Source organism: Shewanella sp. BC20 (assembly GCF_003129585.1).
Classification (GTDB): domain Bacteria; phylum Pseudomonadota; class Gammaproteobacteria; order Enterobacterales; family Shewanellaceae; genus Shewanella; species Shewanella seohaensis.
The window spans coordinates 1-57,671 of sequence record NZ_NHRI01000001.1; the positions used below are offsets into that span (position 1 = coordinate 1).

53 protein-coding genes and 2 pseudogenes (1 of these 55 running past the window's edge) are annotated in these 57,671 nt (G+C 48.8%); 18 read left to right on the top strand and 37 right to left on the bottom strand.

The features are described 5' to 3' along the window. Nucleotides 1-372: 372 nt before the first annotated feature. From CBX96_RS00005 to CBX96_RS00030, 6 genes are all read left to right on the top strand, one after another. Nucleotides 373-828, top strand: a complete 456-nt coding sequence (locus CBX96_RS00005) for a hypothetical protein (RefSeq protein ID WP_109285278.1) — start codon at nt 373-375, stop codon at nt 826-828. A 110-nt stretch (nt 829-938) separates the two neighbouring features. Further along, nucleotides 939-1,313, top strand: a complete 375-nt coding sequence (locus CBX96_RS00010; RefSeq protein ID WP_109285279.1) for a hypothetical protein — start codon at nt 939-941, stop codon at nt 1,311-1,313. 50 nt (nt 1,314-1,363) lie between these two features. After that, a complete protein-coding gene (locus tag CBX96_RS00015; protein WP_109285280.1) occupies nt 1,364-2,038 on the top strand; it encodes a Vat family streptogramin A O-acetyltransferase in 675 nt (224 codons plus the stop codon). A gap of 158 nt (nt 2,039-2,196) precedes the next feature. Beyond that, nucleotides 2,197-3,033 carry an AraC family transcriptional regulator gene (locus tag CBX96_RS00020; RefSeq protein ID WP_109285281.1) on the top strand — a complete coding sequence of 279 codons (837 nt, stop codon included), beginning with the start codon at nt 2,197-2,199 and terminating at the stop codon, nt 3,031-3,033. A gap of 138 nt (nt 3,034-3,171) precedes the next feature. Continuing rightward, entirely contained in the window at nt 3,172-3,867 is a 696-nt protein-coding gene (locus tag CBX96_RS00025) for an AzlC family ABC transporter permease (RefSeq protein WP_258293940.1), read from the top strand. After that, nucleotides 3,864-4,166 (top strand): AzlD domain-containing protein, encoded by a 303-nt coding sequence (locus tag CBX96_RS00030; RefSeq protein ID WP_011623281.1) that lies wholly within the window; start codon nt 3,864-3,866, stop codon nt 4,164-4,166. Before CBX96_RS00025 ends, CBX96_RS00030 begins: the two co-directional genes overlap by 4 nt. Here the strand turns inward: CBX96_RS00030 and CBX96_RS00035 are convergent. The 7 genes from CBX96_RS00035 to agaR all read right to left on the bottom strand — a co-directional run bounded on the left by CBX96_RS00035 (nt 4,156) and on the right by agaR (nt 12,371). After that, the gene (locus CBX96_RS00035; RefSeq protein ID WP_109285283.1) at nt 4,156-5,514 is read right to left on the bottom strand and encodes a sugar MFS transporter; all 1,359 of its coding nucleotides are present in this window, start codon (nt 5,512-5,514) and stop codon (nt 4,156-4,158) included. The genes CBX96_RS00030 and CBX96_RS00035 overlap by 11 nt on opposite strands. Before the next feature lie 107 nt (nt 5,515-5,621). Continuing rightward, nucleotides 5,622-6,806: an N-acetylglucosamine-6-phosphate deacetylase gene (gene nagA, locus CBX96_RS00040; RefSeq protein WP_109285284.1), complete on the bottom strand. Its 1,185-nt coding sequence runs from the start codon at nt 6,804-6,806 to the stop codon at nt 5,622-5,624. Further along, entirely contained in the window at nt 6,796-7,722 is a 927-nt protein-coding gene (agaK, locus tag CBX96_RS00045) for an N-acetylgalactosamine kinase AgaK (RefSeq protein ID WP_109285285.1), read from the bottom strand. Before agaK ends, nagA begins: the two co-directional genes overlap by 11 nt. 20 nt (nt 7,723-7,742) lie before the next feature. Further along, nucleotides 7,743-8,903, bottom strand: coding sequence for a D-galactosamine-6-phosphate deaminase AgaS (gene agaS, locus CBX96_RS00050; RefSeq protein ID WP_109285286.1), 1,161 nt, complete (start codon nt 8,901-8,903; stop codon nt 7,743-7,745). Nucleotides 8,904-8,910: 7 nt separating this feature from the next. Then, complete coding sequence (locus CBX96_RS00055) at nt 8,911-10,197, bottom strand: class II D-tagatose-bisphosphate aldolase, non-catalytic subunit (RefSeq protein ID WP_109285287.1); 1,287 nt, start codon at nt 10,195-10,197, stop codon at nt 8,911-8,913. Nucleotides 10,198-10,202: 5 nt separating this feature from the next. After that, nucleotides 10,203-11,573, bottom strand: coding sequence for a Gfo/Idh/MocA family protein (locus tag CBX96_RS00060; protein WP_109285288.1), 1,371 nt, complete (start codon nt 11,571-11,573; stop codon nt 10,203-10,205). A 12-nt stretch (nt 11,574-11,585) separates the two neighbouring features. Continuing rightward, the gene (gene agaR / locus CBX96_RS00065) at nt 11,586-12,371 is read right to left on the bottom strand and encodes a transcriptional repressor AgaR (RefSeq protein WP_011623288.1); all 786 of its coding nucleotides are present in this window, start codon (nt 12,369-12,371) and stop codon (nt 11,586-11,588) included. A 334-nt stretch (nt 12,372-12,705) separates the two neighbouring features. Here agaR and CBX96_RS00070 point away from each other — a divergent pair, with 334 nt between their 5' ends. Further along, complete coding sequence (locus tag CBX96_RS00070; protein ID WP_109285289.1) at nt 12,706-15,561, top strand: TonB-dependent receptor; 2,856 nt, start codon at nt 12,706-12,708, stop codon at nt 15,559-15,561. 45 nt (nt 15,562-15,606) lie between these two features. Here CBX96_RS00070 and CBX96_RS00075 read toward each other — a convergent pair whose 3' ends face one another. From CBX96_RS00075 to CBX96_RS00135, 13 genes are all read right to left on the bottom strand, one after another. Continuing rightward, nucleotides 15,607-16,305, bottom strand: a complete 699-nt coding sequence (locus CBX96_RS00075) for a YafY family protein (RefSeq protein WP_011623290.1) — start codon at nt 16,303-16,305, stop codon at nt 15,607-15,609. A 109-nt stretch (nt 16,306-16,414) separates the two neighbouring features. After that, nucleotides 16,415-16,864, bottom strand: a complete 450-nt coding sequence (locus CBX96_RS00080) for a GyrI-like domain-containing protein (RefSeq protein WP_109285290.1) — start codon at nt 16,862-16,864, stop codon at nt 16,415-16,417. A 173-nt stretch (nt 16,865-17,037) separates the two neighbouring features. Beyond that, on the bottom strand, nt 17,038-17,421 hold the full coding sequence (locus tag CBX96_RS00085) for a VOC family protein (protein WP_109285291.1): 384 nt from the start codon (nt 17,419-17,421) through the stop codon (nt 17,038-17,040). Between the two features lie 153 nt (nt 17,422-17,574). Next, entirely contained in the window at nt 17,575-19,296 is a 1,722-nt protein-coding gene (locus tag CBX96_RS00090; RefSeq protein ID WP_109285292.1) for a phospho-sugar mutase, read from the bottom strand. 272 nt (nt 19,297-19,568) lie between these two features. After that, nucleotides 19,569-19,874 (bottom strand): hypothetical protein, encoded by a 306-nt coding sequence (locus CBX96_RS00095; RefSeq protein WP_055646780.1) that lies wholly within the window; start codon nt 19,872-19,874, stop codon nt 19,569-19,571. A 490-nt stretch (nt 19,875-20,364) separates the two neighbouring features. Continuing rightward, nucleotides 20,365-21,894 carry a hypothetical protein gene (locus CBX96_RS00100; protein WP_109285293.1) on the bottom strand — a complete coding sequence of 510 codons (1,530 nt, stop codon included), beginning with the start codon at nt 21,892-21,894 and terminating at the stop codon, nt 20,365-20,367. Between the two features lie 167 nt (nt 21,895-22,061). Continuing rightward, on the bottom strand, nt 22,062-23,039 hold the full coding sequence (locus CBX96_RS00105) for a TerC family protein (protein WP_011717593.1): 978 nt from the start codon (nt 23,037-23,039) through the stop codon (nt 22,062-22,064). Between the two features lie 469 nt (nt 23,040-23,508). Next, entirely contained in the window at nt 23,509-23,748 is a 240-nt protein-coding gene (locus tag CBX96_RS00110; RefSeq protein ID WP_109285294.1) for a DUF3624 domain-containing protein, read from the bottom strand. A 71-nt stretch (nt 23,749-23,819) separates the two neighbouring features. Further along, nucleotides 23,820-24,947, bottom strand: a complete 1,128-nt coding sequence (gene oleD / locus CBX96_RS00115; RefSeq protein ID WP_109285295.1) for a 2-alkyl-3-oxoalkanoate reductase — start codon at nt 24,945-24,947, stop codon at nt 23,820-23,822. Between the two features lie 141 nt (nt 24,948-25,088). After that, nucleotides 25,089-26,900, bottom strand: coding sequence for an olefin beta-lactone synthetase (gene oleC / locus CBX96_RS00120; RefSeq protein ID WP_109285296.1), 1,812 nt, complete (start codon nt 26,898-26,900; stop codon nt 25,089-25,091). Continuing rightward, nucleotides 26,900-27,862 (bottom strand): alpha/beta fold hydrolase, encoded by a 963-nt coding sequence (locus tag CBX96_RS00125; protein ID WP_109285297.1) that lies wholly within the window; start codon nt 27,860-27,862, stop codon nt 26,900-26,902. The genes oleC and CBX96_RS00125 overlap by 1 nt, the downstream gene beginning before the upstream one ends. 170 nt (nt 27,863-28,032) lie before the next feature. Continuing rightward, nucleotides 28,033-29,082: a 3-oxoacyl-ACP synthase III gene (locus CBX96_RS00130; RefSeq protein WP_011717598.1), complete on the bottom strand. Its 1,050-nt coding sequence runs from the start codon at nt 29,080-29,082 to the stop codon at nt 28,033-28,035. Between the two features lie 254 nt (nt 29,083-29,336). Then, on the bottom strand, nt 29,337-30,707 hold the full coding sequence (locus tag CBX96_RS00135) for a methyltransferase (RefSeq protein WP_109285298.1): 1,371 nt from the start codon (nt 30,705-30,707) through the stop codon (nt 29,337-29,339). Between the two features lie 279 nt (nt 30,708-30,986). Here CBX96_RS00135 and CBX96_RS00140 point away from each other — a divergent pair, with 279 nt between their 5' ends. Next, the gene (locus CBX96_RS00140) at nt 30,987-31,220 is read left to right on the top strand and encodes a DUF1289 domain-containing protein (protein ID WP_011623302.1); all 234 of its coding nucleotides are present in this window, start codon (nt 30,987-30,989) and stop codon (nt 31,218-31,220) included. A 26-nt stretch (nt 31,221-31,246) separates the two neighbouring features. Here the strand turns inward: CBX96_RS00140 and CBX96_RS00145 are convergent, their stop codons facing one another. From CBX96_RS00145 to CBX96_RS00155, 3 genes are all read right to left on the bottom strand, one after another. Continuing rightward, nucleotides 31,247-31,609, bottom strand: coding sequence for a YajD family HNH nuclease (locus CBX96_RS00145; RefSeq protein WP_011717601.1), 363 nt, complete (start codon nt 31,607-31,609; stop codon nt 31,247-31,249). Between the two features lie 88 nt (nt 31,610-31,697). Beyond that, entirely contained in the window at nt 31,698-33,674 is a 1,977-nt protein-coding gene (locus tag CBX96_RS00150) for a BCCT family transporter (RefSeq protein ID WP_109285299.1), read from the bottom strand. A 674-nt stretch (nt 33,675-34,348) separates the two neighbouring features. Next, nucleotides 34,349-34,954 (bottom strand): DUF502 domain-containing protein, encoded by a 606-nt coding sequence (locus CBX96_RS00155; protein ID WP_011717603.1) that lies wholly within the window; start codon nt 34,952-34,954, stop codon nt 34,349-34,351. A 160-nt stretch (nt 34,955-35,114) separates the two neighbouring features. Here CBX96_RS00155 and CBX96_RS00160 point away from each other — a divergent pair, with 160 nt between their 5' ends. From CBX96_RS00160 to CBX96_RS00180, 4 genes and pseudogenes are all read left to right on the top strand, one after another. Then, entirely contained in the window at nt 35,115-35,510 is a 396-nt protein-coding gene (locus CBX96_RS00160) for a VOC family protein (RefSeq protein ID WP_109285300.1), read from the top strand. 309 nt (nt 35,511-35,819) lie between these two features. Next, a complete protein-coding gene (locus tag CBX96_RS00170) occupies nt 35,820-36,737 on the top strand; it encodes a PD-(D/E)XK nuclease superfamily protein (protein ID WP_109285301.1) in 918 nt (305 codons plus the stop codon). Between the two features lie 169 nt (nt 36,738-36,906). Continuing rightward, nucleotides 36,907-37,180: pseudogene (locus tag CBX96_RS21610) on the top strand (transposase); the annotation flags it as partial. A gap of 263 nt (nt 37,181-37,443) precedes the next feature. Then, entirely contained in the window at nt 37,444-37,980 is a 537-nt protein-coding gene (locus CBX96_RS00180; RefSeq protein WP_109285302.1) for an SMI1/KNR4 family protein, read from the top strand. Between the two features lie 360 nt (nt 37,981-38,340). On the opposite strand, the gene CBX96_RS00185 is transcribed toward CBX96_RS00180, so the two are convergent. The 5 genes from CBX96_RS00185 to CBX96_RS00205 form a co-directional block, all read right to left on the bottom strand. After that, complete coding sequence (locus CBX96_RS00185; protein WP_109285303.1) at nt 38,341-39,423, bottom strand: DUF3137 domain-containing protein; 1,083 nt, start codon at nt 39,421-39,423, stop codon at nt 38,341-38,343. Nucleotides 39,424-39,708: 285 nt separating this feature from the next. Then, nucleotides 39,709-40,419, bottom strand: a complete 711-nt coding sequence (phoU, locus tag CBX96_RS00190) for a phosphate signaling complex protein PhoU (protein ID WP_011623309.1) — start codon at nt 40,417-40,419, stop codon at nt 39,709-39,711. 127 nt (nt 40,420-40,546) lie between these two features. Further along, nucleotides 40,547-41,365 (bottom strand): phosphate ABC transporter ATP-binding protein PstB, encoded by an 819-nt coding sequence (pstB, locus tag CBX96_RS00195; RefSeq protein ID WP_011623310.1) that lies wholly within the window; start codon nt 41,363-41,365, stop codon nt 40,547-40,549. 33 nt (nt 41,366-41,398) lie between these two features. Then, the gene (gene pstA, locus CBX96_RS00200; protein WP_011623311.1) at nt 41,399-43,057 is read right to left on the bottom strand and encodes a phosphate ABC transporter permease PstA; all 1,659 of its coding nucleotides are present in this window, start codon (nt 43,055-43,057) and stop codon (nt 41,399-41,401) included. 59 nt (nt 43,058-43,116) lie between these two features. Further along, nucleotides 43,117-45,375, bottom strand: coding sequence for an ABC transporter permease subunit (locus CBX96_RS00205; RefSeq protein WP_011623312.1), 2,259 nt, complete (start codon nt 45,373-45,375; stop codon nt 43,117-43,119). Nucleotides 45,376-45,574: 199 nt separating this feature from the next. Here CBX96_RS00205 and CBX96_RS00210 point away from each other — a divergent pair, with 199 nt between their 5' ends. Next, nucleotides 45,575-46,075 carry a glycine cleavage system protein R gene (locus tag CBX96_RS00210; protein WP_011623313.1) on the top strand — a complete coding sequence of 167 codons (501 nt, stop codon included), beginning with the start codon at nt 45,575-45,577 and terminating at the stop codon, nt 46,073-46,075. Nucleotides 46,076-46,135: 60 nt separating this feature from the next. On the opposite strand, the gene CBX96_RS00215 is transcribed toward CBX96_RS00210, so the two are convergent. Continuing rightward, nucleotides 46,136-47,023 carry a DMT family transporter gene (locus CBX96_RS00215; protein WP_041408810.1) on the bottom strand — a complete coding sequence of 296 codons (888 nt, stop codon included), beginning with the start codon at nt 47,021-47,023 and terminating at the stop codon, nt 46,136-46,138. 96 nt (nt 47,024-47,119) lie between these two features. After that, nucleotides 47,120-47,710 (bottom strand): annotated as a pseudogene (locus tag CBX96_RS00220) (alpha/beta hydrolase); the annotation flags it as partial. 137 nt (nt 47,711-47,847) lie between these two features. On the opposite strand from CBX96_RS00220, the gene CBX96_RS00225 reads away from it, so the two are divergent. Continuing rightward, nucleotides 47,848-48,672: a DUF2797 domain-containing protein gene (locus CBX96_RS00225; protein ID WP_109285304.1), complete on the top strand. Its 825-nt coding sequence runs from the start codon at nt 47,848-47,850 to the stop codon at nt 48,670-48,672. A gap of 222 nt (nt 48,673-48,894) precedes the next feature. Here the strand turns inward: CBX96_RS00225 and CBX96_RS00230 are convergent, their stop codons facing one another. Together CBX96_RS00230 and CBX96_RS00235 are read right to left on the bottom strand one after the other, a co-directional pair. Then, nucleotides 48,895-49,293: a VOC family protein gene (locus tag CBX96_RS00230; RefSeq protein ID WP_109285305.1), complete on the bottom strand. Its 399-nt coding sequence runs from the start codon at nt 49,291-49,293 to the stop codon at nt 48,895-48,897. A 295-nt stretch (nt 49,294-49,588) separates the two neighbouring features. After that, entirely contained in the window at nt 49,589-50,191 is a 603-nt protein-coding gene (locus tag CBX96_RS00235; RefSeq protein WP_109285306.1) for a DUF4136 domain-containing protein, read from the bottom strand. A gap of 308 nt (nt 50,192-50,499) precedes the next feature. Between CBX96_RS00235 and CBX96_RS00240 the strand changes: the two genes are divergently transcribed. The 3 genes from CBX96_RS00240 to CBX96_RS00250 all read left to right on the top strand — a co-directional run bounded on the left by CBX96_RS00240 (nt 50,500) and on the right by CBX96_RS00250 (nt 52,233). After that, on the top strand, nt 50,500-51,093 hold the full coding sequence (locus CBX96_RS00240; protein ID WP_011623319.1) for a LysE family translocator: 594 nt from the start codon (nt 50,500-50,502) through the stop codon (nt 51,091-51,093). A gap of 27 nt (nt 51,094-51,120) precedes the next feature. Further along, a complete protein-coding gene (locus CBX96_RS00245; RefSeq protein ID WP_011623320.1) occupies nt 51,121-51,669 on the top strand; it encodes a DUF1415 domain-containing protein in 549 nt (182 codons plus the stop codon). Nucleotides 51,670-51,741: 72 nt separating this feature from the next. Beyond that, nucleotides 51,742-52,233, top strand: a complete 492-nt coding sequence (locus tag CBX96_RS00250; RefSeq protein WP_109285307.1) for a hypothetical protein — start codon at nt 51,742-51,744, stop codon at nt 52,231-52,233. Between the two features lie 33 nt (nt 52,234-52,266). Here the strand turns inward: CBX96_RS00250 and CBX96_RS00255 are convergent, their stop codons facing one another. The 3 genes from CBX96_RS00255 to CBX96_RS21620 form a co-directional block, all read right to left on the bottom strand. Continuing rightward, nucleotides 52,267-52,758 carry a DUF4303 domain-containing protein gene (locus tag CBX96_RS00255; protein ID WP_258293746.1) on the bottom strand — a complete coding sequence of 164 codons (492 nt, stop codon included), beginning with the start codon at nt 52,756-52,758 and terminating at the stop codon, nt 52,267-52,269. Between the two features lie 164 nt (nt 52,759-52,922). Beyond that, on the bottom strand, nt 52,923-53,216 hold the full coding sequence (locus CBX96_RS21615) for a RhsIA family immunity protein (RefSeq protein WP_258293747.1): 294 nt from the start codon (nt 53,214-53,216) through the stop codon (nt 52,923-52,925). Then, nucleotides 53,173-53,427 carry a hypothetical protein gene (locus CBX96_RS21620; protein WP_258293748.1) on the bottom strand — a complete coding sequence of 85 codons (255 nt, stop codon included), beginning with the start codon at nt 53,425-53,427 and terminating at the stop codon, nt 53,173-53,175. Before CBX96_RS21620 ends, CBX96_RS21615 begins: the two co-directional genes overlap by 44 nt. Nucleotides 53,428-53,765: 338 nt before the next feature. Here CBX96_RS21620 and CBX96_RS00265 point away from each other — a divergent pair, with 338 nt between their 5' ends. After that, nucleotides 53,766-55,331, top strand: coding sequence for a S8 family serine peptidase (locus CBX96_RS00265; RefSeq protein WP_109285309.1), 1,566 nt, complete (start codon nt 53,766-53,768; stop codon nt 55,329-55,331). Between the two features lie 78 nt (nt 55,332-55,409). Here CBX96_RS00265 and CBX96_RS00270 read toward each other — a convergent pair whose 3' ends face one another. Then, entirely contained in the window at nt 55,410-56,240 is an 831-nt protein-coding gene (locus tag CBX96_RS00270) for an SseB family protein (protein ID WP_109285310.1), read from the bottom strand. A gap of 230 nt (nt 56,241-56,470) precedes the next feature. Next, on the bottom strand, nt 56,471-57,671 hold the 3' portion of the coding sequence (locus CBX96_RS00275; protein WP_109285311.1) for an acetyl-CoA hydrolase/transferase family protein. The gene runs 86 nt beyond the window's last position; 1,201 of the gene's 1,287 nt are visible here — the last part of the coding sequence; the start codon falls outside the window, past its right edge; its stop codon occupies nt 56,471-56,473.

Below are 57,671 nucleotides of genomic sequence, written 5' to 3' on the forward strand. Positions count from 1 at the left end.
GGGCAGTAGAAGCAGATATCCATCAGGGCCAGAGAGATCCCTCAACAACAGGCCGGATATATGGGTGCAATGAACTCTTCTCAAAATCGCTATCGAATGTCTTGCAAACCGGATGGGTCCATATATGCCGAGATAGCGTCAGTCGAATCAGGGACGAGCGTCTGACGCGATAGCATAAGAACGCTTTATGCCCAAGGGGCTTTCAACTCCGTAGGGGCGTCTTGGAGCATCCAAGGAGGATAGGACGAGCAGTCCTCCTTGGTCGGGTGTGGGGTGAAGCCCCACGACCTTACTTTGTTTTTATGCCACGGCAGAGTAATCTAGCCAAAATCAACATTTAGGCATATTTATAACCAATGCAAAGGAGTTGCGATGAAATACTATTTATCAATGTTGCTCACCCTCTGTTGTCTGCTGAGTTCCTCCGCAAATGCGAGCCAAACTTGTGATGCTGAGTGCCAATTACCGCAAATTCATGCCTACTTTAAAGCCTTAGATAAGGTCAGCCAATCGGGTTCTAGCGAACAAGATGTCGATGATTTTCTGGGATTACTGCATCCGAAGGTGAATTATATCCACCTCGAATACGGCGCTAATTTTGATAGGGCCAGTTGGCGCAGTGCCTTTATCCGCAATATAGCTCGCGGCACCTATCAACAACCGAAGGAGCAACGGGTATTAAATTACATTGTGGGTAAGAACCATGTCGCCGTCGAATACGCCCACGGCAGCATTCAACCCGATGGACAATGGCAACAAGAGCAGCCCCTGCTCGTCTTATTTGGCTTTACCGATGGCAAAATCTCCCTTGTAAAAGAGCTCTGGTAAGGCTTGTGCGGTAAAAAGGGAAATCGATACTGGTTTACTATTGGATTGAAAAGTATCGATTAAACCATTGGTTAAAGGCTTTAAGACACCTCACAAAACAAGGAATGGCGATGTATTTTATTGCGGCTTTTGGCCTATTGATGCTGTTATTCAGCCTTGTGATGGTCATCAGGCCTGCGGCGTTCGCTGATGGCATTATTGCATTTAGCGAGCGGCCCTACTTCCATATTGTTGAAGTGGTCAGCCGAATTATTGCGGGGGTGATTTTTATCCAATATTGCGCCGATACCCGATTTCCACAGCTCATTTTGGCGATAGGCATTGTCTTACTGTGTGTGGGAATCGGCTTGGCATGCACACCGCCAAGTCAGCATCGTAAATTTGCCCTATGGTCAGCCCAAGCGTTTAAGAATCAATTCCGCTTAATCGGTGTTGTTTCCGTCCCGCTGTCTTTGCTACTGATTTATGCTGCTGGCGTTGCCTAAAACTCATTGATAATCCAACTCTTAGCCATTAAATAATCAGGGAGGCAAACATGCCGACGCATTCCCCATCCCAACTGGGACCCAATCCGAATGACAAATCCCCCTTAAAAGGATTTCCTCAGGTGGGGTTTCTGAAGAACTTTATTAACCGTGACACCATTATCGTCGGCGATTACACCTATTACGATGACCCAGCGGGGCCCGAAAGATTTGAGTCAAATGTGCTTTATCACTTTGACTTTATTGGCGATAAGCTGATTATTGGTAAATTTTGTGCCATTGCACGGGACGTAAAATTCATTATGAATGGCGCCAATCATCAGGTGTCGGGCTTTTCTACTTATCCCTTTAATATCTTCGGCAATGGTTGGGAAAAGGCGGCGCCTAAGCCCGAGGATTTACCCTTTAAGGGCGACACCTGCATAGGTAATGATGTGTGGATAGGCTATAACGCCACCATTATGCCCGGCGTAAACGTCAGCCACGGTGCCATTATCGCCAGCCAAGCCGTAGTCACTAAGGATGTGCCGCCCTATGCCATCGTCGGCGGTAACCCTGCGACTGTGATTAAGTTGCGATTCGAGCCCGAGGTAATAGACAAGCTACTCGCCATTGCGTGGTGGGATTGGCCGATTGAGAAAATCAGCGAGCATCTACCTGCCATTGTGGGCGCCGATCTTAGCCAATTAGCCCGCTTAGCCGATGAAATACACACGCAGCCCTAATCGTTGTCGGCAGAAAGCGGTGCCCAAAACTTCCCCAAAAACACGGCAAAGCGCAATTTTGTACAAAAGTGTCGATTCGTTCTGGGTTACTATCTGGCAAAACAAGCATTAAACGCCAAACGAACTCACCCATTCATCCAGTCGATAAAGGAGGCCGAATGAACACTGAACATGCGGCCTACCACATAGCCAATGAACTTGGGGGGCTTGAGCTACTTAACGCCCACTATCATAAGCAAAATTTTAGTCGCCATACCCACGAAGGTTACACGGTTGGCGTGATTGAAACGGGCGCTCAGCGCTTTTATCGCACGGGTGGCAACCATGTGGCGCCAAAGCACAGCATTATTCTTGTCAATGCCGACGAAGTGCATAATGGCTGTAGCGCCACCGAGGACGGCTGGTCCTACCGTGCTATGTATCCCGTCCCCGCCCAATTTGCCAATATTACCCAAGAGTTCACTTCAGCTCGCGGCGCGCCCTATTTCCCACAACCCGTAGTGCAGGATCCCGAGCTTGCCGAATTGCTGCGCCTCACTTTTAGCACCTTAGATACCTCGGACAATCGGCTACTGCGCGAAAGTCTGGTCTATTCGAGCCTGACGCAACTTATGGCGCGCCATGGCCGTAATTATCCCAGTGAACACTTGGGGGCAAACGCTAAGCCTGCATTAGCCTTGGTGAAATCCTTTATTGACGATCATCCCGCGGCCGATATCTCCCTTGAAGAGTTGGCCACACTCGCAGGATTAAGCCCCTATTATTTGCTTAGACAATTCCAACGTTGTTATGGTCTGCCGCCCCACGCCTATCAAACTCAGGCCAGAGTCAGACTGGCAAAACAGAAAATCTGCCAAGGGATCAAGCTGCTAGATGTCGCCATGGAGTGCGGTTTTCATGATCAGAGCCATTTAAACCGCCATTTTAAAAAGACTGTCGGGCTCACCCCAGGGCAATTTGCCAAGGGGATCGGCCGCAATATTATCCAAGCTTAAGCCCTGATTTTACGTTAGCCTTAACCCCTAATATTCTTTTTATCCCAGCCGTTATGAGGAGTCAGAGTGTCAGAGCCGTATATTGTCCACACCCATTCATCCAGTAAGACCAAGGCCTTTTTCAAGGGCACACTCGCCATGTTGCCACTCACTATTGCCGTCGTTCCTTGGGGGATCCTCGCAGGCTCATTCGCGATTGAGGTCGGACTAACACCAATAGAAAGTCAGGCCATGTCGGCGATTATTTTTGCAGGCGCCGCGCAATTGGTCGCGCTCGGCATGGTTAAGGCGGGGATTGGTCTGTGGAGCATTTTAATCACGACTTTGCTGATCACCTCGCGTCACTTGCTGTATGCCATGGCGATGCGCAGCCAAATCAGCCCCTTACCACTGAAATGGCGCCTCACTCTGGGCTTTTTATTGACCGATGAACTCTTTGCCATCGCCAACCAAGGCAAGCTGCATAAATTCGATCCTTGGTACGCGCTGGGCGGCGGCCTAAGTTTTTACCTCGGCTGGAACCTCGCCACCCTGCTCGGCATTATCGCGGGCAATGCTATCGATAACTTAGGCGAATTAGGGCTCGACTTTGCCATTGCCGCGACCTTTATTGCCCTCGTAGTCCCGACGGTGAAAAAGCCGTCAATCCTAGTCTGTGTGCTGGTTTCACTCACCTTAGCTGTGGTGTGCGCCGTGCTGGATATTCAGGCGGGACTGTTAATTGCCGCCCTATCGGGGATGAGCGCTGGCGTGCTCTATGCCAAAGTCACGGGCGAAGATAAGCCAGCCCCCAAAAATGACACGACTGCCACCCAAGCAGAGGAAATCCTATGATCTGGTTAATGATTTTTTCAATGGCGGCGGTGGTGTTTATCAGTCGGCATTTACTGCTCGAGCCAAAACTGCCGCTAAGGCTGAGTAAAAATACCCAGACCTTTTTGAGTTATTCGGCGCCCGCCGTGCTCACGGCCATCTTTGCACCTATCGTATTTGTGCAGGAGGGAAAACTCGATTTAAGCTTAGATAACAGCTACTTGATATGCGCTGTGGTCGCAACGGTATTAGCATTTGTCACGCGTAATACCCTATTGACCACAGTGCTGAGCATGGGGCTTTTCTTTGCTATTCATTAACCATAGCAGTGCTTGAGGCCACTTTGGCCGTTAACTTATGGCCCCAAATGGCGTAGTAAAATATTAAGCCGTAGCAAGGTAACAGTAGGAAATACGCCATTTGGCTGTCACCTTGGCTATGGGCGATGTAGCCATAGAGCAGTGGCAGAATCGCACCGCCCGCAATCCCCATGATCAATAGCGCCGATGCCGTAGCCGTTAAGCGCCCGAGTCCTTCAAGGGCTAATGGCCACACCGCAGGCCATACCAAGGCGTTTGCCAATCCAAGCAGGGCTAAATAAAGCACGGGATCGGGCACGGGTAATACGCCTAACCAACCGAGTAACAGTTCAGACAAACCTTGGCTTTGACTGTCGCTGAGCAAGACCCCGAGGGTAAATAACAAGCCCGCGACGGCCGAACCCACTAATGCCGTTTGCTGGCTGATCCATCTTGGGATCAGCACGATTCCAAGCACATAGCCAAGTACCATAAATCCCATGGTGTAGGAGGTCATCATGCCAAAGTGGGCAACCCCGAGTCCTTGACTAAATAGTCCTATGCTATCGCCAGCAATCACCTCGGCGCCCACATAACAGAAGAGTGTTAGTGCCCCTAAGATCACCTGCGGAAACTGTAAAATAGCCTTCCAATCGGCTTGAGTATGCTCGACTCGCTCACCTAATTCAGGCTCTGGCAGCGGCGAAAACCACACAAAGGCCATCAATCCCAGTAGTACAAACATCATCATTAAATAGGGCTGTACTAAACGATTGGCTAATTCCGTTAACGCCAATTCGCGCTGCGCCTCGGACAGGCTGGCCAATGCCGTTTCACTGTAGGGTTCCATGCCCGTTAAAATCCAGGCAGTAAAGATAATTGGCACAATAAAGCCCGCGCCCTTATTCACTATCCCCATTAAACTTATCCGCATTGCCGCACTTTCCCTTGGGCCAATACAGACAATGTAAGGATTGGCCGCCGTTTGCAGCAAGGTTAAGCCCGTGCCCAACACAAATAACGCCAAGAGGAAGGTCGCAAAATGGCCGACCAAAGCCGCCACAATAAACAAGCCCGCGCCTGCCGCCATGATCCCTAAACCTAAGGTCATGCCCATCTTATAGCCAAGACGCGTGAGGATGGATGAGGTCGGCAGCGCCATCACAAAATAAGCAATGTAAAACACAAAGGTGACTAAATAGGCTTCAAACTCATTCAACTGACAGGCAATTTTTAAAAATGGGATCAAGGCACCATTGAGCCAAGTCACAAAGCCAAAGACAAAAAATAAAATTCCTATCAATAACATAGGAATAAAACTGCCCTGCGGTGAGGCCGTGGCTTGGGTACTGTCGGACGTGAATTTCATCGTTTCACCTTATTGTTATTTTGCTTGTTGAATGGGCAATGAGTTGAGTACTTATCCCCCCAAATTAATGCCACTTTAATTATTGTTTTAATTGATATATCGATAACTTACGCAAACCGAGCCTGCTCGGCTTGATACTGCAACTCACCCGCAATCCAGACCGCTAGGACCCTGTGCTCGTCATCGAGCCAGACCCAATCTGCCTGTTGACCTTCGGCTATATCCCCCAATTGCGGCCGCTGAATAAAGTCGGCGGGCGTGCGTGTCGCCATCTGTACTGCGTTGCGAAGGCCAAGATGGAGTTCGGTGGCGGCATAACGCACCGCGCTTGCCATATCGAGCACTGAGCCCGCTAAGGAGCCATGCTGATCCCTCAGCGTCATCCCATCACGAACCACTTTGCCATCGAAGAATTGAAATTCCGTTTGCTCGCTCCCTAAGGGCGACATGGCATCGGTGACCAACATCAGGTGCTCAGTTCCCTTTGCTCGCCACGCCGCCAACGCCGAGATGGAATGCACATGTTGACCATCGAGAATAATCCCGCAGTAAGTGTTTTCACTGGCCAATGCCGCGCCCACCATTCCCGGTTCGCGGGAAGTTAATGCCGACATGCCGTTGTAGAGGTGGGTAAAACCCGATGCGCCAGCCTCAATGGCCTTAAGGACGGTGTCGCCGTCGGCATTCGAATGCCCAAGGCTGACAATGGCGCCGGAGGCTACGAGGCGTTTGATTTGTTCAGGGGTGACTGATTCTGGCGCTAGGGTGATGAGCCTAACACCGAGGTCTTGCCTTAAGTAAAGCTGCCACTCGCGCTCAGTGATGCTGCGCAAATGCGCGGGAGGGTGGCAACCGCGCTTTGCAACCGACAAATGCGGGCCTTCAAAATGGATACCGATAATCCCAGGAACTTGGCAAACCATAGCTTGAGCCACCGCATAGGCCGCCGCTTGCATCACCTCAATATCGTCGGTGATCACCGTAGGTAACATGGCCGTAGTGCCAAACTGGCGATGGGCCTGCATCATCAGCCTTAAGGTTTCTAGCGTCGGTGCATGATTGAACATCACGCCTCCGCCACCATTGACTTGAGTGTCGATAAATCCCGCCACCAGCGTGCCAGAGGTCAATCGGTAGTGTGGTTTATCCGCAGTCAACTCTGCCGATATTGAGGTTTTAAGGCCGCAAATAATGCCATTCGACACATCAATCGTGCAGTGCTCAGCAAGTTTGCCTTGAGTTAGCACCTTAGCGCCGTCGGCTATCAGCTTAAAATCCGTATTAGGCTTCATAGCTTATCCCCGCATCAAGCCCGTGACCGAGCAAGGCCGCGCCGCGCACGCCACTGGCCGAACCAAAGTCGGCCAATTTAAATTGCGGCAAAGTCACGCCATCAAAAAGATGGGCCTTGGTTGCTTGGGGTAAGGCAGCGAGAATTTCTTCCACCTCGGATAATCCGCCGCCCAACACGATAATATCCGGGTCCATCGCCAGCACTAATGAAGCCATTAAGCTTCCGAGAATATCCATATAAGTCTCAAAGGTTTTGATGGCGAGCGCGTCGTTTCGCCGCAGTGCATTCAGCCATGCAAAGGTATCGGCCGTTTGCCCCGCGATATCTTGGTAGAGTCTGCCAAGTCCAGTGCCTGACACATAGGTCTCGGCGCAGCCCTCAAGCCCACAGCCACAGGCATAGAGCGGCAGTTGATGTCGACGGGCAACATAGGCGCTCACGCCTTGATGGCCAAACTCTCCGGCGAGTCGATTTGCACCGAGATACAACTTGCCATCGATACATAAACCACCGCCAGTGCCGGTGCCGAGAATCATCCCCAGTACGTGGGAGTGTCCCCTGCCCACCCCGAGTACCGCTTCGGAGAGGGCAAAACAGCGGCAATCATTACCGATAGCCACGGTTCGATTGAGCAACTTAGCAAGATCATGGGCAACACGGCGTTGATTAAGGCAAGGCACATTACTCGAAATCACAGTCCCGTCGGCTTTCACCACCCCGGGGAGCGCAATCCCAACAGTACCGCGCTCACCACATTGCTGATCCGCCTTTTCGATTTGCTCGGCAAGCGTAGCCATAAAGGCACTGTAATCCTGCCTAGGAGTACTTAAACGCCACTTATCCTGTAGCGCTAATTGAGTATCAAAAATCGCTAACTCAATCTTTGTTCCACCTATATCTAAACCGTAATACATGCCCTTGCCCTTATTTATATTTATTTTACAAAGGGATATACATTGACACCCTGCACAACTCGATTGACTTGCCCCGTAGGACAAGGATTATCCGGCGATACTTTAAGTTGAATCGCTTTATAGATGGCTAGGATTTGACACCACAAAATAAATGGTAATCCCAACCAGACTTCGTTAAGCCCACTGCTGCCAGTTAACAGTTCTTCGGAGAGCGTCAACACTGATAATGCTTGATTATCTCGCTTAAGCTCTTGAATTAAATCGTTATCATATTGGCGAGTATAGGGATCCGACGACACCATCACTAGCACTTGCGTATGACTATCGACTAAAGATTTTGGCCCATGGCGAAACCCGAGCGGACTCTCATAGGCACTCACCACTTGCCCAGCGGTGAGTTCAAGGTACTTAAGCGCCGCCTCTTGGGCGATGGCCTTAAGTGGCCCGCCACCGAGGAACACGACCCGCTTGCAGGGCTGCTCGGATTGCAGACGAATTTCAGCTAAGCGCTCAGTTAAGATGTGCTCGGCCATCTCGATGCATTCCGCTAGCGCCTGAGGGTTTGGCGCAAAAATCAACAAGCTTGCCAAGTACATACAGGTAAAACTGCTAGTCATGGCAAAACTCACGTCGTGGGTTTCATCGGGCAACTTATACAAGTAACAATGGGATTTGTCGGCGCAATAGTTGGCGAGCTTTCCCTGACCATTACAGGTGATCGCCAGATGGTAACAATCATCGACCAATTGCTCCGCCAGTTCGACCGCCGCCATACTCTCGGGGCTGTTTCCCGAGCGGCCGTAAGAAATCAGCAACGTGGGAATATTGCTCCGCAGATATAGCTCTGGGTGACTCACGATATCCGTGGTGCTGATGGCTTCCACTTGTTGGGTTGCCAAAGGTAAATGCTGCTGAATATGGGCCGCGAGCACATCACCTATATAGGCCGACGTCCCTGCCCCAGTGAGGATAATCCTTAATTGCGGCTTTGCCAGAATCGGCGTTAACCAAGCTGCAATTGTGCGATTATCACTGTGCTGCTCGCTCACTTTGCGCCACATTTTCGGCTGCTGGCTGATTTCCTTTGCCGTCCAAAAGGCGCCATATTGGGTTAATTGCTCTGCACTCAATAACAGGTTGCTATCTTCATGTTCGAATGGAGAAAGAGGACTGGTTAACATCAAAATATCATCCCTTTAAAGGTGATTGCATCACAGGAAGCTGGCAGGCATTAGCGTAATCGGCCAATACTTCGGTAATTTTATGCAGCACGAGTTCACGGGCCGTGGGCTTAAGTTCCCCCGCCAAGACCGCCGTATATTGGTTCGGTAAATACTGGCTGATCAGCGGCAGAGGAATGCTCTGGGCTAAGTTGCTCAATAGCTGCTCGACCTTGTTTTGCAGACTCGGCCAGTAGTAACGCACACGGTCACTAAAGCTAAAGCCAAGTTGCCACTTCAATGCCTCGTTGTCGGCATAAAACCCTTGCCAATACTTAGGGTTATCTCGCATTAACTCAAAACAGCTTTGGCGTAAATCCGAGCATTGCTCGGGCTGGCACAGCACATTTTCGATATGGGACAGGGCAAACAAGGCCTCCCGCAGAGCAAAGGTAAGCTGTGGGCCCACTTTCAAAATCGCGAAATGCTGCTGCACTAAGGCTTGATACCCCATGCTGAGCTGATAATCGGTCGAATGCGCCTCAAACACTAATCTGGGATAACCGCGAATGAACTCGCTTTGGGCATGGGTCGCCTCGGGTTCAAATAAATGCACTTGGCTGTTATCAAACTCCACCCCAGGCTGAACGACAACCGCAATCACCTTTTGCCATACATCCTCACCCAATCCTGCCGCAGCAAAGGCATCGCGGTGGCAATTTAAGGTATGTTCAATGGCGCTGACAGGCGTGACCGCAAGTTCGGCCTCCATCTCACTCACACCGCCGGGCGCGGGCACTTCGGTGCCAATCACATAACAGAGCGCTTGCTCGGGCGCACGGTGGGCTTCGGCCACCGCACAGAGCCGCGCCGCACGCGCCGCGATAAGTTCATCCGCTAAGGGAAGCACATCACCGCCACAAGCCATGCTGGTGTCGAGGTGGATTTTGGTAAATCCCGCCTTAACATATTCGGCGATAAGGTCTTCGGCCAATTGCATCGCCTCTTCGGCGGCTTGCTGGCACCAAACGACGGGACCTAAGTGGTCGCCACCAAAGAGTAATTGTGAAGGTTCAAGGCCAAGTTCAATGGCCATTTGAGTGACGAAGTCGATGAAATCCTGTGGTTTCATCCCGGTATAACCGCCAAACTGATTCACTTGGTTGGCGGTCGCCTCGATAAGTAAGGGCGTGCCATTCGCCTTTGCCTGCAATAGCGCCGCCTGCAACACCAAGGGCTGGGCCGAGCAGACGGCGAAAATGCCCGCCTGCTGACCTGCTTTATTGGCGTCAATGATAGTTTGAATCACTGACATAGCGCTTACCCCACAATGCCGAGGGGTTTCGCGGTTTGCCAGACGCCACGGGTAAAGTCTGGGAAGTCCTTGGAGTTACCACGGTCACTGACTGAGGCCACCGACAAGGGGAATACCGCCGACCATGCCGCGCCGTCGTACACATCCTGATCCAGTGCCTCACCATTGCGTAGGCAGTAAATCATCCGCCAGCACATCAAGAAGTCCATGCCACCGTGGCCGCCATTCTCCTCCGCCTCTTTGCCCATACGGGTCCACAGTGGGTGGTCATATTTGGCGTACCATGAATCCATGTTTTCATCCCACTCGTGATAACTGCCAGAGCCACCGTTTTCCAGCGCGATACGATTAGGGAAGCCGGCAAACACGCCGTTTGTGCCTTGGATCAGGTTATGGCGGCTGTAAGGACGTGGCGTGGTCGTATCATGCTGCACCATGATGCTGCGACCTTTTACTGTCTTAATCAGACTGGTATTCATGTCGCCACAAATGTACTTGAGTTGGTTACGCTGATGATCCGCTGGGAACTCACGTTTGGCATAGGCGGCGCGGCCTAATGAAGGAGAGCTCACAGAGGTTAAATAGTCTAAACGGTCGCCGCGGTTGATATTCATATACTGGGCGACAGGGCCTAAACCATGGGTGGGATAGAGGTTACCGTTGTATTTGGCATGGTAAGCCGTACGCCAAGAGCCTGTTTTACGGTCGATTTCCTTCATCTGCCAGCGCAGTTCGTGGATGTAGGCGGCCTCACCGTGGAGCAGTTCACCAAACAGGCCTTGGCGCACCATGTTGAGCACCATCAGCTCATCACGGCCGTAACAGACGTTTTCCATCATCATGCAGTTGCGCTGGGTCAGTTCGGCGGTATCCACCAGATCCCACAGCTCTTCAATCGTGCCCGCCATCGGGACTTCGACGAAGGCATGTTTGCCCGCTAACATGGCTTCTTTCGCCATTGGGTGATGCCAAGCCCATGGTGTGGCAATCACGACGATATCCACATCATCACGGTTTAACAGATCGCGGTACGCATGGTCTCCCTTGCTAAAATAGGCAGGTTTATCACGTCCATATTCGTTAATGGCTTTTTCAGCGCGGGCCAGCACTAAGGTATCGGTATCACAGATGGCGGTAATGCGGGCGCCTTCAATACGGCTGAAATGATGCACAAACCCAATGCCGCGCTCACCTACCCCGATTAACCCCACTCTTACCTCATCCATCTTGGGCACGACCAGCCCCATCACAGATTTACCCGCTGCCTTAGGTGTTGTGCCTGTAGCACGTTCACTGCTGGCACAGGCCGCAAGGGCCGTTGCCGCAGCGGTTACCATAGAAGCCTTTAAAAACGAACGACGATCAAAACCCGACATAGTAATTCCCCGTTATAAATTAGCTTTCTCAATGAGGTGTAATTGCACACCTTGTTTAGTTAATTCATCAACATAGCGCTCTGGGATCCCGGTATCTGTCACTAGGCGCGTAATACGGCGACTGCTGCAAATAACGTGGAATGCTTGTTGATCAAACTTTGATGAGTCAGTCACAACGATAATTTCACTCGCTATCTCACACATCATTCGGTTGAGGCTGGCCTCTTTTTCAAAGTGAGTGGTTAATCCCACCCGCAAATCGAAACCATCCACCCCTAAAATCAACTTGTTAAAGTTGTAATCCCGCAGGCTGTTCTCGGCGATATTGCCGTAGAACGACAGGGATTTTTTACGTAACAGTCCGCCGGTTAACATCACCTCCACTTCGTCAGCCTTAGCCAATTCGGTGGCGATATTCAGGCCATTGGTCATCACGATCAGGTCCTTATGCTCCATCAAGTTCGCCGCCACCTGTTGGGTGGTCGTCCCCGAGTCGAGCAATAAGCGATCGCCGTTTTGCACCAAGGCCGCCGCGGCCTTACCTAACTCTTGCTTTAAGGCCGAATGGCAACTGCCCTTCTCCTTTAGTGATAACTCCCGGATCAACTCGCTGTTGACCATAGCGCCGCCTCGGGAGCGCACCAGTAACTGCTTTTGATCCAACATGGCTAAATCGCTGCGGATCGTGACTTCAGATACCCCAAAGTGTTCTGCGAGTTCGGCAACAGAGACCTTTCCCTGTAACTGTGTCATTCGCACAATTTCCTGCTGCCTTTCTATCGTGTTCAAAGTACTCACAAGCTTCTCCATTCTTTCGATTAACTATCGATTGAAAGGTAACACGCCAAGAACAACTTTCAAACACTTTCGAAATCACTTTTCACTATCACAAAAACAAATAACCAAATTAACAATAACTTACGAAGTTTTAGCTCAAGTTTTTACCATAAGTTGATTTTCATCATGCAGGAATGTGAAACTTTTTGAAAGTATTTTTACATTTTTTTATTGATCGATTGCAGAATTTAACGCTATAAATAAGACTTCGAAAGGTTTGCGCAGTTTCTTTCGCTTTCGAAATTGTATTAAAAGACACGGCAACGACCGTGCATCACACTCATGCGGGGATACTATGAAACTCTTAACCACCAAGCCTGCCGCGATTGCCCTAGCCATCGCAGCGGCTCTGACAGCAACTCACAGCGCTGCCAATGAAATACCAGCAGAGCAACAAACCGAAACGAAAGAGCAAGTTCAACCGAAGGACACTGCGCAAACCCAGGATGCTGAAGTCGAACGCATTCAGGTAACAGGGATCAGAAATAGTATTAAGGAAGGGATGTTCCTAAAGCAGAATGCCGTGAGCGTAGTCGACCTTGTGGTCGCCGATGACATTGGTAAATTTCCAGATGAAAACTTAGCCGAGGCGCTACAGCGCATTCCTGGGGTGACCATTACCCGTAACGGCGGCGAAGGACAAAATATTCTGGTTCGCGGCCTTGGCGATGGTTATAACGTCACCACCCTCAATGGCCGTAAATTGGCCTCAGAAAATGCAGGCCGAGACTTTAACTTCGACACCATCGCCTCGGAGCTGGTAAACGTGCTGGCGGTGTATAAGTCACCCGAAGCCAGACTGACCGAAGGTGGCATTGGCGCTATCGTCGATATCCAAACCCGTAAACCGCTGGATTTAGAAGGCCGTACCATTCAAGCCTCCGCCAAGGGGATTTACGAGTCCCGTACTGAGGATATTCATCCCCATGCCTCACTGATCATCGGTGATAAGACGGATGACGATAGTTTTGGTGCGCTGGTCTCGGCGGTATATTCCCGTAAAACCCTGCGGGCTGACACCTATTCGGCCGAAGGCTTCTTCGATGAAGATGAAGGCTGGGGCGTCGACAGCGCCGGGGTGCCGGTCGATACCAACAATAACGGCATGATCGACCCAGGTGAGATTTATGCCTCTAAGATCCCAAGCTATATGTATTTTGCGAACGCCCAAGACGTGCGTGAACGCGTAGGTGGCACGCTCACTCTGCAATGGCGCCCACTGGATAATCTCGACATTAACTTCGACGGTCTCTATTCGCGCTACAATACCGATGGCCATAAATACCAAATCGGCTTCGTGAACTACGACGAAGAATGGACGCCGGGCACACCGCTATTTACCGACGCCATATTTGACGATCAGGGCCGAGTGGTGAGCATGAACCAAACGGGTGACAACACTATGGTTGAATTGCTCAACCTCAGTACCCCAAGAAAAACCGATACCTACCAAATGGGTCTGAAGGCCGACTGGTATGTTATGCCCAACTGGTCGATTACCGCCGATGTCGCCTACTCCGCCGCGCAAAATGCCAATAATGGCGATAACCGCTTCGTGGTTGCCCGTGGCTTTGTCGATGGTATCGACATCGATTACACCCGTGGCAATATGCTGCCCGATGTGGTGATCAGCCCAGGTCTGAGCGCCGATCAAAAATACGGCGCCCACTATAGCCGTAACAGTGGCGTCGATGTGGACGATAAAATTACTGACATCAAACTTATCAGCCAGTACATTCCCGATGAAGGCATCATCAGCAAGGTCGATTTTGGCGTCAATTATGTCAAGCAAGTGAAGAAGCAGACCGAATTTGCCTCCGCTAATTCCAGCCAATTCAGCCGTGGTGGTTATTACCTTACCCGCGACGGTTATACCTTCGATAACAGCACTGTCTTTACTCAAGGCGAATTTGAACTGTTCCAAATTCCTTCGAGCGTATTTGTGCCCGCCAACTTCGATAACTTCCTCGATGGTGAAAACAGTATCTCCCCAGAGCCTTGGCCAAGCTTCGACTACGACAAACTGCTTGAATACTATCGCAGCATTAACCAAGAAGCGGCGGATAAGAGCATTGTCGCTAGCCTCAATAAGGCTGGCAGCTATGAAGTCACAGAAGCGGTGACCTCCGCCTATGTGCAGGTGAATATTGAAGAGGAAATTTTCGATCTGCCGTATATGTTGAACTTAGGCCTCAGAGCGAGCCAGACTAAAGTCACCTCCGACGGTTATGCCTACGATTTGGCTAAGGTTGAATTAGACAGTGCAGGCCAACCCACCAACAATGATTGGAAAAACGTTGTACAAACCAGTTACGACGATAGCTATACCAATGTGTTACCGAGCATGAACTTTAAGCTCAATCTGCAGGATGATTTGCTGCTTCGTGTCTCCGCCGCCGAAGTGTTAAGCCGCCCGTCACTCTATGCGCTGCGAGTCTGGGCTGCACCGAGTTTCACGACCCGTGAGAATGGCTTACCGACACTGACACGCGGTAACCCAAGCGTCGCCCCCGAAAAGGCGCGCCAAGGAGATATCTCCCTCGAATGGTATTTCCACGAGAGTAGCTCACTGAGCGGTGCCATCTTTATTAAGGACATTGAATCCTTTATCACCGACGACAAAGGGCCTCAAATGGTTGAGGGGACTGAATATTATGTCACTCAACCCGTATCGGGTAAGTACGGCGCCAAAGTACAAGGGGTGGAAGCCGCATGGCAGCAATCCTTCGACGAATACCTGCCAGAACCCTTTAATGGTTTAGGTTTCCAGCTGAACTACACCTATGTGGACAGCAGCTATGATGATCCCGAAATCGATGCGAAAGGCTTACCCTTTAAGGGCATGTCGAAAAACTCTTACAACGCCGTCCTTTACTATGAGCAATACGGTCTGCAAGCTAGGGTTGCCTATAACTGGCGCAGTAAGTTCCTGGTCGATCCCGAAGCTTGGGGTGGTCCAGCTTGGATCCAAGATTACGGCCAGCTCGATGCTAGCGCGAGTTATGATATTTTTGAAAATGTGTCGATTTTCGCCGAGGCTTCTAACCTGACCAATAACCGCTATTCGGGTTATGTGAAGTATGAAGACCAAGTGAATTACCTAGAGCGTTTTGGCACCCAAATCGCCCTCGGGATCCGCGGCAGTTTCTAAAAAATTCATAAAGTTAATCATCATAAAGCCACTCTATGAGTGGCTTTATTTTTCGGCTTCACGCTCGCGCATCTGGGCGTCCATCAGGCAAATATAATCCTCTAATTCCTGCCCCGGCGTCGGTTCAAAATGGCGGTTAAGCCTTAACAATCCGGTGATACGATCGACCCGAAAGTTGCGAAAATCTTGGCGTAATTCGCACCAGGTCAGCAAGGTCCAAGTGCCGCGCCAAAAATAGATGGCGAGCGGCCGCACTTCGCGCTCGGTCAGCGCTTTATTCACATCTTGATAAAAGAGTTTGACGTACTCCCGGCGCTGTGCCGCATTACGCAGCGGATCCAGAAACTGAAACTCGTTGGAATCTAAATAAAAATCCGGCGAAAACATCAAGGATTGATAGGCTTGCAAACGCTTAGGTAGCACGGCTTCCACTTTTATCATCGCCTGACGCGCCGCACTGCCAAGCTCTTTGCCGCCCCAGGTTTGCACCATACGCATGCCAACTTGAATCGCCTCTAATTCGGCCTCGTTAAACATCAGTGGCGGCACATTCACTTCGTGACGCAATAGATAACCCACGCCCGCCTCCCCTTCAATGGGAATGCCGCTCAAACATAAATCCTGCACATCGCGGTACACTGTGCGGGTCGAGACTTCTAAACGATCCGCCAGCTCTTGGGCGGTCGTTAATCGTCGATGTTTAAGAATTTGCACTATTTGGAATAGGCGGTCGGCACGGCGCATGGACAGTAATCACACCTCAAATTGGCTTGTTGTGAAAGTTAAGGGATCTTACCCGCTAAAGTGGGCCAACCCAAGCGATACTGTATTGGCAAAGCGTTATGGATTCGGCCTACGCGATCCCGATATAAATCTCGACCTTATCGGCGCTTCGATAGACCTCAAAGTCCGTTTGATAATCACGCTGGTGTGGACAATCAGGGGCACTAAAGTAGCGCCAAATCTGTCCCCAAAGGTCAACCACGCAGTGGGGCATCTCCCCTTGCGCACTGAACTTAAGGTAGTTTCCCTCACGCAGCTGCAACGCCGTAAAAGGGCCGGTCTCGCTGACAGATTCAACACTTTTCCCCACTAAAACCGAATAGTCTCCCGTCATGTCGGATTCATAGTCGTAGTAGACCCCATACATGGGAGAGTCGAGCATCGCCGTGAGTTGTGATGATTCAAAGAATGTCTGCCAAAGCGCTGCAATCTTGCCGCCCTCAACCGCCATTTCGGCGCTATTATTGGTGCGCGTACTCAGCCCAAGCATAGGTTGAGCTGTCATAAAAACCTGTTCCATTATCCTTTCACCTTCATCACTGAAATTTGCTGTTGCTTATTCTAGAACCATCGCAAGACATTCTTACTCGTCGCGCTCTATCCGCAGAACTGACTTTATCCACTTGAGTTGAAGATCGGTGTAAGAAGTCAGTACAAAGAGCCGTGCCAAGGCACGACTCTTTAGGATATTCATTACTGATTTTGCGACCAGAGACCGACCTTATTGCCTTCGCTATCCACGAACAGGGCGATATAACCACAACCGCCGTCCTTGATTGGCGTCACAGGCAATAGCATAGTCACATTAGCGGCCACGAGTTTATCCACTAAAGGTTGCAATTGCGCGCTGAAATGCAGGTATACAGTGCTACCGTCCATCGACGGTTTGCTCATGCTACATTTAACCAGACCAATGCTGGCGGCGCCTTCTTCCTCTGTTACGAGCGTCGCGTATTGCATGTCTTCCATATCGTCACGCTTAAATTCAACGCCGAAATGTTGTTGATAAAAAGCGATGGCACGATCCATATCACTGACAGGAATTTCACCCCAGACTAACGGTGCAATTGATAACATTTTCACTTTCTCCTTGTTGAAAAATGCCGATGATTCATCATGTTATAAATGTGATTCACCAGCGGACGACAACAAGAATAAAACAAGGCTACTGACAACATCATGTCAGTAGCCTTTGAGTGAAGCTGATTTTATTGAGTGCACTAAAAGCGCTTATTTAGGTAGGCTCGCCTGATGAGCTGAAATAAACGCCTCCATCGCCTGAGTTGCCCGTGCTTGGGCGCTGGCTAAGGTGTCTTGCGCCGTCATAGGTTCGACCACCTCGTAGTAACACTTGATTTTAGGCTCAGTGCCTGACGGCCTGACTATCACCCGCGCGCCATTGGCTAAGCGATAGGTTAATACATCACTGGCGGGCAGATTGATTTTCTCAACCTTACCATCGGCAAAACGGCGCTCTAATGCCTTGAGATCATCGGTCGACACTACGGCATGTTCACCAATTGCCAGCGGTGGATGTTCACGCAGATAGGCGCCGATATTAGGCGTGTCGGGTTTTAAGGCAATGCTAACTTGAGCATTGAGATGGAAACCCTGCTCGCGGTAAATCTGCTCGAGCCTATCCCAAATGCTTTGCCCTTTGGCGGCAAGCTCGGCGGTTAATTGGGCAAAGGCGACTAAGGCCGACAGGCCGTCCTTATCCCACACCATGCTACCAACGGTGTAACCCAGCGCCTCTTCGTAGGCAAACAGGAATTGGTTATCAGGCTGAGTCTGCGCAATCCCCACATTCATCAGCCATTTAAAACCGGTGAGCGTGGTATAACTTTCAACCCCAAAGCCTTTGGCGATTTTAGATAACAGACTGGAGGACACAATAGTCGTGCCCACAAGACGTTGGTCTTTAGCTGCATGGCTTAACAGATAATGGCCAAAGAGCACGCCCACTTGGTCGCCCGTTAGCATTTGATACTCGCCATCATCCTTACGTACTGCAACCGCGAATCTGTCGGCATCGGGGTCATTGGCACAAGCTAGCATAGCACCATGCTTTTTCGCTTCGGCGATGACTAAGTCCATCGCGCCCTTTTCTTCCGGATTCGGGAAATTAACCGTTGGGAAATCCCCATCGGGTTCGCGCTGCGCCGCCACCGAATACACTTGGGTAAAACCTGCGTCTTGGAGCACGGTTTCCGCCATTTCAGCACCCACACCGTGCATAGCGGTATAGGCAAGACTGACTTTTTCGGGCGCGATGTTATTTTGCAGCACATTGGCGTGCATCACGCCGCGGCGATAGGTTTCGTAATAATCGTCCTGCAACCAGATAAGCTTGCCCTGTTTGGTCGCCTCCACCTGATCCATAAACGGAATAGCTTGAGTTGCCGCCAGCTCAATTTGAGCGGCGATACCTGAGTCATGGGGCGGGATAATCTGCGCGCCGTTTTCCCAATACACTTTGTAGCCATTGTATTGTGGCGGGTTATGGCTGGCGGTCACCACAATACCGGCGGCGGCATTAAAATGCTTAACGCCAAAGGCCACCAGCGGCGTTGGTGCCACTTTGGCGGTGAGGCGCACTTTAATGCCCATCGCGGTGAGCACACTGGCGGTATCATGGGCGAAAGTGCGTGAATCGTGGCGGCCATCGTAACCAATCACGACTCCGCGCTCGGCAGCATCTTTAATTTGTTCGAGTAAATAGGCACCAAGCCCAGCAGACGTTTGGCGGATCACTAGGCGATTCATGCCCATAGGACCTGCGCCCACCACACCGCGTAATCCGGCGGTTCCAAATTCTAAACGTCCCGCAAAACGTGCCTCGAGTTCAGTGTCATTTCCGGCGTCGATTAAGGCTTGCAGTTGTGCCTGAGTGCGGGGATCTGGGTCATTTTCGAGCCAATGCTTAACCTGTAATTGCAAATGGGTATTCATAGGGGGCCTCAGTGAAAATCATTTTCAATCACCTTAGGAAAATCCATGCCGAAGAACAAGCGAATTTGCACTTTTCGCGGCGGATTTAAGTGTAAAGAGGGAGAGTGTAACGAACTTAGTAGACGGGAAGTCACGCAAAGATGCGATTTATTAACCCTGTTAATCCTTATGCAACAGGGGCTGTCGAGCTTGCGCAGCAGCGCGCTGTGGTGCGTCGAAAGCACTCACCACCTCAAGCAAAATTGCACTGATAAATGCCACGAATTGCCGTCTTAACGCAGTAAATTAATCGACACTACGTTAGAGAACAGCTCCTTTTCAGAGTCCTGCTCCAATTGATTGCGCCAAGGTTTATCGAAAACCCGCACAAGATAATAAGTATCGCGCCCCGTGTCTGTTACAAAGGCGATGCCAAAACGCATCAACTCGTAGTGAATATCATGGACAAACACCAATGAAAAATTTTGGCGTCCGGTCAGCTGATTGATATCTTCTCGAGTTAAACTTACACCCTTTTCGACACCCTCGAAGCGTTTCTTTAGCCAATGAGCAAATTCCTTCGCACTCACCATAGACATGATCTTTCTCCTCGTACGATCCTCGGCATTAACGGCCTGGCTCGCTGTCATTTGTTCGATTATTTGTAATGATGGCGTGGCGTAATGGTCAACATCTCAGAATGAGCCAAACTGTCGCCCCATTCCGGCAGATAATGAGCTAAGCCACAAAGTTGATGGTGCTAATAATTTATTGTTATTAGTACAAAATTGATGAAAACAGACTCTTTATATTTGGCTCAGTGCGCTGTTAGGCGAACGATTACTCAGGTAGAAAGAAAGCCCGAGCCAAACGTCTGTCTATACGAAAAATAGAACAGTTTGCGCACTTTTACCAAACCTAAAAACCGCAAATAGAAATTATTTCATCGGCCGATAACCTGGGCAATTCACAACCCATCTTTGGGATGAACGAATAAAAACTGGCGCACTTTGGCGCCAGTTCTAGGTAGATATGGATAGGGAAAAATCCTCACAACAATCTTTAAATACAACTTCTTACATTTACACCCTAACGGGAAGGCAGCGTGCCATCAAACACTCGCACTTTAATGTTCTTCTTCAGATTGTCCTGATCCTGTTGCCATTCCTGCCACTGGGTGAGGCTTATGCTCAGTTGTAAGGAAAAATCTGTGGAGATCCATTGTGTCTGTCCCTGCGCATATTGCGGCAGTGGCACAATATTTTGAGGACCATTGAAGGATTCAGAGCATTGGAAGGACTTAAAGTACACTTGGTCGATAGCCAGATCGAGCTTACTCGGCGTCGTCATACATTGACCGCTTCCAGGCTCTTGGTAGGAAGCAAATTGGTACATAATCGCTGGGGTATTGTTGCTGCTATCGGGTACAGAAGCCGTTTGATGGCAAGATAGGCAGCTACTTAACGCATTATCCGCTGGGCCGTTTAACCTGCCATTACAACCTAGATGTCCTGCATTGGTTTTCTCATTTAAACGCCCAACCACCTCTTGAAACACCGCGCTATCTTTAAGGCCTGAAACCGGATTTTGTGGAAAAGCAGCAGCACCTTCGTTTACAGGAGGGGTATCATTCCCCCACATGAGTCCAAGGGGGGAGATACGGTTCCACGGATTTTTCTCTTTTGCTTTAAATTGGCCATCGGCCACAAAGGTGCCATAGGCCCAGCCTACTGGCGAGCGGCTGTCACGTACTGCTATATCAAACTGTAGCAAGTAAACATCGGCGACCGAACGTGGACATTGCTCTGTTTCTTGCTGGAAGCTACAGGCACTACCATCGGCATTTTTACACTCACAAAAATCACTCGAACTGATATTGGCTTGCCATACAGGCACATTTTCTAGGAAGGGATAATTATTGGGCGTCGCCGTGGTAAACAGCAATTTGCCAATCACACTGCCTTCATTAAAGGCAAAGTTAGCTTGGGGCATCACAGGCGCAGCAGCCCCCGTCCACACCTTAGCCAAGCTGCCAGCAGCCTGAGGGTTATAAAAGCCAACGGCCCACATGGTGGTTTTAATATCGCCTTGATCTTTCACCGCCATAGTGACGGGTGCTTCACGGGTTAATCCATGGATAAATTCGCGTCCACTCATGGGATCGTAGGTTTGATAAGGAATATGGTACCAAGTACGTACCTTGTTGTTACACAGATCCCAGTCGGTATTGACGTCACCACTGTCGATATTGCCCGCTTGGATATACTGCATAACGGCCCAAAGATAATTCCACGCTTGGGTATTCTTATCCTTTTCTGAGAGATTTTTATCGAAGGGATTGAACTTGAGCCATGGCATTTCCTGATCGGCTTTGGCTGCTGAGTAGGCATCACTTAACTGAAAAATTGGCCCCTTCCAGCCAGGATAGGCCTGATTGATGATCACTTGATTATCCCACATGCCCGTTTTGGTAAAAGCAGGGTCTTGAAAGTAACTCGGGTAAGTCCCTGTACACGTGGAGCTTGAAGCGGCTAGTGTTTGGCTGGTTTGAGTTCCAGCGGCGTGGGCATTGGCTCCCAGCAAAGCGCCAATCAATAAACTCGCAAGAGGTAGTTTCATAGCTTCATCCTTGAAAGTATTAGTCATCTTTAGTGTTTGCACCGCACCATAGCAATGCCAATTAAGCATAGACTAATTTTTCATGTCACGATTTTACCTTCCACAGAGACTAAAAAGGCCATTTAGCATGGGCTAAATGGCCTTGAGACATACCAAAGTAATTAGGCTTACTTCTGCTCGCGCGTCTTCCACAGGGAGAATAGTACCCCAGCCAGTAAGAGGCCGAAGGTGACGCCAAGGGATAAGGCCGTTGGGATTTTAAAGTCCACAATGCCTTCGTGATTAAAGTACACCAGTCCGACTTTTACACCGATAAACACCAATACCACCGATAGCGCATACTTAAGGTACTCGAAACGATGCACCATGGCCGCGAGGGCGAAATACAATGCCCGCAGACCTAAAATAGCAAAGATATTAGAGGTATAGACAATAAATGGATCTTGGGTAATCGCAAAAATCGCCGGGATACTGTCCACCGCAAACACCAGATCTGCGGTTTCGACTAAGATCAACGCCAAGAACAGAGGCGTTGCCCACCAGCCTTTGCTGAGTTGATGCTCCTCTCCCCTTACCCAAAACTTCTCTTGATGAAGGCTTGGCGTAAAACGCATTTTGGAGCGTAACCATTTGTAAAACTTATTATCTTGGATATCTCCATGCTCATCATCGGAAAAGAGCATCTTAATACCGGTGAAAATCAAGAACAGGCCGAATAACACCAACACGCCTTGGTATTGCGCTACCAGCGCCGCGCCTAGGCCAATCATAATGGCACGTAGCACGATAACGCCCATGATCCCCCAGAATAACACTCGGTGTTGATACAAACGGGGAATGCCTAAGCTACTGAAAATAAGCGCGATAACGAAGACGTTATCCATAGATAAGGACTTTTCGATAAGGTAACCCGTGAGGTATTCCATCCCCGCGGTCGAGCCCTTGTACCACCATAACCAGGCGCCGAACAACAGACCCATACAGATATAAAAGGCCGATAATTTAAGGCTCTCTGCCACGGTAATTTCGTGTTGCTCTTTGTGTAGCACACCTAAGTCGAAGGCTAACAATGCCAGCACAAAGCCAAAAAACATTAACCAAACCCATATTGGGTAACCCACAAATAGCGTGGTTAAAAACTCCATAACACTCCCTAAAACCTAAAAAAATACCGAGTTTTCTCGGCTCCATCGCCACATTCGATCTTAGTACTTGGCGATACCAAAAACAGTGAAACAGGGTAAAAACCTTAAAATGTCAGATTAAAATTTGTTTAAATCCATACTTATCAGCCAAAACAACTCGTCACACTAGACCCTATCACCAGAGCATTTGTCGTACCTTGGTTAGATTTAAGTCTAGCCCTAGCACTCACGGGATCACGGAGTAAAATGATTACGTGAGCTCATCACTCATCACGCCTCAGCACCAATCGACAGTATTTTTCGCTAAGACGATAAAAAGCGAGCTGTTTCAGCGCACTGTGTACCACTTGAGCATTAAGCGAAAATGAAAAAGTTCGCGGGCAAGCATAGCCGTTTCAAATAGCGTAAATGGCGAGCGTGACCGCTCACCACAAAGGATAAAAAGGAGATTCAATGGGAAGTGAAAAAACTACTCACGCCCGAGCAGACGGCGCGCGACTAATACCACAAGATGCAGTAATAACAGGCCACTAAAGGCTAAGCAGAAAAACAGTAAGGCGATGGAGTTGACCTCTCGAGGAGCGTCACTGTACAGATACCACCACAAAGGCCAACCGATAAGCGACAAGAGTGTCAACTGCCACATGCAGCGTTTGCAGCGGCCAATCTTTTGCCGAAAAATCGAAGTATTACAATCGTCGCAGGCCATTAACGCTTTAATCCATTAGGTTACTGAGGTGGCATAGGATATCACCCTGTCAGCCCAGTGCTAAATAAGCACTAGAGCGATGCCTTAAGTCGCTTCATCCCCTCTTCTATCGACACTAAGGCATGATAGCCAAAGTCCCGTTTTGCCGCGCTGATATCGAAATAATGGCTACAGGAAAGCTGTTTAGCGACAAAGCGCGTCATGATCGGCTCTTCTTGCTTATTCAGCAGCCGATACGCCGTTTCTAGCACAGCGCCCACCACATAGGCTAGGGTCTGTGGCACGCGCGCGGTCACAGGCGGCAACCCATCACAGGCTAGGATGAGGTTCAGCATCTTGGCCATAGTCACAGGCTCGTCGTTACTGACAAAATAGGCTTTCCCTTGGCACTTAGGCGAGACTTGGCAAAGCTCCACGGCCGCCAGAATATGGGCATAGGCAGCGTTATCGATATAAATGGTATCGACCAGTTTATCCTCACGCCCCACCAGCTTGAGCTTACCTAAACGACCACGGGCAAGCACCCGAGGCACCAGATGCGGATCATTGGGCCCCCAAATCAAATGCGGCCGCAGAGCGACTGTCTTTAACGCATACGCCGACCCGGTTAACGAGGTTTGATTGGCATCGAGCATCATCTTCTCGGCAATCGCCTTGGAATGGGCATAATAATTTAAAAAGCGGCTGGCGTAGGGCGTCGATTCATCGATACCCGATTCATCCTCGCCCGCAAAGGTCACGCTAGGGGTGCTGGTATAAACTAATTTACTGATTTTAAGCGCTTTACAAGCGGAAATCACATTAGCGGCACCCTTCACATTGGGGCAAAAATAACTGTCTCTGTCGCCCCAAACACCCGCTTTTGAGGCCACATGGAACACGATATCGCAGCCCTGCATCGCCTGTTTGACTTGCTCAGGATTGGCTAAATCCCCCTGTACCATAGTCACACCAAGGGCTTCAAGCTCAGGATAATGGCCACGGGCAAAACCAGTAACTTTCATCCCAGCCGCGACCAAACGTAGGCAAATGGCCTTACCCAAAAATCCGCCCGCGCCGGTCACAAAGGCATGGTTGACCTTAGCCGCCAAGGCATGAAGCGCGGCTTGCTCACGCGGATCAAAGCCTGCTTGAGCGAGGTTATCGCCACGGCCAGTTTGTGTCGCATCGGCTTGAAGAACAGCAGGATTGTCAGTCATATCGCATTCCGTGACAGTGAGTGTCATCTTAGTATTCAATTCAGTGATTAAGTGCAACAAGGCACAACTCGCGGCAAACGTGCCACGAACAAACGGTCGAAAGTTCGACCCTATTTAAGTTAAAAATGAGCTAAATTGAAATCAGCCTTTGGTTTGCGATTGCGCCCAAATGGCTAATTTTTCTCTAAATATTTTGGCATTGTGGCGCACATCCACAGGGAAATCGGGATGAATGAGAAAACGCCGAATTCCCTGAGTTTGGCTATATTGTTCGGCAATCGCCATCAACTCTTGATACAGCTGCACGCTCTTATTGCACACCAAGGATTGGTCAAGCTCGATGCAGATGAGTGGTTCAATCTCACTCACGCCACCTTGCCCCTTCACTTTAATCCCCACTAATGCCGAACGTTTCACATTCGGATGGGTATTAAAAATACGCTCACTCGGAATGGAATAGTAACGTTTAATACACTGCCCGCCTTGGGTGGCATCCACTCTATGGGCTTTGCGGCCACACATCCACAACCGGCCACTGTCGTCCAGATAGCCAAGATCGCCCATGCGATGCCTGAAGGTTTGCTGCTCGCGGTCCCAGATTTTAGCCGCCGTCGTTGCCTTTTCGCGGCGATAATAGGACTGGCTCACCATAGGGCCTGTTACCACTATTTCGCCAATTTCCCCCGCGTTAAGACGCAGGCCATTATCCCACTCAGGAATATCAGCTTCAGTGATGGCGATAATCTCGATACTCACGCCATCGATGGCGCGGCCGACACAAATCCCACCGCCATTGTCCGTGGTTTGAGTCGTGGTAAATAGCTCGTCACTGGCGATCATGCTGATGGGTAAGGATTCGGTGGCTCCGTAGGAATTGAGTACAGGCACGCCGTCACTGAGCATTTTGCTAAAACGGGCTATCGAGGCAATGGTCGCGGGCGCCCCAGCGGAAATCACGCGTTTCACACTGCTGAGTTTGTGTTGGCGCTTCGACTCGGTTTGCTCACCAGCGCGGCCTAAACGCTCCAGCAAGGCTGGATTAACAAAGATATTGCTGCATTGGTATTTCTCAATGGCGGCAAATAAAAATTCAGGATTGGCCGTAATCGGTTTGCTGGCATCCATCTCAGGTACAATCGATGCCATACCGAGCGCCGGACCAAAGAGAGAGAATAGCGGGAATGTCGCCAAATCACGCTCACCATGTGCAATGCCATAATCCTGCTTCAGCGCCTGAATTTGCGCCTCAAACATGCCGTGGCTATAGACAACACCTTTTGGCGTCCCCGTGCTGCCACTGGTAAACAGAATCGCCGCCATCTCGTCATGCCTAAGCAGCGCCATAGGATACTCAGCCTGTTCCGGCAACTTAGCTGTAGACGACTTAGCTGTTGATAAGAGTATCGACGCTAAACTTGGCGCGCCCGTGAGTAAGCGCGATAGCGTGCCAGCAAGCCCGCTGGGATTGCCATCCACATTGATAAGATGCTGCACGCTGCCCTTACCCCAGCCTAATAAGCGTCTGGCGACATGGGCTTTAGGAATACCGATAAAGGCATCGGGCGCGGCTTCAATAAAACATTGCTTAAGGTTTTTAATCCCCATGCCCGGGTCAACCAGCACGGGAATAATCCCCGCCTTGAACAAGGCGAAAGTTAACGCAAAAAAATCCAGACTCGGGGTGACCATCAGCACCGCCTTCATCCCCCGCGCCAGTCCATGGGCATTGAGCGCGAAGGCGATGGCATCGCTTTGTTTATCGAGGCTAATAAAGTCGAGTTCTTGGTAAGTCAGGTTGGCAAGGGATTTACCCTTGCCCTGTTGCACCGCAACCGCGAGATGATGGGGTATGTGATGGGCGGCCTGCTTTAAATGCCGACAAATATTGGCATCGCTTGCTTGCTCGACGCTAGATGTCCCATGGCCGAGCTGCGCATCCTCCACCCTAACCATTAATGTGCGGCCTGTGGCGCTTGAGTCTCTACCTCAGGCTCGGTGACCAGCACCGTTTCAACGTGCTGCACTTCAGGCTCTTGCGTTTGCGCCTCAGCCATAAAGTGTTTGATATGGGTAATCACCTCATCGCTCGCATCTTCGAGGATATAGTGACCACAATCGGCAAATTCATGCACCTGTGCATGGGGCATATGTTCGCGCCATTTGGCTAAAAAGTGCTTATCGAACACAAAGTCCTGTAAACCCCAGCAAATCAGTGTCGGCACCTTGGCAAACTTTGGCAGACTAGCGGCGATATCCGACACCAGTTGATAGTTTCTGTCACCCGGTTTTAACGGAATATCCTGCACAAAGCGCAGGGTCGAAATGCGATTTGCCCATGAGTTAAACGGCGCGACATAGGCCTCGCGGATGTACTTGGACATCGGCTGACGCTTTACCCCGACATAGGAGGCAATCGATGAAAAGGCATTAAAACCACGCACTAACACAGTGCCAAGCAGCGTATTGCGGCAGATCCACAGCGCCAGCGGTAAAGGCTTAGTCTCGGGTAAATGGAAGGCGCCAGTATTTAAAATCACCAGACGTTTAATTCGCTCAGGGTAACGCGCCGCGTAGCCCATGCCAATCATGCCGCCCCAGTCGTGGACGACTAAGGTAATGTTTTCGTTTACCTTTAGGCTATCGAGCAGCGCCTCTAAATCGTCAATGCGATTCTTTAAGGTGTAATCGTAACCGCTGTCATCCGGCTTATCCGACAGACCACAACCAATATGATCGGGCACGATACACTGGTGAGTATCCTTAAGGGCACTCACGAGATTACGGTAATAAAAACTCCAACTTGGATTACCGTGCACCATGACGACAGGCTCACCTTGGCCTTCATTGATGTAATGCAGCTTGTTGCCATTACGGCTAAGAAAATGACGTTTAAACGGCAACAGAGTGTCTAACATGACGCTTCCTATCTTTTGTTCTAATTGTTTTTGTATTGGTAGCCTGTGCAGGTAAATTCGCCTTTACCTCTGCTCATCGCTAATGCCCATCGCTAAACCAATAAGCATAAAAATGCCCTAGCAAACCTTGCTCTCAAGCGTTGGCTAAGGCAGATAACAATCTTGGAAAACTACCACTTAATTCCCAGCATCATGCAGTTCAAACCACTGCCGATACCTAAAAAGCTCACCTGATCCCCTGGGCGTAAAAAGCCTTGATCGTGTGCCATGGCCGCAGTTACGGGTAAAGAAACTGTGCCCATATTGCCAAGTAGTTGATATGTTGGGAATTCTTTTTCAGGCGGAATATTTAACGCACTCAAGACCTGTTTACGGTTTGAAGCGCCTACCTGATGACAGATCACTTTATCGACCTGTTCAACCAACCAATTCCGCTGCGCGAGGAAATGCTCCCACGTATGCTTAGCCAGCTCGACCCCTTCTTTGAGCAAGGTCACCGCATCGGTACGCATAAACTCACGGTAAATATTGTGCCCTACTTCCTGCAAGCCCCACTGACACAGTTGATGGTGCTGCGGCGCAGATAAATGGGAGGCACCAAGCAGCTGATGCTTACGCACGTTCGTCAGTGGCAAACTGCCATCGGTCAGGATCACCGCCACCGCGCCAGAGCCGCCAGTTAAGGTCGCCAGCGACTGCGCAAAATTCTGCATGGTCGGATCGGCCAGCATATTATCAATGGTCACATCGACAATATCCCGCGCCGATTCGCAGGACACCACCATGCCCGCCTTAATTTGGCCAAGCTCGATACGGTTAGCAATGTCTAAAATGCCCGATAACACCCCAAGACAGGCATTGCTGATATCGTAAATCGCCGTGTCCTTCGACACACCTAATGCCGCCGCAATCCGGCAAGCGGTGGCGGGTTCGTGTTGGTCACGGCAAACGCCGGTATACACCACAGCGCCCAGTTCGGCGACTTCTATTCCCGTTTCTGCAATCGCCTTGTGCGCCGCTTTAATCGCTCCATCGGATAGTTGATGCCCTTTAGGCCACCAACGGCGTTCGGTAATGCCCGTCAACGCCGCAAGTTGCCCCATAGGAATGCGAAATTTTTGATATAGAGGCGCGAGGCGAGATTCTAGCTCGCTACTGGAAACCACCACAGGTGCCAGTTCATAGGCAAGGCTATTAATAAATACGCGGGAATATTTCATGAAACTGTTTTATTCGCTCACTAAGATCACTGATCTTTTAGGTCAGTTTTTAGTTGTTATTTGTCATTAAGGCGACATTTGAACAAGAAAAGCCCGATGATTCAATAAAAAACCATCTTTCGTCTTAGACTTGTCTCACAGAGCTTATAAGCCCTTGTGCAGATCATGCCGCCTATCCGTTAATTCAAAATGAACTAATAAAGAAATACTTCATAAAAAACAGGCAAGTATGGCCTCATCATTCAAATTATTTTTCAATCGCTCGATTTTTGCGCCAAAATCAGCGCATTTCGCGGCGTCACGCTGGTTGCACAAAATTCCCTCAGGGTTACCCGATAGCCACTTTCCTGCAAAAAACAGCAGCGATCGAGAATTAACCACAGCTCCAGCGCTCGGCGGAATAAATGCGCAGCCAAATCGATGCGCTGGGTTAACCTTTGTCGCTGTTTGCCTATCTCAAGCCAAGCGTCGAAATCACAATCTGCGGCTAAGGTAACCGTCTTTTGCGCCGCCGCCCAATGGCAAAACTCGGCAAACTCGCCGCTCAGCTGGCTTTGCTTTATTGCGGGCAAAGGTAAATAAGCATCTATGCCACGGCAACTTCGTTGCAGCGCATCAAACCCCAGCCGCCAAGCAATTTCCTGATGCCGCTGCGCCTGTTGTTTCGGATTGGCGATCACGCTCTGTTGTAAAGGCAATTGCAAGTCATGGCGACTTAAACGCAGCGCGCTGTGTTTAGCGAGTGTCGATAAGCCTTGATATTGATTAGCTTGAATTAAATGGTAGCAACAAGGTGAAATCGCCAGTGCCTGTGTGCCTGCCGCTGCGGCCAATTGCAATAAACGCACATGCAAATCGCCACAGGCATGCAGCGCCACCGCCTGTTGCTGAGCGCAAAAAGGATTGGTTTGATGAGCGGAATTGTCGCTAGTTTTATCGTTGATAGCGAAAGCATCGGCGCAGATAAAGCGCTGTGATAACTGCCATTTATCGGCAAAGGCTTGGCCCTCTTCACAGAGCATCGCCTGCCACTCGAGGCTTAACACATCCACACCACGTGCCTTGGCAATCAAACGGCCCAAGTGCCCTTTGCCCGCACACCACTCAAGCACGGGCAATCCCGCATCGGGCAAATGTTGCACAAAGGCAGTGATCTGCTCCCACTTACGGCCTTTTATATGGGCGCTAAAGTGAGCCATCTCGGTAAGATCAATACGAGGTGAAGTAGCAGTTTCAATATCGTCAGAACTGATGTCAGAGCCTATATCTGAATCAATATCTGAGCCCTGCGAAAGTTCGGCATAGGAGGATAGGAGTAAAGAGAGATCCCAGTCTAAGCCTAACGCGGCAAGATCCTGCTTGAGTGCGGGAGATAAGGCATCGACTAACGCCGATTGCTCGGCATCCAAAGTATCGAGCACGGCATCATCAAGCGCCCAAAGGGTGGTTGCAAGCCTTTGGAATTGTGCAGCCCAAGGCAGTGCTTTTGCCTCAAAGGCGCGCACTTGCCACAGGGCGCGGCTCTGCTCAAGTAGCTTATCCAACTGGATAAAGTATGCCTTGAGCCTATCCTGACTGTCGGATATCTCCCCTGCCTGCTTATGATTATCGAGCTTAATTGCCATGCTGAATTTGCTTTACTCTGATGTGTTCCATTTGACTATTTTATTGGGCTTAGCCGTCAGTTTGAAAACAGTGCCGTCATTAAGCCTTTACGAATATCAAGGTGCATTTCACTTAATATCGCTGCCCAAATGGCGGCTAAAGCTGCTAGTATCGCCACAATTTTTGTCAGCCTGTTTTACTCGCTGGCATGCATGGGAGATACGCCTTAACGCAACAACAGTTAACGCAGCGGCCTCCCCCATTGAACCCGATGACGAAAACCAGTTAAGAGGAAAACTATGCTCTCCCCCTGCGTTGCCCGCTGCGGCTTAAATGATGAAGATTATTGCATGGGCTGTTTTCGCCATATCGATGAGATTGTCGCTTGGCGCGATAGTAGCGATGCAGAACATGCCGCGATTATCGCGCAACTTCCCGCCCGCAAAGCCCATTTCGAAGGCGACGAAAATCAACAGGTGCTAAGCCGCGCTAAATGGCTGGAAGCCGAGGCACGACTTGCAAAAAAAGCCTGAAAATTTCAGGCTTTTTACTTTTATCATTACTTTTTCATCATCGCCTTTAAATCGGCAAAGGGATTATAGGTCGCCGCCGCTTGCTTGGTTTCGGTGGTGCTACCGTAGCGGATCAGTTCTTCGAAGCGTGAATGTTCATTATCGTGGCAGTAGAGGCACAATAATTCCCAATTCGAGCCGTCGGATGGGTTGTTATCGTGGTTGTGATCTCTGTGGTGAACCGTCAACTCGCTTAAATTTTTTGAGGTAAATTCACGGGTACAGCGGCCACAGATCCAAGGATACAATTTGAGCGCTTGCTCGCGGTAACCGCCTTCACGTTTCGCACGGTATTCCCGCTCTTGGGCTAAGACTTGATCTAACTTACTCTGGCCTGGATTTGCTGACATGCTTACACCTAACTGATGACCCCTAAAAAAGTGCCCCAAGGATAATCCGAGTTATTCCTTGGGGCAATATTTCTAACACGCAAAGCGTTTAGGCGACATGTCCTTGGTCGGCATTGGACAAGTGCAAATAGTGCAGGTATTTCTCGTATTGGGTGACCACATCCGCCAATAGCTGCTCTTCGGTATAGCCCATCACATCATAGTGCTGGCCGCCCTGCTCTAAGTAAACTTCGGCGCGATAATACCAATTGTTGCCCTGCTCTAACTCTTCACCGACGGGATTGACGATTTCAAAGCAGCGCATCCGCACACCATATACGAAGGGTTGATAGGCTTCGTTGCTGATCACCAATCGCACTTTGCCGTCGAGATACTCAAGATCCGCCGTCAGGCCCTTACTCATAAATTGCTGACACACCTTAGATAACGCCGGTGTCGCGACATTATTGAGGAAGATACGCGCCTCATCTTCGGTAGGATGCGACACTAAGACTTCGATGCGCTCCTCCCAACTGATATTAGTCTTAGCATATTGCACACTGGTGGTATGGAGCTGCACGCTGTTGATCTTAAGCCAATCGTCTTTCAGCGCCTTGTATAGCCCTAAACACATCAGCAGCATCACGCATAAAAATGGCATCGCACTGGCAATAGCAGCGGTTTGCAGTGCCTGTAAACCGCCCGCGATGAGCAGTACCGAGGCCACCACGCCCTGCAGCAATGCCCAAAACACCCGTTGCCAGACAGGCGCATTGTTATCGCCTCCCGAGGTCAGGTTGTCGATTACTAAGGATCCCGAGTCAGATGAGGTCACAAAAAAGGTCACCACTAAACAAATCCCAATGCCCGACAGGAGATGCGGGAAAGGCATATGTTCAAAAAACACAAACAAAGCTACGGGCACATTGGTATTCACCGCTTCGCTTAGGTAGCTCGCGCCTTGATTCATAATGGCGTCGATGGCCGAGTTACCAAATACCGTCATCCACAAAAAGGTCAGCGCCGAAGGCACAAATAAAATGCCGACTAAAAACTCACGTATAGTGCGGCCGCGACTCACCCGCGCAATAAAGGTGCCAACAAAAGGTGACCACGAAATCCACCAGCCCCAGTAGAGTAGCGTCCAACCACCTAGCCAGTCTTCCTTATGCTGATAGGCATACAAATTAAAGGTTTTATTAACGATATCACTGAGATAACTACCGGTATTTTGCACAAAGGCCTGCAGCAACATCACGGTTGGGCCAAGAATTAACACAATCAGCAACAGGATAAGGGCCAAGCCTAAGTTAAGCTCACTTAAGCGCTTCACTCCTTTATCGAGCCCCGAAAATACCGACAGAGTGGCGAGTAAGGTAATGCCAATAATCAGCGACACTTGCACTGTGGTGTTATTCGGCAATTGCTCGAATAAATAGCTTAGGCCCGAGTTAACCTGCAATACCCCAAAGCCTAGGGAAGTCGCGACACCAAACATTGTCCCCAATACCGCAAAGGTATCGACGCAGTGGCCAATCGGGCCATGGATACGCTCACCAATTAAGGGATAGAGTGCGCTGCGGGGTAACAAGGGCAACTTATGCCGATAGGCAAAATAGGCCAAACTCAGGGCAACCACCCCGTAAATCGCCCACGCATGTATGCCCCAGTGGAAGAAAGTGATCTTCATGGCTTCTTTAGCGGCGGCCAAGGTCTCAGGCGTTGCATCGGGCGGCGCTAAGTAATGCATCACGGGTTCGGCGACGCCGAAGAACATCAATCCAATCCCCATCCCCGCCGAAAACAGCATAGCAATCCAGCTCTTATAGCTATAATCGGGCACAGCATGGTCGGGGCCGAGCTTAATGTCGCCAAAGCGACTGACCATGACAAAGATGATAAAAATCAGAAAAATCGCCACACCAAGGATATATAACCAGCCCGCTTTAGCTTCTAGCCACGACTGCATGGATTTGAAAAAGTGATTGGCCTCGGTCGGCCAAATAGCGCAGATCATCACCATTAAGGTGATAAAAAAGACCGACGAATAAAAAACCGGTGGATTTATACTCGACTTTATAGACATAAAACTCCCTTGTATCAGGCAATTCCTATTGAAACCCCTTCAATTTTGAAGAGATAGCACAATAATAGATAACTCTTGCCTCAGCAGTATGTGATCAGGATGAAATATGCACAAATAATCCATGACAAGGACTCGCGGACGGCAATGCCTTGTGATGTCATACTCATGTTGAAACGCTTCCTCACCTTAACCTGTTTGCCCGGCGCTTTTACGCAATAGCAAAGTCAGTAACCATTGGCTCGACAAACCACTACGCCGCTGTTGTGCAATGCCCTTTTAGAACCAGCCGTCCTCTCAAAGACAGCGAGCTGCGAGCATAGACACCATGCGACCGAATCGCAGGGTTCAACCTCTATAGCGACATAATGCATGTAAGCGGTTCGATATCCGCGGTATCGAGGATGAGGAATGCAAAGCGCGATTAGCGGCTGACGGTTAACCAGTAGTAAATAACCAGTAACAAATAACGACTCGGCCTTGCTTAAGCCCTACAGAGACGCCTTCGAACAGAGACCACATGCTGTCGAAAACTGACTCAATAGAGACACAGATAATGCTAAACAGTAGCCACTGAATTAGCATAAAAAAATGGCGACCTATTAAGTCGCCATCGGATTGTATCACAAAAATGTATCTATTTGACGCAAAAAACTAACTCAAAAATCAAAGCCAACTTATTCGGCTTTAGTTTTTACCGTTGCCGCGCCCGGCGTTTGCGAAATCCCCGCCGTTAAATTGAAGCGCATCGCCTCTTCAAAAGACCAATCCACTAAAATCAAATCTTCACGTTTAACTAGGCTAGTGACCCCCGCCATTTGGTAACTGAGTTGGAATAACACAGGCACCCAATCCCCTTCGGGTAAAGCATCGAGCAATGGTTGCGGCGGAGTATCCGTCATAATAAAACCCACCACAAAACCGCCATTGGCCTGTTTAACCAACACGGTTTGCTGAGTATTGGGTTTACCCTCACGGTTCATTAAGGAGGCGATATCACGAATACTGCCATAAACAGATTTAAACAGCGGAAAACGCATCAGCTGACGTTCAATCCAGCCATAGAGCCACACAATGGGACTCACCGAAAACAACAGGCCCACCGCAAACACTATGGCCACGACTAAGATAAAGCCCGCGCCGACAAAATGTTGGTTAATCCCTACCAACTCTAAAATAAAAATCCCTAAACCATCTAACGATACAAACAATGACCAAAACAACCACAGGCTTAACGCCATCGGCAGCAGGTTCATCAAACCACGGGCTAAGGTTTTCTTCATTACAATCTCATCAAATCCAATAGGATAAAAAAGGCATAAATTATTTACGCTAAAAAGCGCGTTAAATGCTACCACAGAGTCACTTTTGCACCAGCACTTGATGTAAGGTAAGGCGCAGAGAAAACCAATAACAAACCGCTACGGCATCGAGGGAAAGAATATGCGCGTGACCCGCCTAGACCATTTAGTGTTAACCGTGAAAGATATCGAGGCCAGCGTCGACTTTTATCAACGCGTGTTAGGGATGAAAAAGTCCGTATTTGGCCAGGGCCGAATCGCCTTAAGTTTTGGCGATCAAAAAATCAATCTGCACCAAGCAGGCGCCGAATTTGAACCTAAGGCAAACCTTGCCACGCCCGGCAGTGCCGATCTCTGCTTTGTGGTCAGCCACAATATCGAAGAAGTGATCAACCACTTAAACAGCCTTGAAGTTGAGATTATTGAAGGCCCAGTACTGCGCACCGGCGCCACAGGCCGCATCAACTCAGTCTATATCCGCGACCCCGATTTGAATCTATTAGAACTATCCGAATATCTGCCCGCCTGCGCGCTGTAACCCCAACGCGCTCAAATGTCGGTGTACCTTGGCAGGCAGGATAAAGCGAGCTCTACTTAAGAACCCTACTTAAAGTGCAATTTTACAAACTCGATAAACAACCGCACCCGCATGGGGAGGTGGTCGCGGTCCCGATATAACATGGATAAAGTACGGGCTTTGCTACTCCAGTCAGGTAGAACATGATTCACTTCCCCCTGCGCTATCATAGGTAGCGCAAAATAATCAAAGTGAGAAAATATAGACATATCTGGACGCTCCCTAGATACTGGTTCGCGTCTTCAGCTTTTAGCAAGGTCGATTGAGGCAATGGAACAGTTAAACACCTACCTGAATGTTATGGAGCGTGATGTAGACCTGCTAATACTGGAAGAGCTGCTAGTGTCAGAGTCTTTTACAAATTGGTTTGTATCTGAAGCAACCCGACGACCATCGCCAATTAGGATAATTGGGGCTTGGCATTCTGTGTCTGATGCACTGCTTGGTGAGTCGGATTTGATAGTAAAATTTGAGGCGGAAACGGGGTTAAGCGAAGCCATTCTGATTGAAAACAAGATTGATGCAGCAGCGCAAACTGAGCAAGGCCATCGTTACAAAATGCGGGGTGAAAAAGGCATTACACAGGGTGAGTGGGCTAAGTTCACCACCTGTTTGTTTGCGCCGCAGAGCTACATTGATAGAAATTCCGAACCATATGATGTTGAATTATCTTATGAGCAAGTCGTCACATTTTTTCAAGCTCAAGCCGATGTTCGCAGTCAGTATCGAGCAACCTTTCTAAAAGAAGCTATAAAAAAGAACAGGCGAGGCTACCAATCTGTGGTCTGTCCGAGGATGACGGATTTTGCGACTGCGTACTTGGATTTTGTTGCCCGCAATCACCCCGAGCTTAATCCTGAAGTAGCAAAACCTAGAGCGGCAGGCCACGATTGGATACACTTTTATCCGATCCCCAATCAGAGAAATATTGTCATTGTTCATCAAATTCGCGGGCAGCGAATAAAAGTCATTTATCACGGACAGCTCAACAGATACGACGAAATTGCAGACAAGTTCGCCGATGTTGTTGATTTGTCACTTGCTGTGAAGCCTTCAGGGAAATCGGTAACTGTATCAACAGAAGCGCCATTTATCGACTTAGCGAACAGTACATTTGAACAAGTTAAGGGACAAATCCAATTGACCCTTAATTCGGCACTTGCTATTAAAAACTATCTAATTCAATAAAGTAAAAGGAAAATTTAGATAAGGAATATTTTAATAGCACAGCAGTTAACCTTCTACCATGATTGGCTAAGCATTGAACAAGGAGGTTTGCATGCCGCGCCCTCGCCGCCCCCTGAGAAGTATTGAAGACACACTCGATTACCATTGTTGCAGCCAAGCAATCTCCTAGGGGATTACGTTTTCCTTAACCTATTACCCCGAGTTGGTGGATGGTACAAGCCGAATCATTCGCAGCGATAAACACGGTTCCATCAGTAAAAATAGCGCCAAGTTATAGCTCAAATTAAATAGTCCCCCGACAATTGGTTCAAGCTTACAACAGTGTTGTGTTTGGCAAACTATTTCATGGTCTGGTGGGCACACTAGAAGAACTGACTGATGACTGCGAACATTTCGAAAAGCGACAACGGCATCTCGCGTCGAGTTATTATCATTTTTATTAAAATTAACAGTCACTTACATCACCTCAAAGCAATCCTTACCTAGACTTCCCAAACACTATGGGACGACATAGCTCGACTGAAATACCCCATTTTTGAAGAAATTAGCGCAATTTATTTTCTAAAATGCAGCCCATACGACTGTTGAGGGGTATTATTTAAACTATTTTAATTCTGACACGTTGTAGACAAGCCAACAGTAAATTATGTTGTTGATTTATAATGAGTGGTCGGATTTATTTTCTTAATTTAGCTTTAGGATACATATGAAAAATTTCGAAGAAATGAGTAATTATCTCACTATTCCTTCTTCACCATTCGAGGCAGGTAAAGGTTTAGACTGGGGCTTAGTTACCAATTTTTATGGCAAGTCATTACCAACTGATTACATGATGTTTATAGAGCATTATGGTACGGGTGAAATCGGTGGGTGGTTAACAGTGTTTAACCCATTTTCAAAAAATACTTATATCAATCTACTTCACCAATTCGCACCTATTCTTTCGTCTGTTTCAACCTTAAAAGAAGAGTTTCCAGAAACTTATCCATTTCCACTTTTATTTGAGCCAGGAGGTTTACTTCCATGGGGAATTTCCATTGATGGTGATATTTATTGTTGGTCTACTGCAGGTGTAAGTGGAAAATGGAAAATTGTCGTTTTAGGTAGGCATTCAGAACCTGAGGTATTTGAAGTTTCATTTACTAGCTTTATAAATGGTCTACTTAATGGTTCAATTTCTTGTAAAGCAATTCCGCAAGAATGGGCCGGTGGCGATATTAGGTTTGTGCCGTATACCCCCTAAAAGCCATCACAACTACTCTACCTGACGCCATTCCATGAACAGAGAACTAGACTGTACTTAAAATAAACATCTCAAGCTTTAATAGCGCGCTAGTTTTAAGCTCCTACTATGCTTTATTTAAGCATTAAACAAGGAGGTTTATATGCCGCGCGCTAACCTCCCTCTGATAAGTTTTGAACAGCTCACGTTATATCCGATGGTTAGCCTAGCGATGAGGCTCAAGTGATGACTAGCATTGCGCTGGCGAATCTTCTGTCCAATGACTCAAATAATCATCGGCGTGATAAAGAAACAATGCTTGCTGTTTCATCGTCTGTATAAAACTATGCGAATAGATAACCGCTCAGCACACTATTATCGTTAACTCGCTAATGTCTCCATCCTCGCATGCATTTTTTGTGCTGCCACATTTTGTGCCGCGAGATAATCCAGTTTTAGCTGCTTGATAATGCTAGTGATAAGGACCAGCTCCTGCTGTAACAATGGGATCTTTGACATATCCTGTGTGGGCAAGTTGATGTCCACATTATCAAATAAATTACCAAAATAGCTCGCCATAATAAGCACTGTATTATTTTTAAACTCGATGCTTATTCCTGAACCTCGTGCGGTTTTCCGGAATAATTGCTCCAACTCAACCAATCGTTCCATCACTGCGGGTGACAATAAATATCGCGCATAATGTTGATCGTGTGAATACACTTCAAACATGGCCTCAAAGGTGACACTTTCAAGTTTAACTCTGGGTTGCTTGATGCCTGAAATGGCATTCCCCAGGGAACCATAGTCTTGGCTAACAATGGTGTGAGATTCAAAATGAAAGGGCATAGAGATAATCACCACCCCACCCTTAAATTGAATTTTATCCGACTTGCTTCCACGGGATTTTAAGGTTAACTCGCAAAACTCGAAGCTAACATCTTCTACCTTGCCGCGAATATGGTCTTCAGCTTCTTTCTTGCTAAAACTGGGCATGAGTTCAAAATCAGCCACGGCATCGAGATTGACACAGGAATCGGGGCTATATTGGTAATCCCCTAATTTATCGAGTAAAACAGGTAAAATTTTATTCTTATAATGGCGCTTAAATTGTATTTCAGGCAACTGAACCCACATCAAAATGCCTGCGAGAACAATCAAGCTCAGAATGCTTGGGTCACTATTGGAGGCTAACGACATCAAATCAACAGCCAGCGCAGGCAAGCACAGGAGCCAGCCTAACCGCTTGGCCCATTTCTTCCGAGAAAGTTTCGTTTCAAGTTTTTCAATTCGATAAGCTTCTAGCGGCTCGAGTAGTTGCAACAGTGCCGCTTTCGCCTCTTCTGATATCGGCGGTAATTCGGGTCGAGGGAAATCTGCGGGTAAATTCGCTTCCACTATATGGTTGCGAATACTTTTCAGGGCTTCGAATCCCTGCTTTAAAGAATACAACAATTGGCTCATCTACTTATCCCTGTAATCGCCGATACAGCGCCCATTCCATTGCGCTGTTTCTACTCTCGAGTGTCAGATTAAACAAAGGGTTATTTATTGTAAATAACAAATTTCAAACAACGATTTATATCAAAAACATTGGCGTGTTTTTGATACCACCTCTTATACCTCAGAGGCGTAAACCAAACTTATTGACTGACTTACAGTTCACTTTATCCCCTAAAGAAACACAAAACAAAAACGCTCTGCGGTTAGGCAGAGCGTTTGCGGATAAAACCGTGTGATAAAAGGCGTTTAGTCCTTTAAATCCTTTTCCATATCTTCGTAGGAAGTATGGCGAACGTCTTTACCTTTCACATAGTAAATAATGTATTCGCAGATATTTTTACAACGATCGCCGACACGCTCAACGGCACGGGCTGCCCAGAGTACGTCTAATACATCGGGGATTGAGCGTGGGTCTTCCATCATGTAGGTCATTAATTGACGGATAATGCCTTCGTATTCACGGTCGAGCTTGGCATCTTCTTTGTGAAGTTCCAGCGCCGAATCGGCATCCATACGGGCTAAGGCATCGAGCGTTGCGTGCAGCATACGAATCGCATGGCGGCCCATATTTTCAATGCTGACTAATAACGGTTGCTGATTATTCAAACGCTTATCTAATGCGGCCTTGGCAATACGCACACAGGCGTCACCGATACGCTCAAGATCGGCAATCGATTTTGAAATCGCGATGATCAAACGTAAGTCGCTCGCCGCCGGTTGGCGTTTAGCGATAATGCGGGTGCATTCTTCGTCAATCGAGACTTCCATGCCGTTCACTTTGTGATCGCCGGTGATCACCTTTTGCGCTAATTCAGCATCTAAGGTGCTTAAGGCGTCGATGGCTTGCTCTAACTGACGCTCAACCAAGCCACCCATGGCGAGTACACGGTTACGGATATCATCTAACTCGGCGTTAAATTGCCCAGAGATATGTTTGTTTAAATTCATATTTTCCATTTGGCCAACCTTTTACTCAACTGTATCAACGCCTAGATGGAGTTTGCAATGTTTAACTCTGTTCTAGGCGGTGGCTTATTTCGTTAATCGCTTATCACTCACATCACCACTGCCAAAGGCAAAGTGATTAACCGTAACGGCCGGTAATGTAATCTTCGGTCTTACGTTTTTTCGGTGTGGTGAAAATGGTGTTGGTATCGGCGTATTCCACCAATTCGCCCATATACATAAAGGCTGTTTGGTCCGACACCCGCGCCGCCTGTTGCATGTTGTGGGTCACGATAACCACTGTGTACTTAGTCTTAAGCTCGGTGATCAGCTCTTCGATGGTTAAGGTTGAAATCGGGTCGAGGGCCGAAGTCGGTTCGTCGAGCAGTAATACTTCTGGCTCGATGGCAATCGCACGGGCAATGACCAGACGTTGCTGCTGACCACCGGATAAGCCAAAGGCGTTATCGTGCAGACGGTCTTTCACTTCATCCCAAATCGCTGCACCCCGTAGCGAACGCTCGGCCGCTTCGTCGAGTTCTCGGCGGTTGTTAATGCCCTGCAGACGCAGACCATAAACCACGTTTTCGTAAATCGACTTAGGGAATGGGTTAGGACGCTGGAACACCATACCTACGTTGCGGCGCAGGGCGGCAACGTCGATTTTTTTGTCATAAATATTTTGACCGTGCAGCAAAATCTCGCCGTCGATATGGCAGTTGTCTACCAGATCGTTCATGCGGTTAATGCAGCGCAATAAGGTGGATTTACCGCAGCCGCTGGGGCCGATAAACGCCGTAACTTGCTTCTTTGGGATCTTCATCGACACATTAAACAGCGCTTGCTTGTCGCCATAGCGCAGGTCTAAGTTGCGGATCTCCAGTGCGGTATCGTTCTGGCTCAAGTTTGCTAAGTCAAAGTTGTTGGTTTTCATGGCTGTCGAATCTATAGAAATCATATTCAGTCCTAATACTTTCAGGATAATCGCTGATTAATGCTCAAGCGAACGATATTTTTCACGTAAGTGGTTACGCACACTAATCGCGGTTAAGTTCAGTGCCACAATCACTGTTACCAGCAAGAAGGAGGTGGCGTATACCAGAGGACGTGCCGCTTCAACGTTAGGACTCTGGAAGCCCACATCGTAAATATGGAACCCTAAGTGCATGAATTTACGCTCTAAATGCACAAACGGGAAGTTTAAGTCCAGTGGCAATGTCGGTGCTAATTTCACTACACCCACCAGCATTAACGGTGCTACCTCACCCGCAGCGCGGGCCACGGCTAAAATCAGACCCGTCATAATCGCAGGGCTTGCCATCGGGATTACAATCCGCCACAGGGTTTCGGCCTTAGTCGCGCCCAGTGCCAAACTACCTTGACGCACCGCGCTAGGAATACGGCTTAAGCCTTCTTCTGTCGATACAATCACCACTGGCAGGGTCAGAATCGCTAATGTCAGCGCCGACCAAATCACCCCTGGCGAACCAAAGGTCGGTGATGGTAAGGCTTCGGCGTAAAACAGTTGGTCAATCGAGCCACCCATCATGTATACGAAGAACCCTAAACCAAATACCCCGTACACAATCGATGGCACACCCGCTAAGTTGATTACCGCAATGCGGATCATCTTAGTGATTGGGCCTTTTTTGGCATATTCGTGTAGGTAGATTGCGGCAATCACCCCGAATGGCGTCACGATAATCGCCATTAACAGCACCATAAACACGGTACCGAAAATCGCAGGGAACACGCCGCCCTCGGTGTTGGCTTCGCGTGGGTCGTCGCTGACAAAGCGGCCAAGCCCGACAAACCATTTGCCGATTTTACCCATCAAGCCTAAGTGGTTGACGTAGGTGACATCGAGAACCGAATCCAGCTTAAGTTCAACCTCAACACCACGCATATCGCGCACGATAACAGAGTCGCGAGCCGCTTCATCACGCAGGGCAAACAGCTCTTTTTCAAGCACATGGTATTCTTTTTGGAGCGCTTCCTTCGCGGCCGCTAACTCCAGCTTACGGCTATCGGTCAGCTCACCATCTAACTCGTAACGGCGCTCTTTTAAACGCAGTTTCTCGATGTTGTAGTTAATCGCACCAATATCTTGTTTTTGCAGTGATAACGCTTTGTCAGACAGGGCAACGGCACGGTCGATATGCTCCATTAAAGAGGATTCAAGCGCATCGTTTTTCAGCTCTAAGCGTTTACCGTTTTCAATTACGGCCACAGGGTAGCCATAAAAGTTACCGTTTTTAGCACGCTCGAGCATGGCCACATCGGCAGGCTCGCTACGGCTGATAATGTCTGTTGCTAAAATCCAGCGGAAATCTAAGCCCACAAACTCACGGTTACCGGTTTTCACTAAGTAACGCGTCACAAACTCACCGGGTGGCTGTTTAAACACATGGCCCGCAGCGGTTAAGCGTTCGGTTGGCACTTCTTCCCTATCGTAAATCTCACCGATTAAGGTTGAACGTGCGCCTGTGTTATCTTCGAGTTCCCATTGATAAATCGTTGCAGGCCAAAAGTAACTTAATCCGCGCCATGCAATGAGCAGTAACAGGCCTAATACTGCAATCAAACTGATGCTCACCGCGCCACCTGTCATCCAAATCCATGGCGAGCCTGATTTTACCCACTTACCCATTGCACAAACCTCTCAAGGTCATTGGCGAAATAGTATTTAGTATCATTATCTTATCTCCATTACAGCGAGCTATAGCGGTCACGCAGACGCTGTCTTACCACTTCGGCAATCGTGTTAAAGAAGAAGGTAAATACGAACAGAACGAAGGCCGCGAGGAACAGCACACGGTAGTGCGAGCTGCCAATCGCCGACTCTGGCATTTCCACCGCGATGTTAGCCGCCAGCGTACGCATACCTTCAAACACGCTCCATTCCATGATGGCGGTGTTACCCGTTGCCATCAGTACGATCATGGTTTCACCCACAGCGCGGCCAAGACCCATCATGACCGCAGAGAAAATCCCTGGGCTTGCGGTCAACAGCACAACACGTGTCAGGGTTTGCCAAGGCGTCGCGCCCAGCGCCAAACTGCCGTTGGATAAATGGCGTGGCACAGAGAAAATCGCGTCTTCGGCAATAGAGAAAATCGTTGGAATAACCGCAAAGCCCATGGCGATACCCACTACCAGCGCGTTACGTTGGTCGAAGGTGATGCCTAATTCGTTAGTGATAAATTGACGAGTGTTACCATCGAACAGCGCCACTTCGATCATCGGGCTAATGGCAAAGGAGAACCAACCCACAAAGCAGATAACCGGAATAAGCATCAGCTCTTGATAGACTTCAGGCAGACGTTGTTTCCAAGTGCCGGGTAATTTGCTCCAAGAGTACGCCGACACCAGAATCGCCGTCGGCAGCAGGATCAGCAGAATTAAGATGCCCGGCAAGTGCTCTTCAATCAGCGGTGCTAACCAAAGTCCGGCGAGGAAACCTAAGATAACCGTCGGTAAGGCTTCCATGATTTCAATCGTTGGCTTAACAATGCCGCGCACCTTTGGCGACATAAAGTAAGCAGTATAGATGGCGCCCGCAATCGCTAATGGCACGGCAAACAGCATGGCGTAGAACGCCGCCTTCATGGTGCCGTAGGCCAATGGCATTAAGCTGAGTTTGGCTTCAAAGTCATCGCTACCCGAGGTGGATTGCCACACAAACTTAGGCTCTGGGTAACCTTCGTACCACACCTTATTCCACAGCGCGCTCCAAGACACTTCTGGGTGCGAGTTTTCCACGTGGAAGATATTCAGTTGTTTGTTCGCTTCAACCACTAGGCCGTTAGAACGTGGGCTAAAGCCCATCACGCCTGGGTTTTTAAGGTCAAACTTTTCATCAAACAGTTCGCGCTCACTGGTGGTGTACAGGAGTGATAACTCACCCTCTGGGCTCACCACGGCAAAGCTTTTACGGTAGAACTCAGAGGCAATCGAGGCCACTGGCGCTAAGTCGGTAAACTCACGGATCTCTTTGTATAAACGGCCTTTTGGACCATTCACTTGGAAGTACTGGGTCACCACACCTGAGTCATAGCTCACCAGAATCGAGCTGGCACCGGCGAGTAAGGCAATATTGTTAACCTTAGACTTTTCCTTTTCCGCATCAATCACCTGCATTAAATCCAGGCTCTCAACATCACGGATATTGTAGATAAACACCTTGTTGCCCATTTGCAGCATCAATTGGCGTTGGTCTGGCGTCATCAACTGGTGTGCAACTTTTTTAGGTGCATCGGGCAGTAGTGCGCCCGTGGTCGTCCATTCCACCTCTTCGGTCATCATGTTTTCTTGACCTTCGAGACGGCTTAAACGCCAAGCACCATTGTCATCTTGATAGGCGAAGCTGATTTTATCGTTGCTGTAACTAAAGGCTAAATGATGGATAGCGCTGCCCGATTCATCGATAGTGATCGGCGCTTCACCCGCGCTGTAACGCAGTTTTGGGGTAATAAGGCGCTTGTTGTTAGGGTAACTTAAGCCAAACTCAATCCCTACGATTAAGGCTTGACCGTTACTTAAACCCAGTGCGAAGCGTTGCTCACTCGGCGCGGCAATCGCGGCGCTGGTTACGCTCACACCCGCAGGTAATGGCGGTGTAAAACTGGAGAGTAAACTGCCATCGGCAACAGTGTAGAAATCCACTTGGCCATCGGCGGCCACGCGATACATAACCTCATTTTGCTCGTCGGCACCGACCATCAGGGTCGCGACTTCAGCATGTTGATAACTCACGCTTTTAACGGGAGTCACATCCGCGCTGTCGAAAATGGGTTTAATCACGTACAGCAAATAGAAGAAGATCAACAATAAGGCGACAAACACCATAGTGCCGCCAATCGTGACCCCAATTTGAGCCGCTTTATCCTTAAATGCCCTGCGACTTGAACGTCCGCCTTTCAGCATACTTTGCGGCGCAGAACCAGGTTGAATGACCTGACTTTCCATTAAGAACCTCTATTATTAAAGCCTGTGAGTTTTTTCGCTAGGAATTGCGAAATGCTATGCTTACACTGTTTGAGCATAAACTGAGCAATAACAACACCCTTCATTCTAAGTGCGTTGAATTATATGACGCAAAGATGACAGTTGTGTTACACCCGATTTTAAAACAGGTGCCTTTTACAAAAAATAGGAGTCAGTCGCCATGCTACGATATTTAATCACGCTTCAAGCACCTGATAGAAAAGGATTAGTCGAGCAAATCGCCCACGCCGTGAGTCGCCATGGCGGCAACTGGTTAGACTCAGAGTTGCGCCATATCGACGGAATCTTTGCCGCCATATTGTTACTCGAGGTGCCTTCCCTGAAAATGGACGAGCTGATTGAAGCCTTGGAATGTATCGACGGCCTCACCCTCACCTATTCAAAAACCTCGGTCGCCCTCAAACCCGTTAAGCGGCTCACCTACAGCCTAGTGTCCTACGACAGACCCGGATTAGTGCTGGATATTTCCAATCGCATCACCGCCCTTGGTATCAATATCGAACAGTTTAGCAGCCAGTTTGAGACCGCAGGCCATACCGGCATCGCCCTGTTTCGCGCCACCATTGGCTTAGGTTTAACTGACCTCGCCCAAGAGGAACAGCTAGTGCAGTCCCTCTACTCCCTCGGTGATGACTTAGTGCTGGATAAACTCAGCCGTTAACCCTCAACACCTTCAACAAAAAACGCCGCAGGCACTCCCAGCGGCGTTTTTTATGGCGAGTTAACTGACTTTCTGGTGCCGAGACTTAATTAAATAGCGCAGCGGCACTTGGGAAATCAACATCCCCAGCAGCATCAAGCCGCACCCAAACAAGGCGCGCAGTCCTAAGCTTTCACCAAGGAACAGAATACCGCCGATGGCCGCAAACACGGTTTCTAAACTCAAAATAATCGCCGCGTGCGCAGGATGAGCATGCTTTTGCGCCAGCACCTGCAAAGTGTAGGCAATACCCACTGAAATCAGCCCCGCGTAGGCCAGTGAGCCCCAAGCAGCAATCACCTTATCGACAGTCGTGACCTCTATGGCCGCCGACACCAGTAGGCTTAACACGCCGCACACCAAAAATTGCATCATGGCGAGTAACACGGGCGAAATCCGCTTGGCAAAATGATCCACCGCCAAAATATGCATCGCCCAAAACAGTGCGCCAATCAATTGCAGCGTATCGCCATAACCGAGGTGAAAGCCGTCTTTAATGCTTAAAAAATACAGCCCCACCACGGCGATACCACAGCCCACCCAGGTATTGGCGCCGGTAGCATGTTTCAGGGCTAAGCCCAATATCGGCACTAACACGATATAAAGCCCAGTGATAAAGCCCGCGTTAGCGGCCGTGGTATAAAGCAATCCCACCTGTTGTAGCGATGCGCCAGCAAATAACAGTCCGCCCACCGCAACACAACCAATGGCAAAGTCTTTGGGCGTACCGAGATGAATTTTACCCTGCCGAGCCAAGTACCACACCAGAGGAACGAGTGACACAGTGCCAATTAAGAAACGTAGCCCGTTGAATGCAAAGGGCGATAAATGCTCCATCCCTAAGGTTTGGGCAACAAAGCCAAAGCCCCAAATTGCGGCGGCGAGCAGGAGTAAAAAATTGGCTGGCAAGATACAGTCTCTATGATTAAAAAGGATGACAAGATTACCCAGATGCCGGGCGCTTGTCCAAATATGTTGCGATACTGTTAGCTTTTACACCGTGCCCTACTGGCGATTCTTGCGTTGTAGACTGTTGGCCTGACTCAAGATTTCATTTAAAAACACTGAGTCGGATTGCTTTGCCAACTGCACCGCTTTGTTTGAAGCATCAATCGCCAGAGCGGTTTGACCATCAAGATCGTAGGCGGTTGCTAAGCTATCCCAAAGCACCTCAGACATGGGAAACACCTTTGTCCCCTCCTGTAAAATCTCCACGCCCCACGCCGTTTTTTGCTCATAGCTGGCCTTGAGGCCATAGACATTGTACTGCTGCGCAGAAAGCGGAAACTCATAGCCAAAGACCGCCGTTTGCTGGTGATAGAACTGCTTTAACGCCTTTAGCGGCATCACCGCGACTTCGGGCACCGCATTCCAATTCACAAACAGCGTCTTTAATGCCTCAACATTGCCGATAAGCGGGGTGCTATCATGGGTTTCTTCGGGGAATCGTTTATCAAACCATCGCAACATTTGGGCTGAAGGAGGCTTCACTGACGGGCTGTTACCCAAGGTATTTTGCAATTGGGTGATTTGGGCAGCAAAGGCGCTGGCCATCTCGTTGGGTTCACTGGCGATACTCAAAAACCAGCGCATGGGGTCAAGCTCTCAATCGAGAATTCCTATCTAAACTCGGCGGGATAATCTTGTATACTGCACACCACGCAATGACGAATGCATAAGTGCGCTGGATGCCTTACCAAACCCAGTGACACCATAAAAAACTAGGAACACCTATGTTAGGAACGCTAAAAAAGCTGCGCGCACACTTAGATGAGGCGCAACAAGTACAGTATCAACTGGTTGTTGGCGACGAGTTGCTGCCACTGAATCCCTTAATTGGCAAGCCGCTGACCCTGACCCACACGGGTAACATCTTCTGCTGTAACTGCGGCAAAAAGACCAAAAAGAGCTATTCGCAAGGCCATTGCTTTGTGTGTATGCAAAAGCTCGCCAGTTGCGATATGTGCATTATGAAGCCCGAAACCTGTCACTTTGACCAAGGTACTTGCCGCGAGCCAGAGTGGGCACAAAGCCATTGTTTTGTGCCGCATTATGTTTATCTATCCAATACTTCAGGTATCAAAGTCGGTATCACTCGCCACACGCAATTGCCTACTCGCTGGATAGATCAAGGCGCGACTCAAGGTTTACCGATTTTTAAAGTGTCGACACGACAACTCTCGGGTCTAGTGGAAGTGGAGTTAGCCAAACTCATCAACGATAAAACCCACTGGCAAACCATGCTTAAGGGCCACGCCGACGATATCGATTTAAATGCTAAGGCGGCGGAACTGATCCCGCAAATTGAGGCTAAGTTGCACGAAATCGGCATGCAAAAAGGCGATTACAGTATAGAACGTTTAGATGAAACGATTCAGTCGATTCACTATCCCATCGACACCTTTCCGAAGAAGATCACTTCCCACAACTTCGATAAAAATGAGGTGGTAAGCGGGATTTTACAGGGGATTAAAGGTCAGTATCTGATCTTCGATACCGGCGTGATTAACATTCGTAAATTCACGGCCTATGAAGTGAGTGTAGGGTTAACTGACTAAGATCAGGTAAAACTCTCGTTGATTGAGTGTGTTGAGCGCCGCTATGGTAGTCAGCACACTTATTGCTCTTATTGCAAAACCGTGAGATGAGCCAAGTGAAGCGGCTAGATAGCTTCACTTGGCATAGAAGCGTTGTGCAAAGCTTAAGCCCCACGCAACGCTCACCATTCTTGGATAAGCCTGATGTAGATGAGATTGAAGCAATCGAACTGAGGCTTTGCCCTAACCCACTTGCGCTGCCATATGAACAAGTTCCCAGATATGTCCGTCGGGATCTTCAAACGCGTGGCCATACATAAATCCTTGATCCTGCGCTTGACGATAGGCTTTGCCGCCATGCTGCTCGGCAAGCTTGACCAAGTGATCGACACGCTCCCGACTGTCGCAGTCTAGGCAATTGAGCACTTCTGTCGTGGTGCGGGCATCGGCAATCGCCTTATCGGTAAAACCAGCGAAAAAAGGCTTCGCCAGCAGCATTACATAAATATTGTCGGCAATCACCACGCAAGCAGCCTGCTCATTGCTGTATTGCTCATTGATACCAAATCCTAGGCCAGCGTAAAAAACCCGTGATTGTTGAACACTTTCAACCGCTAAATTAACAAAGATACTTTGTGCCATCATAATCTCCCTTTATAAATCCTCTGCGGACGTCACATCCTGTCCTGTAAAAATACCTGTAACTGTAAATAGCTCAGAGAACAGTCTAGCCAATCATTGCGGCATCCTAAACCTATATTCCCACAAGAGCATAAGGCGAGTATCTTACTCGCCTTATGGGGATACCTTATGACAATGTTCTTAAGTTTTCAGCTTCAGTCTTAAGCCTGTCAGTTTATAACCTTCTCCTTATAGCTATATGTTTATAACTATCTGTTTATAAGAGTCAGTTTGCAACCGAGCTGGGATAACCGCACTATTGCACCGCATGGGTGACGGGCAGCGATAACAGCATTTCATCGATTAAACCATCGAAGCGGGCCTTAACTTCGTCCATATCTTTAATGTTGGCAAAGCCTTGGGCAAGGACTCGCCAGACCATTTCTGTGGGTTGGCCTGCGACTCCCGTCGGCTTAAAAAAGCTAATCAGCACAGAGCCTTTATCGTACTTTTTAGGATCAACACCTTGGTTTGACAACCCTGGCACTAGGCCTGCAGCGGCGAGTATCTGCTCGTCCGACATTTGTGTGCCCATGGCAACGCCAAACCCCACTTGAAAGTCAGCAAGCTGCGGATCTTCGACCCAGCGATACCCTTTTGTCAGCAGCACTTTTTTCAGCGTATCTTGCATATGCTGCTGCACTTGCTGTTTATCGAGTCGACTGTCAACAAAGATCTTCTGTAGGGTGGGATGCCAGGTATAGGTCATGGCACTCGGCGGTAATAGGCTCAAATCCCCCGAAGTCACAATCGTGGTTCGCAGCGCCTGCGAATCATCCACACTCACACAGGCCGTCAGCGCGGCCAAACTGATGGTTAATAGCGTCAAGAAACGCCCAATGGTTTGTGATAAATACATGCTCTTTCCTTTATTGCGATTTTTACAGCTTAAGGATAGTTGCTATTTCTCAGACTGAAAGTCGATATGCATCATAGTGTTAAATCATGGTCATCGACAAGGATTGCGGCAAAATAGCAGCAAGGCACTCAACTCCGGCCCATGCGTTATGATTTGTTACTTTATAAAGCCCACAGGGCGTATAGGCGCGGCCCAATTTACCCGCTAGAATGCCTCGCCTAGCGTCCGTACCGACTCGTGCCACTAGGCGACAAATTCAGTCACAATCACAATGCCAAAAACGACAACAAAAGGTGTGAAATAGATCTATGGAGTTAATACTCGCTATCGCGTTGTTTGCCTTCTCATCGGGGATCACCCCAGGGCCTAACAACATTATGCTGATGACCTCGGGGGTCAACTTTGGCGTTAAACGTAGTATTCCGCATCTGATGGGGATTAGCCTTGGATTTCCTACTATGATCCTCGCCATCGGCCTAGGCTTAAGCGCCCTATTTCAAGCCTATCCGATTATCCACCAAGTGATTAAAGTGATTGGGATTGTGTATCTCCTGTACCTATCGTGGCTAATTGCCAACAGCAGTAGCAAGATGGAGGGCAAGAGCATCGCTAAACCCTTTAGCTTTCTGCAAGCCGCAGCATTTCAATGGGTTAACCCCAAAGGCTGGATTATGGCCGTGGGCGCGATTGCCACTTTTACCTCGGTGCAACAGGATCTCACACCGCAAGTAGTTACTATCGCCACAGTGTTTTTATGTGTGGCCTTTCCCTGCGCCGTGGTCTGGCTTGGGTTTGGTGTGGCGCTTAAACGTATTTTGAAAAACGAGCGCCAGCAGAAGATCTTTAATATCACTATGGCCATCTTGCTTGTGGCGTCTATCATCCCTATGATCGCCCCCTAATTTTGGCCGTAAGAGTTAAGCACTAGCATGAATGAGATAGATCTGATCATTGAACAAACCGATAACTGGGTGAAAAAAGTGATCATGAAATACAATATTTGCCCCTTCGCCAGACGTGAGGTCGAGCGCGGCAGTATTCGCTATCTCGTTGTTGAACAAACCAAAGTCAAGCTAGTGCTTAAGGCCTTGATTGAAGAATGCCAATATCTAGATGCCCATCCCGAAGCCGAAACCACGCTGTTTATTCTGCCGCGGGGTTTTGAGGGCTTTTACACTTACCTCGATCTCGTCGATATGGCGAACGACGCCTTATTCGACAACGACTATGAAGGCGTGTATCAACTCGCGCATTTTCATCCCGACTATTGCTTCGAGGATGAACCACAGGATTCTGCGGCCAATTTTACCAACCGCGCCCCCTACCCAACCCTGCATATAATTCGCGAGGCCAGTATGGAGTTAGCCCTTGCTAACTACAACGACCCCGAATCGATTCCCGAGCGCAATATTCAATTTTGTGAGCGTAAAGGCAGCGAATTTTTTATTAAATTACTCGCAGAGTGCATGGGGAAATAGTCTCATCGCGGCGAAAGAACATGCGCCGCATCGCAATCTGCTCATTGCTTACAACAAAGGAATGTAATCACGATGGACTTGCTCATCCCACCAGCATTAAAGCCATGGTTAGGTTCTGGTATTCCTGAATCACGCCAACTGGATATAGGCTTCGCTCTATTCGAATTTCCAAGATTTGAAGACTTAATCGATTTTCAAATGGGTTATCGCTGGCACGGTATCACTCAAATGCGGGAACCTGCTTGGGATGATAATTGGTTAGTACTGGCAAGCTCCCATGGCGATCCCTTAATTTATCATTTAAAGAATGGGTGCATTCTTTTCGCTCGCCATGGAATGGGCCGTTGGGCGCCCCGCCTTCTTTTTACAGATTTAGCCCAAATGTCTCTCTGCTTTAATGCCTTAGCAACACTCATCACCCACGCAGGCGATGCCCTTTTTGATGATGACTACAATATCCAACCAAATTATGTTGAGTTAATTAAATCGGAAATTGTTCATCATGTGGGCCTCGAACAAGGGAAGCAGATCATCGAGCAATTGGAGATCAGAGCCTACGCTTAAAGTAGGCTGGCGATGATTCAATAAGGGTAAATGTCATTCTGCACATTCCACTCTATCGGCCAAGATATCGGCAACATCTTCATCATGGTCGATACTAAAGGCGATAAAGTCATCAGTCTTAGGTATCGCTTGATACACTTCCGTCTGAGTAAACTGCAGTAGGCATTCGGAAAATATCGAACGTATTTGCCCCACTATGGCTTCCCACTCGCTAAAGTCATCCTCGGGTAAACGCTGTTGAATCACCTGCAACTCGTCCTCTGAAAGCACATAAAGCGTACTCACACATTGATATTCCCAGTCCCCCGTATTGAACTTAAGCTCTTGGATGGCTTCAGGGTTTTGGTATGACGTAGCCCATTTCCCTGACTGGTAATAGGCTAAGCAACGCTGGAAATCCAATTCAGTATTAAAACAAAGATTTAACTCTGCGTATTCTGCATTTGTATCGAAGGCGAAGGCATAAAAGGTTTTATCAGGATGGCTTAATAAAAACCGCTCAACCTCCACTGTTGTAAACCGCATTATCTCGGCTTTGATCCGTGTAACAAGCTGATCATCTAATGGCATAGAGATTTTTCACCTAAACATATCCTTTGAAGTTACGTCGTATCACTCAGCTTAAGCCGGCCTTATCCGCTCGACGTTTGTGCCACATTTTACGATTAGAGCATGAAGATGAAGTCCAATTACAGGATTTGTGCGCTCCATTTCTCATTGCCATAGCGACGATTCTTATAGCTATCGATACGCCATTCATCGGCCTTTTTAAGGACGATAAACAGATACTCATCTTCGAAGTGAGTGTTGGTTTTGATATAGATTTCGGCTCTGCTCTTATGTTTTAAGTTAACGAGCAGCTCAAGGGGATGGTCACAACCATTAAACTTTGAAGGAAAACCAAAGGAGTTGCGAACTTTACCGCCGTAAACACGGGGCTTATCGGTACAAAACGCATCGAATAAGGGGGGAGATTTGTTCATTGAGCAGTGCAAACCAGTCGGTTTGCTCCGCATAGTGAAACTCAGTTTCGGGCACGGCCTTTCTTAAAGCTTCTTCCTCTGCTTGCAGTTTGGCATAGAGATTATTTTCGATCTCATTCCAGCTTTGGCAGAAAGATAACACATGCTGTGTTAAATACGCTTTTAATTCAATCTCATCCATGTCGATTATCTCGTCCTCTTCTTGGGTCACAGGCGGCGACACTATAACCAAACGGCCTGTCGGTCACAAGTTTTGATTTCTGCCAGCATAGATAAAAAACATAGTGATAATTCATTAGCTTAGAGTGAATTAGCCAATCTATTCTCCCCAATATGGCTTGGCTGTTAACGCTACCATGATTGTCATTCTTTGTTTACAGCTCAAAATGTTTACAAATTGCTACCTTTGTTATTTATTTGTTAAATGCAAATTCCTGTGTTAGGTTGAAATCGCCTAAGTCAGCAGACGCCCGTCTGTCCATAGGAGCGCAAGTAGATGCTCCGTGTCGCTTAGGTCTTACAACCTTGATAACAAATGGAGCAAGCACAATGAAATTAACCAAAATCGCGAGTGCCGTTATTGCCTTATCTGTGGGCGTTATTGCCCAAGCCCATGCCGACGATAATCGTTATGTCATCCAAGTCGAAGCGGGTCATGCAGGCATTGTGAAGGCACTGGCTAAAAAATTAGGTGCTGAAATCAATCTTGAAGGGGATGAATTTATTGCAGCGACTTTTACCGGTAAAGATCTCGCCCAAGTAAAAGGCCTGTTAAACAATCCACATATCACCCTGATTGAAGAAGACGTTCGCCGCCATCCTATGGCGCTGTATAACGACGATGCGGGCAATCCAATGACCCAGCAAGTCACGCCATATGCGGTATATCAATCCCATGCCAACGAAGTGACCTTTAACCCAAATGCGGGCATGAAGGTGTGTATTATTGACTCTGGTTTAGATAGCTCAAACCCTGACTTTAACTGGAACAACATCACTGGCGACAACGACCCTGGCACGGGTAACTGGTTCCAAAATGGTGGCCCACACGGCACTCACGTGGCGGGTACTATTGGTGCGGCAGACAACAATATCGGTGTAGTCGGTATGGCGCCTGGCGTACCTATGCACATCGTAAAAGTATTCAACGCATCGGGCTGGGGTTACTCCTCTGACTTAGCCTATGCTGCCAACAAATGTAGCAATGCTGGCGCTAAGATCATCAGCATGAGCTTAGGTGGCGGCGCAGCTAGCAATACTGAAAAAAATGCCTTCGACGCCTTTACTGCGGCGGGTGGTTTAGTGGTCGCGGCTGCGGGTAACGACGGTAACTCAGTACGCTCTTATCCAGCGGGTTACCCATCGGTAATGATGATCGGTGCTAACGATGCCAACAATAAGATTGCCGACTTCTCCCAATACCCAAGCTGCGTGAGCGGTCGTGGAAAAAAAGCCGTCAACGATGATGGCATCTGTGTTGAAGTTACCGCAGGTGGTGTCGATACCCTATCAACCTACCCTGCAGGCATGGCAACGGCCTCAACCTTAACCGCCGATGGCGCAACAGTCGCATCATCAGCAATGGAAAACCCAGGTTCAGCCACAGGCAATACCTACTTTATGGGCACGGCTCAAGCCGTGGATTCTGGTGCGAACGGTAAGATTTGTGTTATCGATCGCGGCGTGATTTCCTTCCACGATAAAGTGCTTAACTGTGAAAACTCAGGCGGTGTCGGTGCAATTGTTATCAACAACGTCGCGGGCATGCTCTACGGCACTTTGGGTGATACCAACGCCACCACCATTCCTGCAGTTGGCGCTGCATTTGAAGATAGAGCGAGCCTAATCGCTGCACAAAACGCAACGGTTTCAATCGATTCGGTTGACTACGGCTTTATGAGCGGTACTTCAATGGCGACACCAGCAGTATCGGGTATGGCGGCACTGGTATGGTCTAACCATTCACAATGTACTGGTACACAAATCCGTAATGCACTCAAAGCAACGGCAATGGATGCGGGCACTGTGGGTAAGGATAACTACTTCGGTTATGGTATCGTCAACGCGAAAGCAGCCGATGCTTACCTCACCACCTATGGCTGCTCTGGCAAATAGTATTTGGCCAAGATAATCAGCCAAGATAATCCCAATAAAAAACCAGCACTTGTGCTGGTTTTTTATTATCGACTGGAGTTACTTAAACCAACCTTTGATACTGCTCAGCAGTGAACGGCTGTAAAAAGGCGCGCTCTTGGCTTGGCAAAATGTCGCAATTGGCTCGACGCTGTCGCCATGTAAATGATGCACCTTAATGGGCCAGCTGTCCTGCCCAAGTTGACGCTCGAGCAACTTCACATCGCCACGAATACGATTAATATCCTCTGAGTTTTCAGCGGGTAATTGGAGAACTAGGCTTAAGGCATGGTCCGACGTACTTCGAACAAAATCCAAGCGTGACGATTCCAACAGATAGGCCTTCTCGACGGCTTTATAGTTCGACAGCAACGCTTTGAGCTGGGCGAAATGCGGATACTCATGGGGCTCGATATTGCCAAATAACGAGAGTGCGCCCCTGTGCTCCACCAACTCAAGCTGTGATGACAGCATCAAGCGTACTTCGTGTGCATCCAAGGATTTCGACATATTGCTGTTAGGGTTCAGCGCCATATCGCTCCCCGATTGCAGCAACACATGGAGCAGCGTCTCGGCATCGAGCGTCATCACCCCATGGTGCGCAGTGCCTTCGCTCTTCATCAATTCGATGGCCTTATCGACGGCGGTTTGAGATGTGAAAATCGGCGTAAAAGGATGATCACTGCCATCCTCGAGGGGGACATACCACTGGGTGATGCCGATAGCCATCGCACCTTCACCCGCCTCGGGCGCCTCAGTGCTACTCTCACTCAAGATAAACAGGGTTGATTGGCTAAGTTGTTGATAAAACTCGGCCGCATACAGATTGTCTTGGAGGGCCTTCACAAAACTTTGTTCGAGTGGGGTTGTCGCTTCTAGGGTGTACAACATTGGCAAACTTCCTGTTATTAAGCGGTTCAGTCCTTTACTATCAAAGAGTTAAAAATAATTTTTAGCCATTCGATTCACACTGACCAGATTAAATCGCATGGGCATGGTAAAACATTGAGGGCGTCGAATCGAGCAAAACATCCCACAATTGGAATTAAAGCAGGCACTTAGTACTGTACCGAGCCTGCGCAGTCGCAAACTCGGCACTCAGGAGTAACTGATTGATAAGGTTAGAGACTTAATCCCCACACCTCGAAGGCATCGCGGCAAAGCTGCTCACGAAAATCTGGATGAGCGATATTGATCAGCGCCTGCGCCCGCTCGCGCAGTGAGCGGCCACGCAGGTTCGCCGCGCCATACTCGGTCACTATGTAATGCACATGGGCACGCGTCGTCACAACCCCAGCACCGGGCGATAACACAGGAGCAATGCGGGAAATCCTGCCGCCCGAGGCGGTACTTGGCAAGGCAATCACAGAGCGGCCACCTTCGGACAGCCCCGCGCCGCGAATAAAGTCCATCTGCCCGCCAACACCCGAATAAATCTTAGTGCCTATCGAATCGGCGCAGACTTGGCCAGAAAGATCGACCTGCAATGCCGAGTTAATCGCCATCACATTGGGGTTTTTACGAATGATGGCGGTATCGTTCACCTGCTCGATATCCATAAAAATGACCGCAGGATTATCATCCACATAGTCGTATAACTTCTGGCTACCTAAGGCGAAACCTGTGACCAGTTTTCCGGGGTAAAAACGTTTCTTGCTGTTGTTAATCACGCCCTTTTCGACCAACTGCAAAATCCCGTCAGAAAACAACTCGGTATGCACGCCTAAGTCTTTGTGTTCGGTCAGGCAAGACAACACTGCATCGGGAATCGCGCCAATGCCCATCTGCAAACAATCGCCATCACGCACTAATTCAGCCACGTTTTTACCTATCGCCAAACTCACGGCATCGCCGGTGGCAAAGGCATGGATGGGCAAACTGGCGCTCTGTTCATACACGGCGGCGAAACGGTCGATATGGATAAAACCATCGCCGTGGGTGCGGGGCATTTGCGGGTTGATATGGGCGATGATTTTACCCGCCACTTGGCAGGCGGCTAAGGTGGCCTCCACCGAAATCCCTAAGGAACACATGCCGTGTTTATCGGGCGGCGACACTTGAATAATCGCGGTATCGATTTTTTGCTCGCCGCTGCGGAACAGTTTAGGCACTTCCGAGAGGAAAATCGGCACATAGTCGGCGTCACCGCTTTGTAATAACGGCCGAGTCGGCACTCCACCAAAGAAACAACGATGGCGCAGATGACCACGCAAATCGGGATGACTTAAGGACTCAGCGCCTTCGGTATGTAGCTGTAATAAGGTGAGATTTTCAAGAGTGAGCGCTTGTTTTGCCAGCGCATCCAATAAGACTCTGGGGGTC

Bases quoted from the DNA above. Each gene is read 5' to 3' on its own strand.
- CBX96_RS00005 (WP_109285278.1), top strand. From the start codon at position 373: ATGAAATACTATTTATCAATGTTGCTCACCCTCTGTTGTCTGCTGAGT.
- CBX96_RS00010 (WP_109285279.1), top strand. From the start codon at position 939: ATGTATTTTATTGCGGCTTTTGGCCTATTGATGCTGTTATTCAGCCTT.
- CBX96_RS00015 (WP_109285280.1), top strand. From the start codon at position 1,364: ATGCCGACGCATTCCCCATCCCAACTGGGACCCAATCCGAATGACAAA.
- CBX96_RS00020 (WP_109285281.1), top strand. From the start codon at position 2,197: ATGAACACTGAACATGCGGCCTACCACATAGCCAATGAACTTGGGGGG.
- CBX96_RS00025 (WP_258293940.1), top strand. From the start codon at position 3,172: ATGTTGCCACTCACTATTGCCGTCGTTCCTTGGGGGATCCTCGCAGGC.
- CBX96_RS00030 (WP_011623281.1), top strand. From the start codon at position 3,864: ATGATCTGGTTAATGATTTTTTCAATGGCGGCGGTGGTGTTTATCAGT.
- CBX96_RS00035 (WP_109285283.1), bottom strand. From the start codon at position 5,514: ATGAAATTCACGTCCGACAGTACCCAAGCCACGGCCTCACCGCAGGGC.
- nagA (WP_109285284.1), bottom strand. From the start codon at position 6,806: ATGAAGCCTAATACGGATTTTAAGCTGATAGCCGACGGCGCTAAGGTG.
- agaK (WP_109285285.1), bottom strand. From the start codon at position 7,722: ATGTATTACGGTTTAGATATAGGTGGAACAAAGATTGAGTTAGCGATT.
- agaS (WP_109285286.1), bottom strand. From the start codon at position 8,903: ATGTTAACCAGTCCTCTTTCTCCATTCGAACATGAAGATAGCAACCTG.
- CBX96_RS00055 (WP_109285287.1), bottom strand. From the start codon at position 10,197: ATGTCAGTGATTCAAACTATCATTGACGCCAATAAAGCAGGTCAGCAG.
- CBX96_RS00060 (WP_109285288.1), bottom strand. From the start codon at position 11,573: ATGTCGGGTTTTGATCGTCGTTCGTTTTTAAAGGCTTCTATGGTAACC.
- CBX96_RS00070 (WP_109285289.1), top strand. From the start codon at position 12,706: ATGAAACTCTTAACCACCAAGCCTGCCGCGATTGCCCTAGCCATCGCA.
- CBX96_RS00075 (WP_011623290.1), bottom strand. From the start codon at position 16,305: ATGCGCCGTGCCGACCGCCTATTCCAAATAGTGCAAATTCTTAAACAT.
- CBX96_RS00080 (WP_109285290.1), bottom strand. From the start codon at position 16,864: ATGGAACAGGTTTTTATGACAGCTCAACCTATGCTTGGGCTGAGTACG.
- CBX96_RS00085 (WP_109285291.1), bottom strand. From the start codon at position 17,421: ATGTTATCAATTGCACCGTTAGTCTGGGGTGAAATTCCTGTCAGTGAT.
- CBX96_RS00090 (WP_109285292.1), bottom strand. From the start codon at position 19,296: ATGAATACCCATTTGCAATTACAGGTTAAGCATTGGCTCGAAAATGAC.
- CBX96_RS00095 (WP_055646780.1), bottom strand. From the start codon at position 19,874: ATGTCTATGGTGAGTGCGAAGGAATTTGCTCATTGGCTAAAGAAACGC.
- CBX96_RS00100 (WP_109285293.1), bottom strand. From the start codon at position 21,894: ATGAAACTACCTCTTGCGAGTTTATTGATTGGCGCTTTGCTGGGAGCC.
- CBX96_RS00105 (WP_011717593.1), bottom strand. From the start codon at position 23,039: ATGGAGTTTTTAACCACGCTATTTGTGGGTTACCCAATATGGGTTTGG.
- CBX96_RS00110 (WP_109285294.1), bottom strand. From the start codon at position 23,748: ATGGCCTGCGACGATTGTAATACTTCGATTTTTCGGCAAAAGATTGGC.
- oleD (WP_109285295.1), bottom strand. From the start codon at position 24,947: ATGACTGACAATCCTGCTGTTCTTCAAGCCGATGCGACACAAACTGGC.
- oleC (WP_109285296.1), bottom strand. From the start codon at position 26,900: ATGGTTAGGGTGGAGGATGCGCAGCTCGGCCATGGGACATCTAGCGTC.
- CBX96_RS00125 (WP_109285297.1), bottom strand. From the start codon at position 27,862: ATGTTAGACACTCTGTTGCCGTTTAAACGTCATTTTCTTAGCCGTAAT.
- CBX96_RS00130 (WP_011717598.1), bottom strand. From the start codon at position 29,082: ATGAAATATTCCCGCGTATTTATTAATAGCCTTGCCTATGAACTGGCA.
- CBX96_RS00135 (WP_109285298.1), bottom strand. From the start codon at position 30,707: ATGGCAATTAAGCTCGATAATCATAAGCAGGCAGGGGAGATATCCGAC.
- CBX96_RS00140 (WP_011623302.1), top strand. From the start codon at position 30,987: ATGCTCTCCCCCTGCGTTGCCCGCTGCGGCTTAAATGATGAAGATTAT.
- CBX96_RS00145 (WP_011717601.1), bottom strand. From the start codon at position 31,609: ATGTCAGCAAATCCAGGCCAGAGTAAGTTAGATCAAGTCTTAGCCCAA.
- CBX96_RS00150 (WP_109285299.1), bottom strand. From the start codon at position 33,674: ATGTCTATAAAGTCGAGTATAAATCCACCGGTTTTTTATTCGTCGGTC.
- CBX96_RS00155 (WP_011717603.1), bottom strand. From the start codon at position 34,954: ATGAAGAAAACCTTAGCCCGTGGTTTGATGAACCTGCTGCCGATGGCG.
- CBX96_RS00160 (WP_109285300.1), top strand. From the start codon at position 35,115: ATGCGCGTGACCCGCCTAGACCATTTAGTGTTAACCGTGAAAGATATC.
- CBX96_RS00170 (WP_109285301.1), top strand. From the start codon at position 35,820: ATGGAACAGTTAAACACCTACCTGAATGTTATGGAGCGTGATGTAGAC.
- CBX96_RS00180 (WP_109285302.1), top strand. From the start codon at position 37,444: ATGAAAAATTTCGAAGAAATGAGTAATTATCTCACTATTCCTTCTTCA.
- CBX96_RS00185 (WP_109285303.1), bottom strand. From the start codon at position 39,423: ATGAGCCAATTGTTGTATTCTTTAAAGCAGGGATTCGAAGCCCTGAAA.
- phoU (WP_011623309.1), bottom strand. From the start codon at position 40,419: ATGGAAAATATGAATTTAAACAAACATATCTCTGGGCAATTTAACGCC.
- pstB (WP_011623310.1), bottom strand. From the start codon at position 41,365: ATGATTTCTATAGATTCGACAGCCATGAAAACCAACAACTTTGACTTA.
- pstA (WP_011623311.1), bottom strand. From the start codon at position 43,057: ATGGGTAAGTGGGTAAAATCAGGCTCGCCATGGATTTGGATGACAGGT.
- CBX96_RS00205 (WP_011623312.1), bottom strand. From the start codon at position 45,375: ATGGAAAGTCAGGTCATTCAACCTGGTTCTGCGCCGCAAAGTATGCTG.
- CBX96_RS00210 (WP_011623313.1), top strand. From the start codon at position 45,575: ATGCTACGATATTTAATCACGCTTCAAGCACCTGATAGAAAAGGATTA.
- CBX96_RS00225 (WP_109285304.1), top strand. From the start codon at position 47,848: ATGTTAGGAACGCTAAAAAAGCTGCGCGCACACTTAGATGAGGCGCAA.
- CBX96_RS00230 (WP_109285305.1), bottom strand. From the start codon at position 49,293: ATGGCACAAAGTATCTTTGTTAATTTAGCGGTTGAAAGTGTTCAACAA.
- CBX96_RS00235 (WP_109285306.1), bottom strand. From the start codon at position 50,191: ATGTATTTATCACAAACCATTGGGCGTTTCTTGACGCTATTAACCATC.
- CBX96_RS00240 (WP_011623319.1), top strand. From the start codon at position 50,500: ATGGAGTTAATACTCGCTATCGCGTTGTTTGCCTTCTCATCGGGGATC.
- CBX96_RS00245 (WP_011623320.1), top strand. From the start codon at position 51,121: ATGAATGAGATAGATCTGATCATTGAACAAACCGATAACTGGGTGAAA.
- CBX96_RS00250 (WP_109285307.1), top strand. From the start codon at position 51,742: ATGGACTTGCTCATCCCACCAGCATTAAAGCCATGGTTAGGTTCTGGT.
- CBX96_RS00255 (WP_258293746.1), bottom strand. From the start codon at position 52,758: ATGCGGTTTACAACAGTGGAGGTTGAGCGGTTTTTATTAAGCCATCCT.
- CBX96_RS21615 (WP_258293747.1), bottom strand. From the start codon at position 53,216: ATGAACAAATCTCCCCCCTTATTCGATGCGTTTTGTACCGATAAGCCC.
- CBX96_RS00265 (WP_109285309.1), top strand. From the start codon at position 53,766: ATGAAATTAACCAAAATCGCGAGTGCCGTTATTGCCTTATCTGTGGGC.
- CBX96_RS00270 (WP_109285310.1), bottom strand. From the start codon at position 56,240: ATGTTGTACACCCTAGAAGCGACAACCCCACTCGAACAAAGTTTTGTG.